Annotated in this window: 52 protein-coding genes, 2 tRNA genes and 1 other RNA gene (2 of these 55 cut by a window edge); 26 read left to right on the forward strand and 29 right to left on the reverse strand. The window is 69.0% G+C overall.

What is annotated here, in order from left to right:
* On the forward strand, nucleotides 1-125 hold the end of the coding sequence (locus tag HNP73_RS18445; protein WP_184153360.1) for an 8-oxoguanine deaminase. It extends 1234 nt beyond the left edge of the window; 125 of the gene's 1359 nt are visible here — the last part of the coding sequence; its start codon lies off the left edge, out of view; the stop codon is at nucleotides 123-125.
* Between the two features lie 22 nt (nucleotides 126-147).
* Here the strand turns inward: HNP73_RS18445 and HNP73_RS18450 are convergent, their stop codons facing one another.
* On the reverse strand, nucleotides 148-4758 hold the full coding sequence (locus HNP73_RS18450) for a translocation/assembly module TamB domain-containing protein (protein ID WP_184153374.1): 4611 nt from the start codon (nucleotides 4756-4758) through the stop codon (nucleotides 148-150).
* On the reverse strand, nucleotides 4755-6590 hold the full coding sequence (locus HNP73_RS18455) for an autotransporter assembly complex protein TamA (RefSeq protein WP_221288825.1): 1836 nt from the start codon (nucleotides 6588-6590) through the stop codon (nucleotides 4755-4757). Before HNP73_RS18455 ends, HNP73_RS18450 begins: the two co-directional genes overlap by 4 nt.
* A gap of 302 nt (nucleotides 6591-6892) precedes the next feature.
* On the opposite strand from HNP73_RS18455, the gene rfbC reads away from it, so the two are divergent.
* From rfbC to pqqE, 9 genes are all read left to right on the forward strand, one after another.
* The gene (gene rfbC / locus HNP73_RS18460) at nucleotides 6893-7459 is read left to right on the forward strand and encodes a dTDP-4-dehydrorhamnose 3,5-epimerase (RefSeq protein WP_184153380.1); all 567 of its coding nucleotides are present in this window, start codon (nucleotides 6893-6895) and stop codon (nucleotides 7457-7459) included.
* 33 nt (nucleotides 7460-7492) lie between these two features.
* The gene (gene rfbB, locus HNP73_RS18465; protein ID WP_184153383.1) at nucleotides 7493-8548 is read left to right on the forward strand and encodes a dTDP-glucose 4,6-dehydratase; all 1056 of its coding nucleotides are present in this window, start codon (nucleotides 7493-7495) and stop codon (nucleotides 8546-8548) included.
* Nucleotides 8548-9423 carry a dTDP-4-dehydrorhamnose reductase gene (rfbD, locus tag HNP73_RS18470; RefSeq protein WP_184153385.1) on the forward strand — a complete coding sequence of 292 codons (876 nt, stop codon included), beginning with the start codon at nucleotides 8548-8550 and terminating at the stop codon, nucleotides 9421-9423. The genes rfbB and rfbD overlap by 1 nt, the downstream gene beginning before the upstream one ends.
* Nucleotides 9420-10298, forward strand: a complete 879-nt coding sequence (rfbA, locus tag HNP73_RS18475; RefSeq protein WP_184153388.1) for a glucose-1-phosphate thymidylyltransferase RfbA — start codon at nucleotides 9420-9422, stop codon at nucleotides 10296-10298. The genes rfbD and rfbA overlap by 4 nt, the downstream gene beginning before the upstream one ends.
* 150 nt (nucleotides 10299-10448) lie before the next feature.
* Nucleotides 10449-10541: a pyrroloquinoline quinone precursor peptide PqqA gene (gene pqqA, locus HNP73_RS18480; protein ID WP_184153391.1), complete on the forward strand. Its 93-nt coding sequence runs from the start codon at nucleotides 10449-10451 to the stop codon at nucleotides 10539-10541.
* A 29-nt stretch (nucleotides 10542-10570) separates the two neighbouring features.
* Nucleotides 10571-11467: a pyrroloquinoline quinone biosynthesis protein PqqB gene (pqqB, locus tag HNP73_RS18485; RefSeq protein WP_184153394.1), complete on the forward strand. Its 897-nt coding sequence runs from the start codon at nucleotides 10571-10573 to the stop codon at nucleotides 11465-11467.
* Entirely contained in the window at nucleotides 11464-12225 is a 762-nt protein-coding gene (gene pqqC, locus HNP73_RS18490; protein ID WP_184153397.1) for a pyrroloquinoline-quinone synthase PqqC, read from the forward strand. The genes pqqB and pqqC overlap by 4 nt, the downstream gene beginning before the upstream one ends.
* The gene (pqqD, locus tag HNP73_RS18495; RefSeq protein ID WP_184153400.1) at nucleotides 12222-12569 is read left to right on the forward strand and encodes a pyrroloquinoline quinone biosynthesis peptide chaperone PqqD; all 348 of its coding nucleotides are present in this window, start codon (nucleotides 12222-12224) and stop codon (nucleotides 12567-12569) included. The genes pqqC and pqqD overlap by 4 nt, the downstream gene beginning before the upstream one ends.
* A complete protein-coding gene (gene pqqE, locus HNP73_RS18500) occupies nucleotides 12566-13684 on the forward strand; it encodes a pyrroloquinoline quinone biosynthesis protein PqqE (protein WP_184153403.1) in 1119 nt (372 codons plus the stop codon). Before pqqD ends, pqqE begins: the two co-directional genes overlap by 4 nt.
* A 120-nt stretch (nucleotides 13685-13804) precedes the next feature.
* Here pqqE and HNP73_RS18505 read toward each other — a convergent pair whose 3' ends face one another.
* Both HNP73_RS18505 and HNP73_RS18510 read right to left on the reverse strand, forming a co-directional pair.
* Nucleotides 13805-15511 carry a bifunctional sulfate adenylyltransferase/adenylylsulfate kinase gene (locus HNP73_RS18505; protein ID WP_184153406.1) on the reverse strand — a complete coding sequence of 569 codons (1707 nt, stop codon included), beginning with the start codon at nucleotides 15509-15511 and terminating at the stop codon, nucleotides 13805-13807.
* Between the two features lie 160 nt (nucleotides 15512-15671).
* Complete coding sequence (locus HNP73_RS18510) at nucleotides 15672-15905, reverse strand: SH3 domain-containing protein (protein WP_184153409.1); 234 nt, start codon at nucleotides 15903-15905, stop codon at nucleotides 15672-15674.
* Nucleotides 15906-16143: 238 nt separating this feature from the next.
* On the opposite strand from HNP73_RS18510, the gene HNP73_RS18515 reads away from it, so the two are divergent.
* Nucleotides 16144-17397, forward strand: coding sequence for a DNA polymerase IV (locus HNP73_RS18515; RefSeq protein WP_184153412.1), 1254 nt, complete (start codon nucleotides 16144-16146; stop codon nucleotides 17395-17397).
* A gap of 271 nt (nucleotides 17398-17668) precedes the next feature.
* Here HNP73_RS18515 and HNP73_RS18520 read toward each other — a convergent pair whose 3' ends face one another.
* On the reverse strand, nucleotides 17669-18529 hold the full coding sequence (locus HNP73_RS18520; RefSeq protein ID WP_425486647.1) for an N-formylglutamate amidohydrolase: 861 nt from the start codon (nucleotides 18527-18529) through the stop codon (nucleotides 17669-17671).
* Between the two features lie 116 nt (nucleotides 18530-18645).
* Here HNP73_RS18520 and HNP73_RS18525 point away from each other — a divergent pair.
* The 5 genes from HNP73_RS18525 (at nucleotide 18646) to proS (ending at nucleotide 23096) form a co-directional block, all read left to right on the forward strand.
* Nucleotides 18646-18720, forward strand: a tRNA-Val gene (locus tag HNP73_RS18525).
* A 93-nt stretch (nucleotides 18721-18813) separates the two neighbouring features.
* A complete protein-coding gene (ykgO, locus tag HNP73_RS18530; RefSeq protein ID WP_184153418.1) occupies nucleotides 18814-18939 on the forward strand; it encodes a type B 50S ribosomal protein L36 in 126 nt (41 codons plus the stop codon).
* A gap of 788 nt (nucleotides 18940-19727) precedes the next feature.
* The gene (locus HNP73_RS18535; RefSeq protein ID WP_184153421.1) at nucleotides 19728-20618 is read left to right on the forward strand and encodes a hypothetical protein; all 891 of its coding nucleotides are present in this window, start codon (nucleotides 19728-19730) and stop codon (nucleotides 20616-20618) included.
* A gap of 85 nt (nucleotides 20619-20703) precedes the next feature.
* Nucleotides 20704-21663, forward strand: coding sequence for an aldo/keto reductase (locus HNP73_RS18540; protein ID WP_184153424.1), 960 nt, complete (start codon nucleotides 20704-20706; stop codon nucleotides 21661-21663).
* A 95-nt stretch (nucleotides 21664-21758) separates the two neighbouring features.
* Entirely contained in the window at nucleotides 21759-23096 is a 1338-nt protein-coding gene (gene proS / locus HNP73_RS18545; protein WP_184153427.1) for a proline--tRNA ligase, read from the forward strand.
* Between the two features lies 1 nt (nucleotide 23097).
* Here the strand turns inward: proS and HNP73_RS18550 are convergent, their stop codons facing one another.
* Nucleotides 23098-23991, reverse strand: coding sequence for a M23 family metallopeptidase (locus HNP73_RS18550; protein WP_184153429.1), 894 nt, complete (start codon nucleotides 23989-23991; stop codon nucleotides 23098-23100).
* A 260-nt stretch (nucleotides 23992-24251) separates the two neighbouring features.
* Here HNP73_RS18550 and HNP73_RS18555 point away from each other — a divergent pair, with 260 nt between their 5' ends.
* From HNP73_RS18555 to HNP73_RS18565, 3 genes are all read left to right on the forward strand, one after another.
* Nucleotides 24252-25547, forward strand: a complete 1296-nt coding sequence (locus HNP73_RS18555; protein ID WP_184153432.1) for a lipoprotein-releasing ABC transporter permease subunit — start codon at nucleotides 24252-24254, stop codon at nucleotides 25545-25547.
* Between the two features lie 101 nt (nucleotides 25548-25648).
* Entirely contained in the window at nucleotides 25649-26332 is a 684-nt protein-coding gene (locus tag HNP73_RS18560) for an ABC transporter ATP-binding protein (protein ID WP_184153435.1), read from the forward strand.
* A complete protein-coding gene (locus tag HNP73_RS18565; protein WP_184153438.1) occupies nucleotides 26329-27120 on the forward strand; it encodes an inositol monophosphatase family protein in 792 nt (263 codons plus the stop codon). The genes HNP73_RS18560 and HNP73_RS18565 overlap by 4 nt, the downstream gene beginning before the upstream one ends.
* Nucleotides 27121-27125: 5 nt before the next feature.
* On the opposite strand, the gene murD is transcribed toward HNP73_RS18565, so the two are convergent.
* The 13 genes from murD to HNP73_RS18630 all read right to left on the reverse strand — a co-directional run bounded on the left by murD (nucleotide 27126) and on the right by HNP73_RS18630 (nucleotide 41382).
* Nucleotides 27126-28532, reverse strand: coding sequence for a UDP-N-acetylmuramoyl-L-alanine--D-glutamate ligase (gene murD / locus HNP73_RS18570; protein ID WP_184153441.1), 1407 nt, complete (start codon nucleotides 28530-28532; stop codon nucleotides 27126-27128).
* Between the two features lie 29 nt (nucleotides 28533-28561).
* Nucleotides 28562-29584, reverse strand: a complete 1023-nt coding sequence (locus tag HNP73_RS18575) for an ABC transporter substrate-binding protein (protein ID WP_184153444.1) — start codon at nucleotides 29582-29584, stop codon at nucleotides 28562-28564.
* Between the two features lie 26 nt (nucleotides 29585-29610).
* The gene (locus HNP73_RS18580; protein ID WP_184153447.1) at nucleotides 29611-30408 is read right to left on the reverse strand and encodes an ABC transporter permease subunit; all 798 of its coding nucleotides are present in this window, start codon (nucleotides 30406-30408) and stop codon (nucleotides 29611-29613) included.
* A complete protein-coding gene (locus tag HNP73_RS18585; RefSeq protein ID WP_184153450.1) occupies nucleotides 30405-31250 on the reverse strand; it encodes an ATP-binding cassette domain-containing protein in 846 nt (281 codons plus the stop codon). Before HNP73_RS18585 ends, HNP73_RS18580 begins: the two co-directional genes overlap by 4 nt.
* Before the next feature lie 73 nt (nucleotides 31251-31323).
* Entirely contained in the window at nucleotides 31324-32409 is a 1086-nt protein-coding gene (mraY, locus tag HNP73_RS18590) for a phospho-N-acetylmuramoyl-pentapeptide-transferase (RefSeq protein WP_184153453.1), read from the reverse strand.
* Between the two features lie 60 nt (nucleotides 32410-32469).
* Nucleotides 32470-33912 carry a UDP-N-acetylmuramoyl-tripeptide--D-alanyl-D-alanine ligase gene (locus HNP73_RS18595; RefSeq protein WP_184153456.1) on the reverse strand — a complete coding sequence of 481 codons (1443 nt, stop codon included), beginning with the start codon at nucleotides 33910-33912 and terminating at the stop codon, nucleotides 32470-32472.
* Between the two features lie 142 nt (nucleotides 33913-34054).
* Nucleotides 34055-35575 (reverse strand): UDP-N-acetylmuramoyl-L-alanyl-D-glutamate--2,6-diaminopimelate ligase, encoded by a 1521-nt coding sequence (locus HNP73_RS18600; RefSeq protein ID WP_184153459.1) that lies wholly within the window; start codon nucleotides 35573-35575, stop codon nucleotides 34055-34057.
* Nucleotides 35576-35616: 41 nt separating this feature from the next.
* Nucleotides 35617-37410 carry a peptidoglycan D,D-transpeptidase FtsI family protein gene (locus HNP73_RS18605; protein ID WP_184153462.1) on the reverse strand — a complete coding sequence of 598 codons (1794 nt, stop codon included), beginning with the start codon at nucleotides 37408-37410 and terminating at the stop codon, nucleotides 35617-35619.
* Nucleotides 37407-37826: a cell division protein FtsL gene (ftsL, locus tag HNP73_RS18610; RefSeq protein WP_184153465.1), complete on the reverse strand. Its 420-nt coding sequence runs from the start codon at nucleotides 37824-37826 to the stop codon at nucleotides 37407-37409. Before ftsL ends, HNP73_RS18605 begins: the two co-directional genes overlap by 4 nt.
* Nucleotides 37823-38818: a 16S rRNA (cytosine(1402)-N(4))-methyltransferase RsmH gene (gene rsmH / locus HNP73_RS18615; protein ID WP_425486648.1), complete on the reverse strand. Its 996-nt coding sequence runs from the start codon at nucleotides 38816-38818 to the stop codon at nucleotides 37823-37825. The genes ftsL and rsmH overlap by 4 nt, the downstream gene beginning before the upstream one ends.
* Nucleotides 38818-39321 (reverse strand): division/cell wall cluster transcriptional repressor MraZ, encoded by a 504-nt coding sequence (gene mraZ / locus HNP73_RS18620; protein WP_184153471.1) that lies wholly within the window; start codon nucleotides 39319-39321, stop codon nucleotides 38818-38820. The genes rsmH and mraZ overlap by 1 nt, the downstream gene beginning before the upstream one ends.
* 512 nt (nucleotides 39322-39833) lie before the next feature.
* Nucleotides 39834-40238, reverse strand: an RNA gene (gene rnpB / locus HNP73_RS18625) — RNase P RNA component class A.
* Between the two features lie 7 nt (nucleotides 40239-40245).
* Nucleotides 40246-41382 (reverse strand): pseudouridine synthase, encoded by a 1137-nt coding sequence (locus tag HNP73_RS18630; RefSeq protein ID WP_184153474.1) that lies wholly within the window; start codon nucleotides 41380-41382, stop codon nucleotides 40246-40248.
* A gap of 254 nt (nucleotides 41383-41636) precedes the next feature.
* On the opposite strand from HNP73_RS18630, the gene HNP73_RS18635 reads away from it, so the two are divergent.
* Nucleotides 41637-42071 (forward strand): nucleoside deaminase, encoded by a 435-nt coding sequence (locus HNP73_RS18635; RefSeq protein ID WP_184153476.1) that lies wholly within the window; start codon nucleotides 41637-41639, stop codon nucleotides 42069-42071.
* On the opposite strand, the gene HNP73_RS18640 is transcribed toward HNP73_RS18635, so the two are convergent.
* Complete coding sequence (locus tag HNP73_RS18640) at nucleotides 41990-42625, reverse strand: AAA family ATPase (RefSeq protein WP_221288828.1); 636 nt, start codon at nucleotides 42623-42625, stop codon at nucleotides 41990-41992. The two genes, HNP73_RS18635 and HNP73_RS18640, sit on opposite strands and share 82 nt — an antisense overlap.
* Nucleotides 42626-42761: 136 nt before the next feature.
* Between HNP73_RS18640 and cysK the strand changes: the two genes are divergently transcribed.
* Together cysK and HNP73_RS18650 are read left to right on the forward strand one after the other, a co-directional pair.
* Nucleotides 42762-43847, forward strand: a complete 1086-nt coding sequence (gene cysK, locus HNP73_RS18645) for a cysteine synthase A (protein WP_184153479.1) — start codon at nucleotides 42762-42764, stop codon at nucleotides 43845-43847.
* 19 nt (nucleotides 43848-43866) lie between these two features.
* Nucleotides 43867-44505, forward strand: a complete 639-nt coding sequence (locus HNP73_RS18650; RefSeq protein ID WP_184153482.1) for an SOS response-associated peptidase — start codon at nucleotides 43867-43869, stop codon at nucleotides 44503-44505.
* 4 nt (nucleotides 44506-44509) lie between these two features.
* On the opposite strand, the gene HNP73_RS18655 is transcribed toward HNP73_RS18650, so the two are convergent.
* The 6 genes from HNP73_RS18655 to HNP73_RS18680 are packed head-to-tail and all read right to left on the reverse strand — an operon-like array spanning nucleotide 44510 to nucleotide 50819.
* Nucleotides 44510-45517 (reverse strand): hypothetical protein, encoded by a 1008-nt coding sequence (locus tag HNP73_RS18655; protein WP_184153485.1) that lies wholly within the window; start codon nucleotides 45515-45517, stop codon nucleotides 44510-44512.
* Nucleotides 45517-46635, reverse strand: a complete 1119-nt coding sequence (locus tag HNP73_RS18660; RefSeq protein ID WP_184153488.1) for a primosomal protein N' — start codon at nucleotides 46633-46635, stop codon at nucleotides 45517-45519. The genes HNP73_RS18655 and HNP73_RS18660 overlap by 1 nt, the downstream gene beginning before the upstream one ends.
* Nucleotides 46636-46643: 8 nt before the next feature.
* Nucleotides 46644-47807 carry an SPFH domain-containing protein gene (locus HNP73_RS18665; RefSeq protein ID WP_184153491.1) on the reverse strand — a complete coding sequence of 388 codons (1164 nt, stop codon included), beginning with the start codon at nucleotides 47805-47807 and terminating at the stop codon, nucleotides 46644-46646.
* Between the two features lie 11 nt (nucleotides 47808-47818).
* The gene (locus tag HNP73_RS18670) at nucleotides 47819-48829 is read right to left on the reverse strand and encodes a DUF2927 domain-containing protein (protein WP_184153494.1); all 1011 of its coding nucleotides are present in this window, start codon (nucleotides 48827-48829) and stop codon (nucleotides 47819-47821) included.
* An 8-nt stretch (nucleotides 48830-48837) separates the two neighbouring features.
* Complete coding sequence (locus HNP73_RS18675) at nucleotides 48838-50016, reverse strand: toxic anion resistance protein (RefSeq protein ID WP_184153497.1); 1179 nt, start codon at nucleotides 50014-50016, stop codon at nucleotides 48838-48840.
* A 20-nt stretch (nucleotides 50017-50036) separates the two neighbouring features.
* Nucleotides 50037-50819 (reverse strand): 5-bromo-4-chloroindolyl phosphate hydrolysis family protein, encoded by a 783-nt coding sequence (locus HNP73_RS18680; RefSeq protein WP_246399945.1) that lies wholly within the window; start codon nucleotides 50817-50819, stop codon nucleotides 50037-50039.
* A gap of 509 nt (nucleotides 50820-51328) precedes the next feature.
* Here HNP73_RS18680 and HNP73_RS18685 point away from each other — a divergent pair.
* From HNP73_RS18685 to HNP73_RS18700, 4 genes are all read left to right on the forward strand, one after another.
* The gene (locus tag HNP73_RS18685) at nucleotides 51329-51532 is read left to right on the forward strand and encodes a cold-shock protein (RefSeq protein ID WP_184153503.1); all 204 of its coding nucleotides are present in this window, start codon (nucleotides 51329-51331) and stop codon (nucleotides 51530-51532) included.
* A gap of 177 nt (nucleotides 51533-51709) precedes the next feature.
* A complete protein-coding gene (locus HNP73_RS18690) occupies nucleotides 51710-53161 on the forward strand; it encodes a M10 family metallopeptidase (RefSeq protein WP_184153506.1) in 1452 nt (483 codons plus the stop codon).
* Between the two features lie 105 nt (nucleotides 53162-53266).
* A tRNA-Gly gene (locus HNP73_RS18695) sits at nucleotides 53267-53341 on the forward strand.
* 132 nt (nucleotides 53342-53473) lie between these two features.
* Entirely contained in the window at nucleotides 53474-53905 is a 432-nt protein-coding gene (locus HNP73_RS18700) for an EamA family transporter (RefSeq protein ID WP_343063368.1), read from the forward strand.
* A 76-nt stretch (nucleotides 53906-53981) separates the two neighbouring features.
* Here the strand turns inward: HNP73_RS18700 and HNP73_RS18705 are convergent, their stop codons facing one another.
* The 3 genes from HNP73_RS18705 to HNP73_RS18715 form a co-directional block, all read right to left on the reverse strand.
* The gene (locus HNP73_RS18705; RefSeq protein ID WP_425486649.1) at nucleotides 53982-55394 is read right to left on the reverse strand and encodes a PepSY-associated TM helix domain-containing protein; all 1413 of its coding nucleotides are present in this window, start codon (nucleotides 55392-55394) and stop codon (nucleotides 53982-53984) included.
* A 103-nt stretch (nucleotides 55395-55497) separates the two neighbouring features.
* Nucleotides 55498-55851: a DUF2946 family protein gene (locus HNP73_RS18710; RefSeq protein ID WP_184153515.1), complete on the reverse strand. Its 354-nt coding sequence runs from the start codon at nucleotides 55849-55851 to the stop codon at nucleotides 55498-55500.
* Nucleotides 55852-55932: 81 nt separating this feature from the next.
* Nucleotides 55933-56355 carry the end of a quinone oxidoreductase family protein gene (locus tag HNP73_RS18715; protein WP_184153518.1) on the reverse strand. 555 nt of this gene lie beyond the right edge of the window, so the window shows 423 of its 978 coding nt (coding positions 556-978); the start codon falls outside the window, past its right edge; it ends in the stop codon at nucleotides 55933-55935.

Genomic DNA, 56355 nt, shown 5'->3' on the forward strand with positions numbered 1-56355 from the left:
CGTTTTCGGTGCGCGATCTCATCGTCGAGGGGCGCCGGGTCGTGGCCGGGGGCCGGCTCACCGGCATGGATCTCCACCGCGTCCTGGACCATGGCCGACGTCGCGTGGCGCGGCTGCTCACCTGAGGCCGGAGCCTCAGGCGCCGGTTCAGTAGTCGCGTTCGAAGAACAGGCCGAGCGTGGTGTTGCCGTCGGTGCCGACCGCTGCACGCGCGCTGAGCGACTGGTTGATCTCGTAGTTGACCTGGGCCTGACTGACGCCGCGGGTATCGCTCTGCACATCCACATAGACCCGGTCCGAGACGTAGCGGCCGGCGCGCACGGCGGTGGAGCCGTCCTCGGCCGTCACCACGTCGAGGTCATCGAGCCCGGTGGCGTTGCGGAGCTGGTCCATGATCCCCGGACCGCCACCGCCACCCGCAAGCTCGGCCGCCGCGGCGGCGAGCTGGGCGAGCTGGAACGGCGAGAGGGTTTCGGACGTGCGGTTGAAGAGCACGCGCGCCAGCACCTCGTCCTGCGGCAACTCCGGCTGCGAGGAGAAGGTGATCGTCGGCGCCGAGGCGCGGCCGTCGACGGTGACGATCGCTGTCACGTCCGCCGACTGGGTCTCGGCGACGAAGTGCAGTTGCGGGTCGAGATTGCCGATGAGCTGGACCGACCCCTGATCGAAGTCGATGCGCTGGCCGAGGATGCTGAGCCGGCCGCGACGCAGGTCGAACTGGCCGACCGGCTGAATGTCGGCGGTGGTGCCCTGGACCCGCAGCTCGCCTCCGACCTCGACGTCGAGGCCGCGGCCACGGATGAAGATCTGGTTCGGCGCGCGGACGAGCACGTCGAGGCCGATCTGCGGCGGCGTGCTCTCGGCGCGCGGCGCTTCGTTCATCCGGGCGCGGTCGAGCGTGATCACGACCGGACGCGACGGGGCGCGGTGCTCGACCTGCTCGAGCGCCTGCCCGCCGGCGCCGAGGCCCTCGGCGACCGAGATCTCGGTGCGGCCGAGGTCGATCTGTCCCGAAAGCATGCCGCCCTGTCCCATCAGCGGGCCTTCCATGGTCAGCACGCCGTTCGCCCGGGTGCTGACGAAGGCGCCGTCGGTGTAGACCACGTTGTTGATCCGCGCGTTCAGGTCGGCGGGATAACCCGGCGCCAGCGTCACGCGGCCGTCCGCCTCGATCGAGCCACCGGAGACCACGTTGGCCCGGAAGCTGCGCAGGATCGCGGCGTTGCCCTGCAGGCCGGCATCGACGGTGACGCCTTCGAGGCGGATGTTCGCCTCCGAATCGACGAACGTTGCGCCCGCCACGTTGACGTTGCCGCCGAGCTGCGGCGAGGCGAGCGAGCCACGGGCGGACGCGTCGAGGCGGGCGGTGCCCGCGAGCTGGGCGGCGCGGTCGGCGAGGAAGGGGTTCGCCATGGCGAGCGGCACGGTGCCGTTCACCCGCACGTCGAGGCCCGGACCGGAGAGCGGGATGGTGCCCGCGCCGGTGATGTCGAGCCCGCCCGGCGCCGTGACGGCGGCGGAGTCGAGCCGGACCGCGTTGCCGCGGAAATTGCCCGCCATGTTGAAGCCGAGCGCCGGCAGTCCGTTCGACGCGAGGACATCGGCGCTGATCCCGGTGCCGTTCACGTTGAAGGTTGCCTGCGGGCTCGCAAGGGTGCCGGCCACGTGGCCGGTACCCGCGACGGTGCCGCGCAGGCCACGGTTGCCGGCGGCCCGGTCGACGAGCGCCAGCGGGAAGGAGCCGAGGTTGACGGCGAGGTCGAGATTGCCCTGCCCGAGCGGCACGCCGCCGCGCGCCGAGGCGGCGATGTCATTGCCGCTCAGGTCAGCGGTCAGGTTCAGCCGGCCGTTCTCGGTCTGGCCGGCGGACTCGAGCCGCACCGGCGGCAGGCCGGCGTTGCGGGTGATGTTCGACGCGATGTCGGCTGCGGTGAGGCGATACTGCACGTCGGGCGCGTTGCGCGGCCCGGTGATGCGCAGCGCGCCGTCAACGGTGCCCGCGAGCGCGAGGTCGGGCCGGATGCTGTTCGCCACCGAGAGCGGCAGCGCGTCCAGCATGACGCCAACGTCGAAGCTGTCGGTGATCTTGCCCTGCGCCGTCAGGCTGCCGTTGCCCACGTCGAGCTGAAGCGGCGTCAGGGAGACGTTGCCGTCCTTCAGCGTCACGGTGGAGGGTGCGGCGAGGCGCGCCTGCATGTCCTGCTGGCGGAGGTTGAGCGACGCGAGCGTCGTCTCGATGCCGCCGCCGTCGAGGTGCGCGACTTCGCCCGAGGTGTCGATCTCCGTGCCGATGGCGAGGCGCGCGTTGGCCGAGACCTGCATCTGCTTCGTGTCGGCCCGGCTGGCGGTGGCGCTGAGCGAGCTGACCTCGATGCCGCCGACGAAGAGGCTGGAGGCGTCGAGGCCGCCATCAACGAGCGGGACGCCGAGGGCATCGACGACGTCCGCCTGGAGGTTGAGCTGGCCGATGCGGGTGGCGCCCACCGAGACGCCGTTCGCGCCCGCGACGACCTTCACCCCCTGCCCGGTCTCCGCGGGTGCGAGCGTCAGGTCCGCGTCGAGCGCGCCGGCGGCGTCCACGAGCGCAAGCGCCGCGATCGAGGAGATGTCCGGGGCATGGAGGTTCAGCCGGCCTTCCAGCGGATCGGCGCCGGATTTCGCGAGATCGCCGCTGAGACGGTTCGGGCCGATGACGACTTCGAGATCCTTGACCGAGCGCTTCTCTCCGACCGAGGACACGTCGCCCGCGAGCGACAGGACGAGCCCGTCGAGGCCGCCGCCGCCGGTCAGCGTGCCAATGAGATCGGTCCCGTTCACCTCACCGTCGAAGCCGAGCGTGGCATTGGTGAGCTTGCGCTCGGCGAGATTGCCATTCGGGATGGCGGCGTTCACCGTGACGGTGATCGGCTGGCCCTGGCCCGTGGCGTGGCCCGAGGCGGTGAGCGCGCCGCCGAGCCGCGGATCCACGAGATTGAGGTCGGTGATCGCCGCGTTGAAGCCGATGTCGGTCTTCGCGCTCGACACCTGCCCGTTCGAGGCGAACGAGAGCTGCGGGTTGGCGAGCTTCAGGTTCTCGGTGCGGAAGCCCTGCTGGTCCCGGACGGCGCGGCCGGAGAGCGTCGTCTCGTTGGCGAGAAGCCCGTCCACCTGGGCGATGCCGGCGCGCAGGTTGTTCGCGGTGCCGTCGATGGCGAGGTCGAAGCCGCCGGTGAGCGGGCTGACGCTGCCGTTCGCGGTGAGATCGAGGGCGCCGCCGAGGTCGCGGTTGGCGAGGCCCGCAAACATCGCGAGGTCGGAGATGCGCACAGCGTTGCGGCCGGTATAGACGTAGTCCCTGAACTCGCCGGCGGTGAAGATCGACAGGCCGTTGCCGCTCACCTGGAGCTGGTTGACCGTGATCGGCCCACCCGGCGGCAGCACCGCATCGGCGAAGAGGTCGATGCGCGAGCCGAGCGCGTTCTCGACCTCCGGCCGCGTCGACGAGACGCCGGTCGCGAGCCCTTCGAGGTTCACCGTGACATTGCGCGTCGCCGGGTCGTCGAGGTTCCGGGCGAGCCCGCCCATGCGGAACGTCACGTCCTCCATCGCGAGATCGGCGGCCTCCAGCCGGTCGAGCACGAGCAGGCCGTCCCAGTTCGCCGCGTCACCGTAAGCGACGTGCAGCGCCGCGGAGTTGATCCGGGTGCGGGCGCCCGGCACCGGCAGGGTGATCGGCGGCCCCGAGGGGTCGCCGAGGTTGCCGGTGAGCGACAGGCGGCGAAGGTAGCTGGCGCCGGTTTCGAGGTTGCCGTCGAGCTTCAGCACATCGTTGGCGAGGGCGAGGGTATCGACGCGCACGCCACCGCCGGTCTTCGAGACGCCCTGCGCCTTGACGGTGCTGCGGCCGGCGAAGAAGTCGCGGAACTGCGCAGGAATGAGCGGCGCGAGCTCGCCGCCGAAATCAACGTCGAACCCGAGGCCGTCGTCCCGGGCGCGCAGCGCGACGAGGCCGGCGGCGACGCGTGTCTGGTCGGCGTCGAGGGCGAAGTTCACGTCCACCTGGTCGAGCGGCCCGGAGCCCGCGAGGGTCAGGTCGATGGCGGGCGTCCCCTCGATCTTGAGGAGCGTCGCGGCGATGCCGCCCTTCGGCTCGTGGAGTGCCACGTCGAGGTCGAGCTGGCGCGAGGCGTTCGAGAAGGCCGCCTTGAGCCCGAGCGTTCCGCCCGGCTGGTCGAGGCGTTGCACGTCGAGGGCGGTGTCGAGCGCACCGTCGGCGAGGCTCAGCCGCCCCGCGAGGCTGATCTCGGCCGCCTGGCCGAAGATCGGCTCGGCAAAGCGCACCATCGGCACCGCGAGATCGTCGAGGTTCACCGAGACGGGCAGCTCCGGCAGCGAGAACGGCTTCGTCTCGGCCTGCGGCAACTGCTTCGGCGCGGGCGGCATGTCCGGGCGTCGCAGCCAGACGATCTGGTCGGCGGCGAGCCGGTTGATGGTGAGCCGGCCGCGCAGCAACGCGAGACGGCTCCAGTCGAGCTGGGCGTTCTCGATCTGAAGCCACGGCCCGTTGGCGTCCGAAACGGTGATGCGCTGGATCCGCGCCTGGGACGAAAGCGCGCCAGAGACGCCGCTCAGTTGGATCTGGCGGCCCGGACCGGAAATGCGCTCCTGGATGAAGCGGGTGATGAACGAATTGTCACCGGGGTCATTCGCCTCGTCCTGCGCCACCGCAGCGATCGCCACGAGCAGGAAAGCCGCCAGTGCCAGAAGAACCCGTTTCAAAACGCCTGTCCGATGCCGATGTAGAGTGCGACGCGTGAATCGCCGGGCTCGGGCTGCAACGGTGTCGCGAGATCGCCCCTGAGCACGCCGATCGGTGTGTGGTACCGCACCCCGAGGCCGGTGCCGGTCTTGAAGTCGCTGTCGCCCGCGAACGTCGGATCGGCGGTAACGAAGCCCGTGTCGACGAAGGCGGCCGCGCCCCAGTTGTCGGTGAAGCGATATCGCACCTCGCCCGACGCCTCGACGATGCCCCGGCCACCGGACGTGAAGTTCTCGCCCTCGGCGTTGGTGAACGGCACGCCGATCGAGCGGAACGCGTAGCCGCGGATCGAGCCGCCGCCACCGGCGAAGAACAGCATGTCGGGCGGGCTCTCGGCGATGCCGGCGCCGAGGTACGTGCCGACCATCGCCCGCGCCGCCAGCACGAGCCTGCGGTCTTCGAGGAAGCCCAGATACCCCCGCCCTTCGAGCGTGGTCTGGATCGCGGCATTGCCGTACTCCGCCTCGTAGAACGGATCCGCCGTCACCGCGATGTAGTAGCCGCGCGTCGCGTCGAACTTGTCGTCGCGCCGGTCGTATTGCAGCGATCCGTCGAGGCCGAAGGTGGTGAAGTGGCGGATGCCAAAGTCGTCGTCGAAGCGGGAACGCGAGGCGACGACGAAGATGTCTCCGGTGACGTACCGCCCGAACGACTGCTGGAGGCCGGCCCGCGCCGTGACCGACTTCTCCTTGTAGGTGTCATAGTTCACCTGCCTGCCGACGAGCGAGGTGATGAAGTCGGTGTCGGGGGTCCACACGCCCGGCTTCGTGAACGAGACGCCGAGGTTGTAGCCGAAGTCCTGCGGATTGAGCGTGTCGCCGATGCCATCGACGCTCGCGTCGAAGCGCAGTTGCTCGCCCCGGCCCATCAGGTTGCGGTGCAGCCAGTAGGCCGAGACGCCGAGCCCGTCAATGGTGGAATAGGTGCCGCCGAAGCCGATGGTCCGTGGACGGCGGTCCTGCACCCGGACCGTCATCGGCAGGCTGCCGTCATCGAGAATCGCCGGCGCCTCCTCGAAGCGCAGCGAACGGAAGATGCCGAGGCGGTTCAGACGCGCCTGTCCGTCGGTGATGTCGTCGGGATCGAAGGAATCGCCCTCCGGCAGGCCGGCCATGAAAGCGATGAAGGCGGGGTCGGTTCGTGTGGAACCCACGGCCGTCGTCGAGCCGTAGCGCGCCGGGCGACCCGGATCGAGCGCGATGCTCGCGTCGAGCTGCGAGTTGGGGTGGTCGGCGAGCATCTGGCGCTCCGCCTCGCGGGCCTTGGCGTAGGAGGCCTGACGCCAGCGCTCGACCATCAGCGCGGACGCCTCGTTCACCACCCCCGAGCGCGCCCGGCGCCCGGTCTTGTAGCCGATCGAATCGAGCGTCTCGTCCTCGTCCTCGTCCGCCACCCTCTCGGGCGGCGGGTTCACCACCGCGGCATCGCCAAAGCGGAAGAGTGGTCCGGTATCGACGTCGACCGTCACCGGCACGTCCTGGGGAAATTCCTGTCCGAGCGTGAGGTCGGCAGCTTCCTTCCCCCCGACCCGGATGCTCACATAGGGTCCGTAGTAACCTTCGGCGTAGAGCGCCGCGATCAGGCGGCGATAATCGCCGCGCGCCTTGGCGAGCAGACCGCCGGTGCCGGAAGCGGGCTCGTCCTTGTCAGCCCAGAGCGAGGAGGCCTCTTCGAGGGCCGACTGCAGATCTTCGCCCTGACCACTCACTGTCAGCGTAACGGTGTAGGTGAGCGGGTCGATCACCTCGACCCGATTCTCATCCTCGCGCGCACCCCAGAGGTGAAACCCCATGATCGAGAATGCTGCCGCAGGTTGTGCGCCAGCCAACACAGCAACGCAAAGCGCGGCGCCCGTGAGGAATCGATGCTCGGTTCCAGCCCTCATACCTGCCTGCCCACCTCGTTCCGATTACCGGTTTCTTGGTTAACGAGACCTTACGCAATTGAACGCCCACGGCAAAGTCCGGGTCCCACTACACGGAAATTTCTCGCCGATACGTGCACGGAGGCCACGGTCCGGCACCATTGGCGCACCCTGTTGCACTGCAAAAGGCTCTGGACGGGCCGCGCGGGGATCGACTAAGCCTGCGCATCATGGATATCCGGGCCACCGACCTTCCCGATGTGAAGGTATTGACCCCGCGCCGTTTCGGCGACGCGCGCGGTTACTTCAGCGAGACCTGGAACGCGGCCCGCATGGCCGCGACCGGTCTTTCCACGGAATTCGTCCAGGACAACGAGAGCCTCTCGGCAAAGCCGGGAACGCTCCGGGGCCTGCACTACCAGTCACCACCCTTCGCTCAGTCGAAGCTGGTGCGGGTCGCGCGCGGATCAGTGCGTGACGTGGCCGTCGATGTGCGCCGCGGCTCGCCCACCTACGGCAGGTGGGTGGCGGAGGTGCTCTCGGCCGAGAACGCCGCGCAGCTTCTGGTGCCGCGCGGGTTTCTGCATGGCTTCGTGACGCTGGAACCGGACACGCTCGTTCTCTACAAGGTCGATAACGGCTACGACGCCGCGAGCGATGGCAGCGTGTTCTGGAACGGGGCGGGTCTCGACATCGACTGGGGGGTCGCGGCCGCCGACGTGACGCTGTCCGACAAGGACCGCGCCGCACCGGCTTTTCAGGACTGGGTTTCGCCGTTCGAGTACGTGGCCGCCTGAGAGCGCGGCCGCTGAGACAGGAGTTTGGTTGACATGAGACTTCTGGTGACAGGGGGGGCGGGGTTCATCGGCTCCGCCGTGGCGCGGCAGGCGATCAGCGACGGTCACGAGGTGATCGTGCTCGACGCGCTCACCTACGCGGCCAATCCGGCGAACCTCGACAGCATCGCCGCGTCGAACCGCTATTCCTTCGAGCAGGCAGATATCCGTGATCGCGCGGCGCTCGACGGCATCTTCGCCCGCCACACGCCCGACGCGGTCATGCACCTTGCGGCCGAGAGCCATGTGGACCGCTCGATCGACGGGCCGGCGGCGTTCATCGACACCAACATCACCGGCACCTACACGCTTCTCGAAGCCGCCCGCGCGTATTGGGGCGGCAGCCGGGACAAGCCGGGCCGTGATTTCCGCTTTCACCACATCTCCACGGATGAGGTCTTCGGCACGCTCGGCGAGACCGGTCTCTTCACCGAGACGACGGCCTATGCGCCGAACTCGCCCTACTCCGCCTCCAAGGCCGCGAGCGACCATCTGGTGCGCGCGTGGCACGAGACCTATGGCCTGCCGGTCGTGCTCTCGAACTGCTCGAACAACTACGGGCCGTTCCACTTCCCCGAGAAGCTCATCCCGGTCGTCATCCTGAACGCCCTCGCGGGCAAGGCCATTCCGGTCTATGGCCGGGGCGACAACGTGCGTGACTGGCTCTACGTCGAGGATCACGCGACCGCGCTCCTCGCGGTCGCGAGCCGTGGCAAGGTGGGCGAGAGCTACAACATCGGCGGCAACGCCGAGGCAACCAACCTCTCCATCGTCGAGCGCATCTGCGGCCTGATGGACGAGATGCACCCCGAGGGCGCGCCGCACGTGCGGCTGATCGAGTTCGTGACGGACCGGCCGGGCCACGACTTCCGCTATGCGATCGACGCCAGCAAGATCCGCGAGGAGCTCGGCTGGGAGCCCTCCGTCACCCTCGACGAGGGGCTGCGACAGACGGTGCGCTGGTATCTCGAGAACCGCGACTGGTGGCAGGCGATCCAGGCGCGGGGCCACAAGCTCGAACGCCTCGGCCTGAAGCAGGCCACCGCCTGATGCGGGCGCTGATCTTCGGCTCGACCGGACAGGTCGCCCGCGAGCTTCGCCGCGCCGCGACCGGGCTCGGGATCGAGGCCACCTTTCTCGACCGCGCCGCTGCCGATCTCGCGGACCCGGCCGCCTGTGCCGCCGCCGTGCGCGCGGCCAGCGCCGACGTGGTGGTGAACGCCGCCGCCTACACGGCCGTCGACCGCGCCGAGGACGAGCCGGACCTCGCAACGAGGATCAACGGCGAGACCCCCGGCGCCATTGCCGCGGCCTGCGACGCGAAGGGCGTGCCCTTCCTGCATGTCTCGACCGACTATGTCTTTGACGGCACCTCCGGCCGGGCGTGGCGCGAGGACGACCCGACCGGCCCGCTCGGCGCCTACGGCCACTCGAAGCTCGCCGGGGAGCAGGCCATCATCGCCGCGTGCCCGGACCACGTGATCCTGCGCACGGCGTGGGTCTTTTCCGCCCACGGCGCGAACTTCGTGAAGACCATGCTGAAGGTCGGCAAGGATCGGCCGGAAATGCGCGTGGTCGGCGATCAGGAGGGCTGCCCCACCGCGGCCGCCGACATCGCGGGCGCGCTCTGGACAATCGCCGGGGACTGGGGCCGCGGACGCGGTCGCGCCGGCATCTTCCACTACGCCGGCGCACCCGCCACAAGCTGGGCAGGCTTCGCGAGCGCGATCTTCGAGCGCACCAGCTGGCCCGCGCGGCCGGCGGTGACCGAGATCGCGACGGCGGACTGGCCGACCAAGGCCGTCCGGCCGGCAAACTCCGTCCTCGATTGCAGCGCGATCGAAGCGGCCTACGGCATCGCTCAGCCCGATTGGCGCCTCGCCCTCGACGAGGTCCTCGAAGAACTCGGAGAAGCCTCCGCATGACCGACCGCAAGGGCATCATTCTCGCCGGTGGCTCTGGCACCCGGCTCTATCCGATCACCCATTCGCTGTCGAAGCAGCTGCTGCCGCTCTACGACAAGCCGATGATCTACTACCCGCTGTCGGTGCTGATGCTGGCCGGCCTGCGGGAGATCGCGATCATCACGACGCCCGAGGATCAGGACCAGTTCCGCCGTCTGCTCCGCGACGGCAGCCAGTGGGGGATGCGCTTCGAGTACATCACCCAGGCCCGGCCCGAGGGTCTGGCGCAGGCCTACATCCTCGCCGAGGACTTTCTCGGCGGCGCGGCCTCGACCATGGTACTGGGTGACAACATCTTCTACGGCCACGACCTGCCGCAGCTTCTGAAGCGCGCGGGCAGCCGGCCCGAGGGCGGCACGGTCTTCGGGTATCAGGTGCGTGACCCGGAGCGCTACGGCGTCGTCTCCTTCGACCGTGAGGGCACCGTCCTCTCGATCGAGGAGAAGCCGGCGAAGCCCCGCTCGAACTTCGCCGTCACCGGCATCTATGTTCTCGACGGCAGCGCGCCCGCACGCGCCCGGGCCGTGCGGCCGAGCGAGCGAGGCGAGCTCGAGATCACCGAGGTCCTCACCTCCTATCTTTCGGACGGGTTGCTCAATGTTGAGCGAATGGGCCGCGGGTTCGCCTGGCTCGACACCGGCACTCACGCCAGCCTGCTCGACGCCGGCAACTTCGTGCGGATGATCGAGGAGCGGCAGAACGTGAAAATCGGCTGCCCGGAAGAGATCGCGTTCTCCGAGGGCTGGATCGACGAGGCCGCGCTGCGCACGCTCTCCCAGTTGTACCTCAAGACCGAGTACGGCCAGTATCTGGTGCGAATCGCCGACGGCGGCTGACGGAAATCCAGCCTCCTCTCGCTGGCGTCCCGCGCGCGCCTGACAGGGTACGAGCGCCAGCCTACGACTTTCCTACGGTTCCCACTCCGGAACAGACGGCGTAGGCTCTGCGAATCCCCGGACCAACGGGGGAAACAAACGGAGGATACAATGGCTTGGACTGCTCCCAGGATCGAAGAGATCAGCTGCGGCATGGAGATCAACATGTACGCTCCGGCTGACGACGAAGGCGTGCTGTTCTGAGGCGCTGAGACACGAGGGAGCGGCGCGCCATGTCGCTCCGCATTCTCGTTCTGGGGGCGGCGGCGGGGGGCGGTCTCCCGCAGTGGAACTGCGGTTGCCGGAACTGCGTCGCCGCCCGCGAGGGTGACCTGCCCTCGCTCAGCCAGTCGTCGATCGCCGTCAGCGGCGACGGCGAACACTGGGCGATCATCAACGCCTCGCCGGACCTGCGCCAGCAGCTCGCGGCCACGCCCGCGCTGCATGCCACCGGGCTCCGGCAGACGCCGATCGTCTCGGTTCTCGTCACCAACGGTGACATCGACCACGTCGCCGGCCTGCTCACGCTCCGCGAGAAACAGCCGTTCCGGCTGCTCGCGACTTCGGAGGTTCACGCGGTGCTCGCCGCGAATCCGCTGTTCCAGGCACTCGACCCCACGCTCGTCGCGCGGGAGGCGGTGGCGATCGGCGAAACGGTCGAGCTGGCCCCGGGCCTCCGCGCGACGCTTTTCCCGGTGCCGGGCAAGGTGCCGCTCTATCTTGAGGCGGGCGAGGTCGTCACCGATCAGGAGGGCGAGTTCACCGTCGGCGTCGAGTTCGCCAGCACCGACGCCCGTGGCTTCTACATCCCCGGTTGCGCCCGCATGACCCCCGCCCTCGCGGCCCGGCTGCAGGGCGCGGCGCTGGTCCTCTTCGACGGGACACTCTACCGCGACGACGAGATGATCACCGCCGGCCTCGGTGCCAAGACCGGGCGGCGCATGGGCCATATGCCGATCGGGGGCCCGGACGGCTCGCTCGCGGCCTTCGCCGAGCTTGACGTCGGCCGCAAGGTCTACGTCCACCTCAACAACTCGAACCCCGTCCTTGACCCGCGCACGCCCGAGCGCGCGGTGGTCACGGCGGCCGGCTGGACCGTCGCCGGGGATGGCATGGAGATCCGCGCGTGACACCTTCCCGCGAAACCTTTGAGGCCCGCCTGCGCGCCATCGGCGCCGAGCGTTACCACGACAAACATCCGTTCCACCTGCGACTGCACTCCGGTGGTTGCAGCCCGGACGAGGTGCGCGCCTGGGTGATCAACCGCTACTACTACCAGTCGCGGATCCCCATGAAGGACGCGGCCTTCATGAGCCGCGTCGAAGACCCGGATCTCCGGCGCGCGTGGGTGAGCCGGCTTCTCGACCACGACGGTCACCCCTCCGACGGCGAGCGCCGCGAGGGCGGCATCGTCCGCTGGCTGCGGCTCGCCGAGGCGGTCGGGCTCGATCCCGCCTACGTCGCTTCCTGTGACGGGGTGCTTGCCGGCACGCGATTCGCCGTGGACGCCTACGTGCGCTTCGTCCGCGAAACGCCGCTGCTGGAAGCGGTCGCCGCCTCGCTCACCGAGCTTTTCGCGCCGAAGATCCATGCCGACCGCATCGAGGGGCTGCTGAAGCACTACGCCTTCGCCAACGACCAGAGCCTTTCCTACTTCCGCAAGCGGCTCGACGAGGCACCGAAGGATGTGGCCTTCGGCCTCGGCTACGTGCTCGATCACGCGGACACGCTGGAGAAGCAGGATGCGGCGGCGGCGGCGCTCACCTTCAAGACCGACGTGCTCTGGTCCCAGCTCGACGCGCTCGAACACGCCTACGTGACGCCGGCGCGCATTCCGCCGGGCGCCTGGCGGCCGGGAACCGGGCTCCTGCCGGTCGCCGCGGAATGAGCGCCGCCCCCGCCAGATCGGCCGAGGGGACCAGGCTTCCCGCACATGCCGCGAGCACGCCCCCGCCCCTGCCAGACGCGTCGGTGCCGGCGCTGCCGCGCGGCGTGCGCCTGCACCACGACCGGGTGCGGCAGACATGGGTGCTGCTGGCGCCGGAACGCGTGCTGAAGCTCGATGCGGTCGGCCTCGCGGTGCTCGAACGGGTGGACGGTGCGCGGACCTTCGGGGCCATCGTCGATGATCTCGCCGCCGCCTACAATGCGCCGCGCGAACAGATCGCCGCGGACGCCAGCCGGTTTCTTGACGGGCTCATTGCCCGCCGCATGGTGGACCTCGCCCGATGAACGCACACGCCGCCTCACCGTCCAGCGCCGCATCTCCGCGCGCGCCGCTGGCACTCCTCGCAGAGCTCACCCACCGTTGTCCACTCTCCTGCCCGTACTGCTCGAACCCGGTGGAGCTGACGGCGCGCGAGGCGGAACTCGACACCGATGGCTGGGCCGACGTGTTCCGGCAGGCGGCCGATCTCGGCGTTCTCCAGCTTCACCTCTCGGGCGGCGAGCCGGCCTCGCGGCGCGATCTGGAGGACCTGGTGGCCGCCGCCCGCGACGCCGGGCTCTACGTCAACCTCATCACCTCGGGGATCGGTCTCACCCGCAAGCGGCTCGAGGCGCTCGATGCGGCCGGTGTCGACCATGTGCAGCTGTCGTTGCAGGGCGTCGGGCCGGCGATGGCTGACCGCATAGGCCACTATCGCGGCAGCTTTACCCGCAAGATGGAAGTTGCGGGCTGGGTCGCGGACCTCGGCCTGCCACTGACCCTGAACGCGGTCATGCACCGCCACAACTTCAAGGACCTGCCCGAGACCCTCGACCTCGCGCTCGACCTCGGCGCCCGCCGGATCGAGGTGGCGACGGTGCAGTTCCACGGCTGGGCCGCCACGAATCGCGCGGCCCTGATGCCGACCCGCGAACAGGCCCGCGAGGCGTCGCGCCTCGTCCTGGAGGCGCGCGAGAAGCTCAAGGGTCGGATGGTGATCGACTACGTGCCCGCCGATCACCACGCGCGCTTTCCGAAGGCATGCATGGGCGGCTGGGGCTCTACCGGCCTCAACGTCACGCCCGAGGGGCTGGTCCTGCCCTGCCACGCGGCACAGACCATCCCCGGCCTCGAGTTCTGGTCGGTCGCCGACCATCCGCTCGCGGAAATCTGGACTGACAGCCCGGCGTTCCGCGCCTACCGGGGCACCGACTGGATGCAGGAGCCGTGCAGTTCGTGCGAGCGGAAGCTCGTGGATTTCGGCGGCTGCCGCTGTCAGGCGCTGGCGCTGGCCGGAGATGCCGCGGCTACCGATCCGGTCTGCTCCCGCTCGGACCGCCACGCCGACCTCGTGGCCGCGATCGACGCCGAGGCGGACGCCCCGGCGCCGGAATTCGTCTGGCGCGTCGCACCACGCTGATCACCGGAAACGCGGAGGGCGGCATCGCCCCCCGGGCTTTCGCCGGGATCAATGCCGCCCTCGACTCGATCTCGTTCGGTATCGGCAGGTCGGGGCCGCGAGACGCGACCCCCGCTCAGCTCAGGCCTTGATCAGGCCCATGTTCTCGAGCTTCAGGATGACCTGCTGGGCCGAGTAATCGATCTCGTTGCCCTCGGTCTCAAGCCGGATCTCGGGGTTCGTCGGCTCCTCGTAGGGGTCGGAGATGCCGGTGAATTCCTTGATCTTGCCTTCGCGGGCCAGCTTGTAGAGACCCTTGCGGTCGCGGCGCTCGCACTCCTCGATCGAGGTCGCGACGTGGACCTCGAGGAACGCACCGTAAGCCTCGACCATCTCGCGCACGGCGGCACGGGTCGCGGTATAGGGCGCGATCGGGGCGCAGATCGCGATGCCACCGTTCTTGGTGATCTCGGACGCCACGTAGCCGATGCGACGGATGTTGATGTCGCGGTGCTCCTTGGAGAAGCCGAGCTCGGAGGACAGGTGCTTGCGCACCACGTCGCCGTCGAGCAGCGTCACCGGGCGACCGCCCATCTCCATGAGCTTGACCATCAGCGCGTTGGCGACGGTCGACTTGCCCGAGCCGGAGAGGCCGGTGAAGAACACGGTGAAGCCCTGCTTCGCGCGGGCCGGCTTCGACTTGCGGAGCTCCTCGACCACCTGCGGGAACGAGAACCAGTCGGGGATCTCGAGGCCTTCCTGCAGACGGCGGCGCAGCTCGGTGCCGGAGATGTCGAGGATGGTCTGCCCCTCTTCGACCTCGTCGCGCGGCTCGTACTGGGCCTTCTCCTGGACGTAGACCATCTGCTTGAAATCGACCATCTCGACGCCGATCTCGGCCTCGTTGTCGCCGAACAGCTTCTGGGCGCCGTAGGGGTCGTAGAAGTCCTTGCCCTGGCTGTTCTTGCCCGGGCCGGCGTGGTCGCGGCCAACGATCATGTGCGTGCAGCCGTGGTTGCGGCGGATGATGCCGTGCCACACCGCCTCGCGCGGGCCACCCATGCGCATGGCGAGACCAAGCAGCGACAGCGCCGTGGTGGACGCCGGATACTGGTCGAGCACCGCCTCATAGCAGCGCACGCGGGTGAAGTGGTCGATGTCGCCGGGCTTCGTCATGCCGACCGACGGATGGATGAGCAGGTTGGCCTGGGCCTCACGCGCGGCGCGGAAGGTCAGCTCCTGGTGCGCGCGGTGCAGCGGGTTCCGGGTCTGGAACGCCACGATCCGCCGCCAGCCGAGCTTGCGGAACAGGGTCCGAAGTTCGTTCGGCGTGTTGCGAAGCGCGCGGAAGTCATAGTGCGTCGGCTGCTGGATGCCGGTGATCGGCCCACCGAGATAGACCGGCCCCGCCTTGTGGCGCAGGTAGTTGACCGCCGGATGTGCGATGTCGTCGGCGCCGAAGACGCCTTCGGCCTCGAACGCCTTGTCGGCGACCCACTTGTCGGTGACCGACATGATCGCGAGGATCACGCCTTCCTGATCGCGGAGCGCGATATCCTGCCCGACTTCCACCTTGGCGGCAAACGCCTCGGAAACGTCGAGATTGATCGGCATCGGCCAGAGGGCACCGTCGGCGAGGCGCATCTCCTTGACGACGCCGTCGTAGTCAGCCTTGCCAAGGAACCCCTTGAGCGGGTTGAATCCGCCGTTCATCAGAAGTTCGATGTCGCAGATCTGGCGCTGTGTCAGGTCCCAGGACACGAGGTCCGCCGCCTCGAGCTTGAGCTTCACGGCGCTGTCCGCCGATACGTAGAGCTCCGGAATAGGCACGAGGTTCGTTGCGGTCATTTCTGGGTACCCCACTTACTGATTCGACTCGAGTGGGTGGTATCAGTGACCCGCAGAGAGTGTCAAAGCGCTGCGAGGGCTCGTGCGGCATTGCGCCACACGGGTGTGTCGAGGCCACACCAGAGCGGGCCTTGCCCCCGTCAGAAGCCGCGGAAGTGGATCAGTTCGTCGGAGTCGGAGCCGGAACGACCCGGAGGTTGGTCATCCCGACCCACCCCTTGACGCTGCCGTCCTCCGGCAATTCGACCTCGCACCACTTGCGGCCGGCAGCCATCTGGCAACCGATCGTGTGGAGCAGAGTTCGGTCGTCCAGGCGGGCGACGATGCTCGCACCCTTGGTCGGTCCGTCGCGCAGCACGAGAGCCCCGGCGGCGCCGGTAATCTCGACGAACACCTCATCTCCGGAGGAGTCAGTACCCGCATTGGCAGCGACTCCCGCGGAGGCGAGAGCAGAAACGGCGGCGATTGCAAGCAAGATGTGACGCATCACAGCCCTCGTCCGGCACAAACAACACATCGGCTGAAAATCGCCTATGGTTTCCCACAGGTCAAGCGGAGCCTTGGGCCACAATTGAGATTTGGCGTGACCTGATGCAAGGATGCCAGCCTCCGAAAGTCACCGCCCAATTCCGATGGCATTCTCCTTCTGCCGCGATTGCCTCACCCCGCTCGGCACGGAGGCGCCAAGGTGTCCGGCCTGCCGATCGCCACGCCTTGCGACTCACCCGGAGCTTGCCACGCTTTCCATTGCCCATCTCGATTGCGACGCCTTCTATGCCGCCGTCGAGAAGCGCGAGGACCCGAGCCTTCGCGACCGGCCGCTCATCGTGGGTGGCGGCCGCCGGGGCGTTGTCTCCACCGCCTGTTACATCGCGCGAATCCGCGGCGTCCGTTCGGCGATGCCGATGTTCCGGGCGCTGAAGCTCTGCCCCGATGCCGTCGTGGTGCCGCCGCGGATGGCCCTTTATGCCGAGGTGTCGCGCGCGATGCGCGCGATGATGCTCGAGCTCACGCCGCTTATCGAGCCGCTGTCGCTCGACGAGGCATTCCTCGACCTGACGGGCACCGAACGTCTGCACCGCGCCCCGCCCTCGCTGCTGCTGGCCCGGTTGCAGAAACGAATCGAGGCGGAACTCGGAGTGACCGCGTCGGTTGGCCTCAGCCACAACAAGTTCCTCGCCAAGATCGCCTCGGAGCGCGACAAGCCCCGCGGCTTTGCCGTCATCGGCCGCGCCGAGACCGATGCATTCCTCGCGACTCAGCCGGTGTCGATCATCTGGGGGGTCGGACAGGCGGGGCTCGCGAGCCTGGAGCGCGCCGGGATCCGCAGCATCGCCGACCTCCGCGCGCGCGACCGCGCCACGTTGGTGCGCGGTTTCGGCAGCCTCGGGGATCGCCTGTGGCATCTGGCGCGCGGCGAGGACACCCGCAGCGTCACCCCGGACCGCCCGTTGAAGTCGATCTCGCACGAGATGACGTTCGACCTCGACATCGCAGACGGCGCCGCTCTCGCACGGTATCTCTGGCAGCTCGCCGAGAAGGTCTCGGCGCGGGCGAAGCGCCTCGATCTCGCCGGCCGGGTCGTGACGCTGAAGCTGAAGCGGGCCGACCATTCGACCCTGACCCGCCGGCAGACACTGGATGAGCCGACGGTGATGGCCGATCGCCTCTACCGCACGGCCCTGCCGATGCTGCAGCGCGACATGAGCGCCGGCCCGTTTCGGCTCATTGGCGTCGGCCTCGCCTCGCTTTCGGTTGCCGGGCTCGAGTCCGGCGATCTGCTCAGCGCGGATTCCGAGCGACGACTGAAAGCTGAACGTGCCACGGACAGCATTCGAGCCCGTTTTGGTGAAAAGTCGATCATCCTCGGCCGCTCGCTTGAGTGAGCGTGAGGACCGACCGCACCTTTGGCACGCGCGATCGCTATATTTTTAGGCAGTGAAGCGAAAATTAGCGCAGGATTCCGAAAATTTGCGCGGAGGGAGTTGACTATGCTGCGCCGCGGCATAAACTGATGCCCGTGATGCGTTGCATCATACACGCCCTACGGGCGTTTCCTCCCTAAACTTGGGCCGTGCCTCGCGCACGGCCTCTTTTTTTGTCCGAGCCGCAATGGCTTGCGGCAGCTTTCAGAGCGAGCAAGGCGTCGTGGCGAGACTATTCCGCGGCCATCGGCAGCGCGCGGGGCGCAATCGCGGCCAGCCTGCGCGTCACCTCGGTGAGTCGAGCGGCGACCGCAGCGAATGCGCTACCGCGCTCAACTCGCGCTTCGTCCATGTAGAGCGAGCGGTCGATCTCGATCTGCAATGCCTGCACGCCGCGGCGCGGTCGACCATAGGTCTGGGTGATGTAGCCGCCGGCGAACGGCGTGTTCCTCGCCACGAGGAATCCGGCCTCACCGAACACATCCGCCGCCAGATCGATCAGCCAGCGGTCGCAGGCCGCGCCGAATCGGTCGCCGAGAATCACGTTGGGCCGCCGGCCCCACGCCGACGGCGTGGCGTTCAGCGCATCGCGCGGCATGGAATGGCAATCGAAGAGCACCGCCATTCCGAAGGCCGCCCGGCTCTCCTCGATCAGTTCCGTGAGTCGGGCGTGATAGGGTCGCCACACCGTCAGGATGCGCGACTCCGCCTCGGCAAGGCTGAGCTTGCCGTCAATGATCGCCCGTCCCTCGCCGACCACTCGGGGAATCACCCCGAGCCCGGCGGCGATCCTCGGATTCTGCCCCACACGCCCCGCCCCGGCGATGAGGGCCGGGTCGAGGTCCTCCGGGCCGCGGTTGAGATCGACCCATGCGCGCGGCGCCCGCGCCGCGAGCAGCGGCGCCCCCGCGTCCGGCGCGGCCGCAAAGAGTTCGTCGACGAAAGCATCCTCCGACGAGCGCAGCTGCGGGAGCGACAACCTCGAACGGCGGATCAGTTGGACAGGATACTCACGCCCGCTGTGAGGCGAACTGAACACTGCGCATGATCGCCGGTCAGCCGGCATCGCGAGCTTGAAGGCGTCGTCCATCAGGCATCCCTTTCGCGGAACCATAGCCGGTCAAATCTGCCGGCGAAATGCCTTGAACAGGCGCGCGGCCCCGTCTATAGGACTGCCGACGAAACGGCTGCCCTCAGCGGCCGGTTCTCGGGCGTATAGCTCAGCGGGAGAGCACTTCGTTGACATCGAAGGGGTCACTGGTTCAATCCCAGTTACGCCCACCATTTTCCGCCCTCCGCAAGGGGGCGAACTGACCGGTCCCCCCCGCGGACCAGAACGAAACGAGAGGCGCTCGCGCGCCGCAGAGGAGAGAGGCCATGAAGGTTGTCAATTCGCTTCGCTCCCTGAAGCTGCGTCATCGCGATTGCCGCGTCGTGCGCCGCAAGGGGCGGGTCTACGTAATCAACAAGACCCAGCGTCGGTTCAAGGCCCGCCAGGGCTGATCCAGCGTAAAGCAAGTACTTCTGACGCAGGCCGCGCTGTTTGCGCGGCCTCTGTCTTTTTTCGGTGACGCTCGGCGGAGGAATCTGTCGTCATGGCGTCATCATCGGCGGAATATTGCCGAATTCTCACCATATGGCGCCTGTTTCCCTGCCGGCCGATGGCCTGAAAAATCCGCGTGGGATAAGGTCGTACGTGGTCCCCGTGGTCTCCGACCCATTCGGAGGCTCTGAGGGCCGCTGAAAACGGTCGCCGCGCCAGCGGACGGCGGGGGAAGAAAATGGCTGAGGATGGGCAGGTCGGAGGTTTCGCTCCAGCGGCGGGACCGACAATGGCGGATCTGATGGATCCGGTCGCTCTTGAAGCGCGACTGAAGGATGCGCGTCTCCGACGGGCCAAGGTGCTCGCGCAGCGCGAGGCAGAGCTACCTGCCAAGCCACCAGCGTGCCAGAATGATTCGCAAAGTGAGCGGACGATACCACGGCCGCCCCCCGCGCCGGCGGCCAGGGCCGTCTCCCTCGGGCCGAAGCGTCCCGGCTGGCTGGACGACATCAGTCGTAACAAGGCGGCCGAGCCGGCGGGAGCCGCGGGCTTTCAGGCTCCCGATTCCATTCCCGAGCCGGCCGGTCCGACGACGCGTCTGCGTCCGGTGCTCCTCGCTCCCGCCGGGGGCCCGGCGAGGAAGGCCCACCACCCCGCGAGCGAGCATCCTCCGTTCGGCGCCGAGGGCGAGGCTGAGTCCCCGCTTCTGGCGGCTCTGCGAACCGCAACGCCAAGGTCGCGGCGCCGGATGACGCCCGCCGCGCTCCTCTTTGTCGCCGGTCTCGGCATCGGCGCCACCATCGTCGCCATGGTGGTGAGCCCGGCGGACAGCGATCCGGAGCAGATCGCGACGGCGAGCGTCGGCACCGATACCCCGGAACCGGCGATCGCTCCCGAGCCGGTCGCCCCCGGCGTTGCCAGCGCGCCCGCGGCCGTCGCGGAGCCGCCCGTGGCGCACGGACCGGCTGCCGCCACGCCGCGGACCGCCGCGCCGGCAACCGAGCCTTCGGCCCCGGCCAGTCTGGCGGTGCCAGTGTCCGAGCCGGCGCCACCACCAATGGCGCCGCCTGGTCCGGCGATCGACGAGATCATCGACGCCGCGAGCCCGACCCTGGCCGAGCCGGAAACCATGGTACCGCCAGAGTTCGCGTCCAGCGACGAACTGACCCCGGGCATCGTCGCGGGGCCGTTGCCGGAGCGGATCTCGATCCACTACCCCCGCTCGGCGCAGGGCGCCGCGACGTCGATCCAGGCCCAGCTTCGCGCCGCCGGCGTCGCGGATGTCGAGATCATGCCGGTCGGCCTCGCCATCGGCCACTCGAACGTGCGCTTCTATCATGACGCCGACCGGGAGGGCGCGGAGGGCGCCAGCGCGCTGATCGCCGACGCGCTCGGTGGTGCTCCCGAGACGCGCGATTTCACCGACTACCCGACCCCGACGGTGACCGGACGCATCGAGATCTGGCTTGCGGGCGAACCCGGGCGCGGCGGCTCGACGTCGGGCAATGCTGCCTCGACGACGGCTCCCGCTCCGACCGCCAACGTCAGCGAGCCCGATCCCTACGCGCTGCTGGCGCCAAACGAACAGGTCCGCGAGGTCCAGCGCATCCTCCTCGACCGGATGAGCGGAAATCCCTGAACCACGGGCGCGGCCGGTTGTCCGGCCGCGCCGCCTCGCCTGTGCCGCTGAGGCGGACGCCCGGAAAAGAGAGAGTCACGACCCAATGACCGAGCTTCGTACCCGGGCGCGCGGCGTCACGCTGCCGAAGATCTCGTATGGCACCTCCGGCCTCGGCGGAATGCCCGACACCTACGGCTACGACGTCGACGAGGCACGGGCGATTGCCACGATTCAGGCGGTCCTCGCCCTGCCCGACGGAATGCTCGACACCTCCCGCCTCTATGGCATGGGCCGCAGCGAGGAGCGCATCGGCAAGGCGGTGGCCGAGCTCGGCGGCTGGCCCGAGGGCCGGCTGATCTCCACCAAGCTCGACCGCGACCCCGAGACCGGCCGCTTCGATGGCGACATGGCCCGCCGCTCGCTCGAGGAGAGCCTCACCGCCCTTGGCCTCGACCGGGTGGACATGCTGCACCTGCATGACCCCGAATACGCCACCGACCTCGACGAGGTGACGCGGAAAGGCGGCGCGCTCGACACGCTGATCGCAATGCGGGACGAGGGCCTCGCCCGCGTTGTCGGTCTCGCCGCGGGGCGCGTCGACGTAATGATGCCGCTGCTGACCGAGTGGGATTTCGACTGTCTCGTCACCCACAACCGCATGACGCTGGTGAACCGCAACGCCGAGCCGATGCTCGAACTCGCCGCCGAGCGCGGCATCGCGGTCCTGAATGCCGCCCCCTATGCCGGCGGAATGCTGGCGAAGGGCGCGTCAAAGGCCCGCTACGTCTATCAGGAGCCGACCGACGAGATGCGTGCCCCGGTCGTCCGCGTCGAGGAGGCCTGCGCCCGCTACGATGTGCCGCCCGGCGCCGCCGCGTTGCAGTTCTCCATGCGGGATCCTCGTATCGCGTCGACGGTCTGCGGCGTCACCCGTCCCGAGCGCGTTCAGGAGACGCTCGCCTGGGCGGCATGGCCGATCCCGGATGCGCTCTGGACCGAGCTCGCGGCACTGCCCTTCGACACGCACGATCCCGAGGCGACCCGCGACTACAAGCTCGGCTGACCCGCGCCGGACGGGCGGCCACCGCAGCTCATCGGTTGCAGGTCGGCGCCGCTTGGCCTAAATCGCCTCGACCTCTGCCCTCGGAGCCCGGACACATGCGCCTCACCCGCTATTTCCTGCCCATCCTGCGCGAAAACCCGGCGGAGGCGCAGATCACGAGCCACCGCCTGATGCTGCGCGCCGGCATGATCCGCCAGGCGCAGGCCGGCATCTATTCGTGGCTGCCGCTCGGCTTCAAGGTGCTCTCCCGCCTCGAGCAGATCGTCCACGAGGAGCAGCAGCGCGCGGGCCATATCCCGCTGCTCATGCCGACGCTGCAATCCGCCGATCTCTGGCGCGAGAGCGGCCGTTACGACGACTACGGCGCCGAGATGCTCCGCATCAAGGACCGCCACCAGCGTGACATGCTTTACGGTCCGACCAACGAGGAGCTCATCACCGACATCTTCCGCTCGTCGGTCGGCTCCTACAAGGATCTGCCCCTCACGCTCTACCACATCCAGTGGAAGTTCCGTGACGAGGTCCGCCCCCGGTTCGGCGTCATGCGCGGCCGCGAATTCCTGATGAAGGACGGCTACAACTTCGACCTGACCGTCGAGGACGCCATCCACGCCTACAACCGGCACATGGTCACCTACATCCGCACCTATGAGCGGATGGGCCTGAAGGCGATCCCGATGAAGGCCGACACCGGCCCGATCGGCGGCGACCACTCCCACGAGTTCCTCGTCCTTGCGCCCACCGGCGAGAGCGGCGTCTTCTACGACCGCGCCATCACCGACCTGACGCTCGGCGATCGCGACATCGACTTCACTGACCGGGGCGCCGTTTCCGAGATCGTCGAGACGTGGACCACGCCTTACGCCCGCACCGACGAGCGCCACGACGCCGACGAATTCGCGAAGATCCCCGAGGATCGCCGCATCGAAGGCCGTGGCATCGAGGTCGGCCAGATCTTCTTCTTCGGCACCAAGTACTCCGAGCCGATGAAGGCGGTGGTGGTGAACGAGGCCGGAGAGCGCGTGCCCGTCCAGATGGGCAGCCACGGCATCGGCGTCTCGCGCCTCGTCGGCGCAATCATCGAGGCGAGCCATGACGACAAGGGCATCATCTGGCCCGAGGGCGTCACGCCGTTCGGCGCCGGCATCGTGAACCTCCGGCAGGGGGACGCCGCCACCGACGCCGCCTGCGAGAGCCTTTATGCCGATCTGACCAAGGCCGGCGTCGATCCGCTCTATGATGACCGCGACGAGCGGGCGGGGGCGAAGTTCGCGACGATGGACCTGATCGGCCTGCCGTGGCGTGTCACCGTCGGCCCGCGCGGCCTCGCCGCCGGCAAGGTCGAGCTCACCTCGCGGCGCACTGGCGAGAGCGAGGAGCTTTCGCCCGAGGCGGCGGTCGCCCGTCTCCGCGAGATCTACGCCAACCGCTGAGTCAGCAGTCGAGGCGCCGGCCGCGCACGGGATCGACCCCTCCGAACCTCACCGCCACCGCGCGCCCCGTGGCGGCGTCGGCCGCGTGGAGGTGCAGGTGCGGCTCGGTCGTGTTGCCGGAGTTGCCCACCCGGCCGAGCCGATCGCCCGGCGCGACGGAGCCGCCCGCCGCCACTGCCACCGAGCCGCGCTCCAGATGGGCGAGTTCTACCGTGACTGCACCGCAGGCGAGGACCACGTGATTGCCGGCCGCGGCGGCCGGATCGCGCTTCGGCGGCTCGAGGTCCGGGAGACCGTCCACCGCCTCGACGACATCCCCGGCGCATGGGCTCAAGACCGGTGCGCCCCAGATCCGATAGCGGGAAACATCCCGCGGCAGCAGCCCGGCGGCCCGGAACCCAAGCGGCCCGACCGCAACGATGTCCACGGCCCGCGCCTGCTCCGGGTGGCCCGCGTGATGGTTGACCAGTTGATTGCCACCGCCCTGCACCACCATGAAGCCGCCGTCCCCGGCGAGCGGGCAAGCGAGCGGGATTGCGCTCCGAGGCGGAAGCATCCCGGTCGCGGCGAACCCTGCGAGCCCCACCATGAGCGCGACCGAAGTGAGCGTCGCGACGAGGTCACTGCGCCGCCATGGCACTGCTGATCTCGCGGACCGTCGGCGATGGCGCCAGAAGGACCAGCCGGCCGTCACGACGGTGGCGGCGAGGATCAGGGTTCGGGTGTGGAGACCCACGATATCCCAGCGGGTGACAAGGACGAGCAGGGCAAGGAGGGCGCAGATGTCCGCCGCCCGGAGCAACCAGCGCCCGCGCGAGGGCTCGTCGAGCCGCGCAAGCCGCCAGATCCAGGCGAGCGCGAGGACAACTGGCAGCAATGCGAAGAGAGCGATCATCGGCAGCCTCTTTTCCAGCGGGACGCAAGCGGGCGCGCGCACCGGTGTCATCGAGTGTCGCATCCGGGGCCGGGAGATGACGTGGGCAGACCGCCGGCGGCGAAACGCTGTCCCTCCGGGCGTAGTGCGCATTGCCCGATCGTCCAGCCGATTGTGGAAGGGCGCGGGGCGTCCGGCCGCCGATAAGGCGATGGCGCGAACGCGAGCTCACGCGGTCGCGGGTTGACCTTCGACGGCCGGGGCCACAGGGTCCGCCCGCCATGACCGCTGCCGCATCATCCCCCCCGCCCTTCTCCGCCTTCGAATGGCTGATCGCCTGGCGGTACTTGCGCGCGCGGCGCAAGGACGGCGGGATCTCGGTCATCGCCTGGTATGCGCTCATCGGCGTGATGCTCGGCGTCGCCACCCTCATCGTCGTGCAGGCGGTGATGTACGGCTTCCGCGAGGAATTCACCGAGCGCATCCTCGGCGCCAATGCGCACGTCACGGTCTACTACTCGCCCGAGATCGACGCGAACGGCGTGCAGGACCGGCTGATCCCCGACTACGACGATCTCGCCAAGCGCCTCGCCGCCGTCCCGGGCGTGACCCACGCGGCACCGCAGATCCGCGGGCAGGTCATGGTTTCGGCCAACGGCCGCGCCTCGGGCGTCGAGGTGATCGGCATCCGGCCGGACGATCTGGCGAGCATCCCGCTCGTCGCCCGCCCGGAGACCTCGGGCGGCAGTCTCGCCGACTTCGAGCAGGGAATCGCCATCGGCGCCGGCGTCTCGCGCGATCTCGGCATCGGCATCGGCGGCACCCTGACGCTGATCTCGCCCGAGGGCATGGACACGCCCTTCGGCACCCAGCCGCGGGTCAGCGACTATCCGGTCGTCTACATCTTCGGCGTCGGGCGCTACGACATCGACAAGACCCGCGTCTACATGCCCTTCACCGAGGCCCAGTCGTTCTTCGACCGCGAGGCGGGCGCCGACGAGGTCGAGGTGATGGTGACGGATCCGAACCGGGTCGAGGACATGCTCCCCGCACTCGCGGCCGCCGCCGGCCCCCGCGCCGTGCTCTGGACATGGAAGGACGCATCGGGCGCGTTTCTCTCGGCCCTCGATACCGAGCGGCGGGTGATGTTCATCATCCTGTCGCTCGTGGTGCTCATCGCCGCGATGAACATCATCTCGGGCCTCGTCATGCTGGTGAAGAACAAGGGCCGCGACATCGGCATCCTTCGGACCATGGGCCTGACGCAGGGGTCGATCATGCGGGTCTTCTTCATCTGCGGCTCACTCATCGGCGTGGTCGGGACCGTGCTCGGCGTCGTGCTCGGGTGCCTGTTTGCCTATTACATCAAGGACATCCAGATGCTGATCGAGAGCGTCCTCGGCGCCTCGCTCTGGAACCCCGAGATCCGGTATCTCACCGAGATCCCCTCGCGCCTGCGCTGGCAGGACGTGAGCGCGGTCGCCGGCATGGCGCTGCTTCTCTCCTTCGTCATCACCATCCTGCCGGCCCGCAACGCCGCGCGGATGAACCCGGTCGAGGCGCTGCGCTATGAGTGAAGGCGCGCATCGCCCCGCGCAGGGCTCCGCCAAATGCGCATCTCTCCGCGAAGCGGACGCGCTGTTTCCGCCGGGCCAGGAGTTGCTGCGCGGAGGCCCGCATGTCTGAAGTCCTCCATCTCGAAAACGTCGCCAAGACCTACAATCCCGGCACACCGGCGGCGGTGACCGTCCTCGACGGCGCGAGCCTGACGCTCGCCGCGGGCGAGGTCGTCGCCCTCGTCGCCCCTTCCGGTGCTGGCAAGTCGACGCTGCTGCATGTGGCGGGCCTGCTCGACAGCCCGTCCTCGGGCATGGTGCGCCTGCTTGGGCAACCGGTGGAGCAGGCATCCGACGCCGCCCGCACGCGCCTCCGCCGCGACGCCGTGGGCTTCGTGTACCAGTTCCACCACCTGCTGCCTGAGTTCTCCGCCGTGGAGAACGTGGCCCTGCCACAGCGCGCCGCTGGCTTCAGCCGCGCCGATGCCGCCGCGAGGGCCCGCGAGCTCCTCGAAGCGGTCGGCCTCGGCCACCGTCTCAGCCATCGGCCGGCGGAGCTTTCCGGCGGCGAACAGCAGCGCGTCGCCTTCGCGCGCGCCCTCGCCAACCGCCCGAAGCTGCTGCTCGCCGACGAGCCGACCGGCAACCTCGACCCCGAGACCTCGTCGCGGGTCTTCGAGATGCTGCTCGACCTCGTGCGCCAGACCGGGCTCGCCGCGCTGATCGCCACCCACAACCCCGAGCTTGCCGCCCGCATGGACCGGACGCTCCGCCTCGACCAGGGCCGCATTTCGGAGGCTGCATGAACAGCGAGATCACAACCCGCCTGACCGCCGCTCTCCCGGTGATCGAGGCGGCCGGCGCACATGCGCTCGGCTACTTCCGCCAGCCGCTCGACGTGGAAAACAAGCTCGGCACCGGTTTCGACCCGGTGACGATCGCCGACCGCGAGGTCGAGGCGCTGATCCGCGAGCGGCTGCTGGCGCTCTGGCCCGACAGCCCGGTGGAGGGCGAGGAGGCAGGCCTTACCCCCGGCGACAGCCCGTGGTCGTGGATCGTCGATCCGATCGACGGCACCCGCGCCTTCATCTCCGGGATGCCGGCATGGGGCGTGCTGCTCGGGCTGCGCCATGACGGCCAGCCGGTCGGCGGCATCGTCGCCCAGCCGTTCACCGGCGAGACCTTCATCGGCGGCGCCGGGCGCGCGGTCTGCCGCCGGGGCGGCGCCGAGACGGTGCTCGCCACCTCCGGCCGCACCGACCTCGCGTCCGCCATCCTCTACTGCACCCACCCGGAGATCTTCACCACCGACGCCACGCGCGCGGGCTTTGCCCGGGTGTCGCAGTCGGTGCGTCTGACGCGCTACGGCGGCGACTGTTACGCCTATTGCCTGCTCGCCATGGGCTTCGTCGATCTCGTCATCGAAAGCTCGCTCCAGCCCTACGACATCCTGCCGGTCGCACCGATCATCACCGCGGCGGGCGGCGTCGTGACCGACATCGACGGCGAGACGCCGCTCCGGGGCGGCACGGTGATCGCCGCCGCCACGCCGGAACTCCACGCGGCGGCGCTGCGGCTCATGCAGCAGGGCTGACGGGCTCAGCCAGCCAGCCGCTCCCGGACGAGCGCCTCGAAGCGCTCGCCGCGCTCCTCGAAGCTTGCGAACTGATCGAAGCTGGAACACGCGGGGGCCAGGAGCACGGTATCGCCGGGCTCCGCTTCGGTGAGCGCCGCCGTGACCGCGGCATCCAGCGTCCCGGCCACGCTGTACGGCACCTCGCCGAGCGTCGCGGCAAACCCCCCGGCCGCCTCGCCGATCAGGTAGGCCTTCGCCACACGTGGGAAAAGCTCGCGCAGCGCTTCGATGCCGCCCTCCTTCGGCCGGCCGCCGGCGATCCAGCGGACCCGCTCGAAGCTGCCGAGCGAGCGTGACGCGGCATCGGCGTTCGTCGCCTTCGAGTCGTTCACCACCCGCACACCGCCCCACTCGCCGACGATCTGGCTGCGATGCGGCAGGCCGGGATAGGTGGCGAGCGACGCCTCGATCTGCCGGGGGCCGATCCCGAGGACGCGCGCCACCGCGTAAGCGGCACAGGCATTCTGGTGGTTGTGGGCGCCGGGCAGGGTCGCCATCGCCCGCAGGTCGATCGACGCCTGCTGCCGGCCGTGGCGCCACTCGGCAAGGAAGCCCTTCCGTGCGAACACCGACCAGCCAAGCCGGTCGAGCTTGCGCCCGGACGAGATCTCGATGACCGGATCCCCGGTCCCTGCCTCCTCGCGCATGGCGTTCGCAAGGAATCGACCCTCGTCCTCGTCGACGCCAATGATCGAGCGCGACGGTCCGCCCTCGGCAAAGAGCCGGCGCTTGGCGGCGAAGTAGCCGCCAATCCCGCCGTGGCGGTCGAGATGGTCGGGCGAGAGGTTGAGAAAGACCGCGATGTCGGGCTGGAGCGCCCGCGCAAGTTCGATCTGATAGGACGAAAGCTCGAGGATCACGACCATGCCGTCCTCGGCCGGATCGAGGTCCAGCGCGCCGCGTCCGATGTTGCCGCCGACCTGCACCGGGCGGCCGGTTGCCGCGAGCAGGTGCGCAGCCAGCGCCGTCGTCGTCGACTTGCCGTTCGACCCGGTGACGCAGACCACGCTCGGCATCCGGTCGAATTCCTGCCACGCCGGCGTGGCGAACGACCGGAAGAACAGTCCGATGTCATTGTCCACGGCAACGCCCGCATCCCACGCCGCGCGGATCGCCGGATGCGGCGCCGGATAGAGATGCGGGATCCCGGGGCTGACGATGAGCGCCTTGGCCCCGTCCCAGGCCTTCGCCTTCGTCAGGTCGTCGAGCGGGATGCCGTCGGCCTCCGCCGCCGCCCGCGCTGCGGCTCCGTCATCCCACGCAACGACCTCGGCACCGCCCGCGAGCAGTGCCGCGACGGTCGGCCGGCCCGAGCGCCCGAGCCCGAGCACGGCGACCTTGTGGCCGGAATATCCTCGAACCGGGATCATGCCGCCCTCCTTCCGGCCAGTCTGCCTGTTCAGTTCTTTCCCGCCGCCTCGATGAACGTCGGGTCGAAAGTCGCCGCGAGGTCGACCTTGGCGCTGGCGATCTCGGGGTCGAAGGAAAGAAGCTCCATTGCCGCCTTCTCGCCATCCTCGGTGACAAGACCCGTGCGCGAATAGGTCGGCAGCGAGTTCTTCACCGCCTCGGCATAGATCGCGGGATCACCCTGATAGTACTCTTCCGGCACCGTGGCCACCACGTCCTCGGGCGTCGCCGTCTCGAGCCAGCGGAGCGCCTTGTAGAGGGCGTTCACCAGCGCCTGCGTCGTCTTCGGGTTCTCCTTGATGAAGTCGTCCCGGGTGTAGAGTACCGCCGCCGGCAGGGTCTCCGCGCCGAAGATCTCCTTCATCCCCGCCTCGGTCCGGCTGTCGGCGAGCACGAACGCGTTGCCGCCGCCGACCAGCGTCGAGATCGTCGGATCGAGGTTCGAGGTGGCATCGACCTCGCCGCGCAGCATCGCCGCGACCGCGGTCGCGCCACCGCCGACGCCGATGTAGGCGACATCCTCATCCGTCAGACCGGCCTTGTGCAGCAGGTAGGTCGCGAAATTGTTGGTGGAGGAGCCCGGCGCCGTCACGCCGATCTTCATGCCCTTGAGGTCGGCGACGGTCTTGACCTTGTCCTTCAGCTCCTCGCGCACCGCGAGAACGATGCCGGGATAGCGGCCGAGTTCGAGCACGGCCTTGATCGGCTGGCCCTTCACCTGCATCCGGATCGTGTGCTCGTAGGCGCCTGTCACCACGTCGACCGACCCGCCGACCAGCGCCTGCAGGCTCTTCGACCCGCCGGCGAAGTCGTTGATGTTCACGTCGAGCCCCTCTTCCTTGAAGAAGCCCTTCTGCTCGGCGATGGTCAGCGGCAGGTAGTAGAGAAGCGGCTTGCCCCCCACCCCGAGCTCCACGTGGGTCTTCTCGAGGTCCTGCGCCGAGGCGGCGCCCGAGACCATCAGGACCGCCGCGGCTCCGAGCGCCGCCAAGAGCTTGCGTGCGTTGAGCATTGTTCTTCCTCCCTTTCGTGTTCGTCTCAGCCTTGTGCCGTGCTCGTCGGCGCCGACGGGCGCCAGACCAGCAGGCGCCGCTCGACCGCCGACACCATGAGATCGACGAGAATGACGAAAGCGGTCAGGACCAGCATCCCCGAGAAGACGCCGGTGACGTCGAACACCCCTTCCGCCTGCGCGATGCGGTAGCCGAGGCCGGCGGATGAGCCGAGATACTCACCCACCACCGCGCCCACCAGCGCAAAGCCGACGGACGTGTGCAGGCTCGAGAACACCCACGACATCGCCGACGGCATATAGACATGGCGCAGGAGCTGGCGGTTGTTCATGCCGAGCATCCGGGCGTTCGCCAGCACGGTCGGCGAGACTTCCTTGACGCCCTGATAGACGTTGAAGAACACCACGAAGAACACCAGCGTCACGCCGAGCGCCACCTTCGACCAGATACCGAGGCCGAACCACAGCGCGAAGATCGGCGCGAGCACGACGCGCGGCAGCGCGTTCGCGGCCTTGACGTAGGGATCGAACACCGCCGCCGTCAGCGCCCGGCGCGCGAACCAGAAGCCGACGACGATGCCGAGGACCGAGCCGATGATGAACGCCAGCACCATCTCGAGCGCGGTGACATAGAGGTGGCGCCAGATCACCCCGGACGCGAAGTCCTTCCAGGTGCGGGCGAGCACGTCGAGTGGCGTCGAGAAGAAGAACGGGTTGATGAGCGGCTTGCCGTTCGGCATCGGCACCGTGGTGCCGAAATGCCAGATCACGAAGAACCCGAGACCAACGAGGATCTGCAGGAGGAGGATGGTGCGCCGGTTCACCGGGAGTCCTCCTGAGCGTAGGCTTTCACCACCTCGGACTTCAGATGGTCCCAGATCTCGCGGTGCAGCCGGGCGAAGGCGGCGGTGTGGCGGACCTCGGCCGGATCACGCGGACGCTCAAGCTCGACCGGATAGTCGCCGATGATCGTTGCCCCGGGGCCGGCCGACATGATGACCACCCGATCCGAGAGCGAGATCGCCTCTTCGAGATCATGGGTGATGAAGATCACCGCCTTGCGGTCTTCCGACCAGAGCCCGAGCAGCAGTTCACCCATGAGCTGCCGGGTCTGCGCGTCGAGCGGGCCGAAAGGCTCGTCCATCAGCAGAAGCTTCGGCTCAAGGATCAGCGTCTGCGCCAGCGCCACGCGCTTGCGCTGCCCGCCGGAGAGCTGGTGCGGATAGCGGTCCGTGAAGGCGCGCAGCCCGACGCGGGCCAGCCAGCCCGTCGCCCGCTCCCGCGCCTCGGAACGTGACACGCCGCGGATCTCGAGGCCGATCGCCACATTGTCGATGGCGCGCTTCCAAGGCATGAGCGCGTCGGCCTGAAACAGGTAGCCGGCCGCGCCGTTCAGCCCGTCGAGCGGCACGCCGTCGATGCGACAGACCCCGGCGGAGGGCCGGATGAGCCCGGCGGCGATGTTGAGAAGGGTGGACTTGCCACATCCCGTGGGGCCGACAACGGCGACGAATTCTCCTCGCCGAACGGTGAGATCGGCACGGGCCACCGCGACGTAGCTCGTGTCGCGGTCACCGTAGGCGACTTTCACGGCGTCGAGCTCGACTGCGGAACGCTCCGCTGCGGGATACTCACCCGCGACTGTCGATGGCTTGTCCTGAGGCACCTTTCCTCCCCGGTCGGGTCTCGACCTAAGAGAAGTGCGCCGCCTGATGCAAGTCCTGAGCGGTAAAAGGGGGTTAGCGCAGCTTCAGCGTGGCGAGGCCGATCATCGCGAGGATCAGGCTGATGATCCAGAAGCGGATGACGATCTGCGGCTCGGCCCAGCCCTTCTTCTCGAAGTGGTGATGGATCGGCGCCATCAGGAAGACGCGCTTCTTCGTCCGCTTGTAGTAGACGACCTGGATGATGACCGAGAGCGCCTCGACCACGAAGAGGCCGCCGATGATCGCGAGCACGATCTCATGCTTCGTCGCCACCGCGATCGCCCCGAGCGCGCCGCCGAGGGCGAGCGACCCGGTGTCGCCCATGAAGACTGCCGCCGGCGGGGCATTGTACCAGAGAAACCCGAGCCCGCCGCCGATGAGCGCGGCCACGAAGATCAGGAGCTCGCCGGTGCCCGGGACATAGTGGACGCCGAGATAGGCCGAGAAGTCCTCGCGGCCCACCGCATAGGCGATGATCCCGAGCGAGGTGGCGGCGATCATCACCGGCATGATCGCGAGCCCGTCGAGCCCGTCGGTCAGGTTGACCGCGTTCGCCGAGCCGACGATCACCAGCAATGCAAACGGCAGGAACATCCAGCCGAGGTTGAGGAGCGCGGTCTTGAAGACCGGGAAGGCAACCTGACCCGTCAGGTCGGTCGGATGCAGGTACATCGCCCAGGCGCCGGCAACGAGCGCGATCAGGAAGCCTACGAGCAGCCGCACCCGGCCCGAAACACCCGCGACCGTCTGCTTTCGCACCTTGGCATAGTCGTCGGCAAAGCCGATCAGCCCGAAGCCGAGGGTGACGAACAGCACCATCCAGACGAAGCCGTTCGACCAGCGCGCCCAGAGCAGCGTCGAGACGACGATTGCCGAGAGGATCAGCAGGCCGCCCATGGTCGGCGTGCCGGCCTTGGTCACCAGATGGCTGGCCGGCCCGTCGGCCCGGATCGGCTGGCCGCGCCCCTGTCGCACCCGCAACATCTCGATGAGCGGCCGCCCGAACAGGAAGCCGAAGATCAGCGCGGTGAAAAAGGCACCGCCCGCGCGAAATGTGATGTAGCGAAAGAGGTTGAGCGCGCTCAGGTTCTGCGACAACTCGGCAAGGTAATAGAGCATGCGTCCGGTTTCGTCCCCACGGGTTTCTCGGGGCATGCGCGAACCGCGCGCCCCAGCTCGTTACTCCACGGCATCCGCCGGCCGGGCGTCGCCCAGCCGCTTCAGCGCCTCGACCACCTGCCCGACCCGCGAGCCGTTCGATCCCTTCACCATGACAATGTCGCCCGCGTCAACGAGACGCGGGACCTTGGCGGCCATCGCCTCGGCGTCGGCAAACCACTCGCCGCGCTGCCCGCCGGGCAAGGCATCGTAGAGCGCCCGCATCCGGCTCCCGGCGCAATGCACCGTGCTGATCCGGGCAAGCGCCGGCACCTGCGCGAGACCCGCGTGCAGCCGCTGTTCCTCCGGCCCGAGTTCGAGCATGTCACCGAGAAAGGCAATCCTGCGGCCCCGCGACACGCGCCCGATGCCGTCCTCCGGCCGCACGGCCGCAAAGACCTCGAAGGCCGCCGCCATCGCCGCGGGGTTGGCGTTGTAGCTCTCGTCAATCACCGTGATCGATCCGTCGATGCCGCCCGGCCCGAGCGACACCCGCCAGCGCGCCCCGCGCCCCTCGGGCACCTGCCAGCCGCCGAGGGCGATCACCGCCCGTCCGAGATCGCCGCCGAGCGCCTCGACCGCCGCGAGCACGCCGAGCGCGTTCATGGCGAGATGCCGGCCGGGTGCGGCGAGCCGATAGTAGAACTTCCGCCGGCCCGCGACCGCCGCCCCACAGGTCACCGGTCCCTCGACCAGTACCTCGGTGAGACGGTACTCTGGGCGCCCGGTCGCTCCAAAGCGGATCGGGCGCACGCCCGCGCGCCGGGCTGCGGCGAGGAGCACGGGATAGGTCGGCGTGTCGCGGTTCAGCACCACCGCGCCGCCGGGCTCGAGCCCCCGGACGATCGATGCCTTCTCGCGTGCGATGCCCGCAAGGTTGCGGAACGCCGCGAGATGCACCGCTTCCACGGTCGTGATGATCGCCACATGCGGCCGCACCATCTCCGCAAGCGGCGCGATCTCGCCCGGCGCGTTCATGCCGACCTCGAAGACCGCGAAGTCACAGTCAGGCGCCATCCGCGCCAGCGTCAGCGGCACACCCCAGTGATTGTTGAAGCTCTTCTCCGCCGCATGGACGCTGCCCTGCGCGCCGAGGGCCGTCCGCAGCATCTCCTTCGTCCCGGTCTTGCCGACCGAGCCGGTCACCGCAACGACGCGGCCGGCAAACCGTGCTCGCGCCGCCCGCCCGAGCGCGCGCAGACCGTCGAGCACATCGCCGACCACGAGGAGCGGCGCGTCCGCCGGCACACCCTCGGGCACTCGCGAGACCAGCGCCGCCGCAGCGCCGCGCGCAAGCGCATCGGCGACGAAATCATGCCCGTCCCGCGCGGCGGAAAGGGCCACGAAAAGATCGCCGGGTGCGATGGAACGCGTGTCGATCGAGACCCCGGACGCCACCCAGTCGCGCGGGCTGGTGCCACCCGTCGCCGCGACCGCGTCGTCACGTGTCCAGAGCGCGCTCATGGCGCGCCATCCCTTGCGGCGGCCGGCGACAACCCCGCCTCACCGGAGAGGCCCCGCTGCAAGCCGCGACTCCGGCGAAGCGCGGCGCGGTCCGAACGCCGCCCCACGCGGACCACCGACGCGCCGCTCGCGGCAGCCCGGATCACGCCCCGAGCCCGTCGAGCGCCGCCACGGCAACGCTCGCCTGCTCGATGTCGTCGAACGGCAGGATGTCCTGGCCGATGATCTGGCCCGTCTCGTGCCCCTTGCCGGCGATGAGCAGCGCGTCGCCCGGCTCGAGCGCATCGACCGCCGTCAGGATCGCCTCGGCCCGGTCGCCGACCTCGATCGCCTCGGGCGCGCCCTCGCGCACCGCCGCGCGGATCGCCGCCGGATCCTCGGTGCGGGGATTGTCGTCAGTGATGTAGACCATGTCCGCCGCCTCGGCGGCGGCGCGGCCCATGAGCGGCCTCTTGCCCCGGTCGCGGTCGCCACCGGCGCCAAAGACCACGTGCAGCCGCCCCATGACGTGCGGCCGGAGCGCATTGATCGCCGTCGTCAGCGCGTCGGGCGTGTGGGCGTAGTCGACAAACACCGCCGCGCCATTTGTCCGGGTCGCCGCGCGCTCCATGCGCCCGCGTACGGTGCGCAGGCTTCCGAGCGCCGGCAGAACTGCCTCGGGCGCGGCCCCGGCCGCGATGGCGAGCCCGGCGGCGACCAGAGCGTTCTGCGCCTGAAAACCGCCGATCAGGTCGAGCCGCGCCTTCTGGCTCCGGCCGCCCCAGGCGAAGAGCAACTCCTGCCCCGTGGCGTCGAACCTCTGCCCGAGGATGCGCAGGTCGCAGCCTTGCGCCCGTCCGACTGTCAGCACGGCCTGCCCGCGGCCCTTGGCAATCGTGCGCACCCGCGGTCCGTGCGGGTCGTCGAGGTTCACGACCGCGGTCCCCTGGCGCGGCAGAACCCGTTCGAAGAGCCCGAGCTTGGCCGCGAAATACGCCTCGAAATCAGGATGATAGTCGAGATGATCCCGGGTGATGTTGGTGAAGCCCGCCGCCACCAGCCGCACACCGTCGAGCCGGGACTGGTCGAGCCCGTGCGAGGACGCCTCCATCGCCGCGTGGGTCACGCCCTTGTCGGCAAGCTCGGTCAGCAGCCGGTGCAGGGTGATCGGCTCCGGCGTCGTGGCCGAGAGCGGTGCCGAGATCGCCCCCTCGACGCCCACGGTGCCGATGTTGACCGCCGTCTCGCCCAGGGCCTCCCAGAGCTGCCGGGTGAAGCTCGAGACCGAGGTCTTGCCGTTCGTTCCGGTGACCGCGACCATCACGTCGGGCTGGCTCTGGTACCAGCGTGCCGCGGCGATCGCGAGCACGTGCCGGGGCCGATCGCTGACGATGACCGGCACCTCGATCCGCCCGAGCGCCGCCTCGATGCGCGCGAGCCCGGCGGGATCGGTGAGCAGCGCCGCCGCGCCCATGCGGAGCGCCGCCGGAGCGAAGTCCGCGCCATGCACCTTCGTGCCGGGCAGCGCCGCGAAGAGATGCCCGGTGCGCGTGTCGCGGCTGTCGACCGACAGGCCGGTCAGCTCAGGCAGACGCCCGGACCAGTCGCCCGCCCGGCGCGTCCCGGTGAGGAGCCCGAGGGTCTCGAACTCCGTCAGCTTGTCCGTCCGATCCGTTCCGCTCATTTGCACCCGGCCCATGGCTTCCTGCCTCGCGCCTCCCTCGGCTAGTGATTTCCGGCCAGCGTGTAAAGCAGCGGCACCTCGGCGCGCGCCGGCTCGGCCGGTCGCATGCCCAATGCGGGAGCAATTCGACGGATCGCGTGGGCGAGCACCGGGGCCGCGGTCAGACCGGCGGTCCGGAACGAGGTGTTGTTGATGACGGTCGTCGGCTCGTCCAGACAGATCACCAGCACGTACCTGGGATCGCTCGCCGGGAAGAACGACGCGAAGGTGGCGATCGTCTTGTCGCGGGCATAGCCGCCCCGGGCATTCGGCTTGTCAGCCGTGCCTGTCTTGCCCGCGACATCGTAGCCCGCGACATCGGCCCGCTCGGCGGTGCCGCGCACCACCACCTGCCGCAGCATCGATCGGATCTGGCGCGAGGTGCGCTCGGAGACCACCCGGTCGGCCTCGGTGGGCGGCGCCTCGCCCGCAATGATGCTCGGCTTCACGCGGAGGCCGCCGTTGACGAGGCTCGCGTATGCCGCGGCCAGGTGCAGCGGGGTCACCGCCATGCCGTGGCCGTAGGAGATCGTGATGGTCGAGAGATCCGACCATTGCTTCGGCAGGAGCGGCGCGGTCCGCGCGGCCTCGGTCAGCTCGACCGGCGACGGCTGCATCATGCCGATCTTCTCGAAGAACGCCTTCTGCCGGGCGGCGCCGACCATGAGCCCGATGTGCGCCGAGCCGATGTTCGACGAGTTGACGAGCACGTCCTCCACGGTCAGGCGCGGCCCGTAGTTGTGGAAGTCGCGAATGGTGAAGCGGCCCCATTTCATCGGGCCCTTGGTGTCGATCATGGTCTGGGGCGAGATCAGCCCCGCCTCGAGGCCCATGGCGACGGTCAGCGGCTTGAAGGTCGACCCAAGCTCGTAGCGGCCCTGCGCCGCGCGGTTGAAGAGCGGGCTGTCCGCGGGATCACCCGACGTCGGCAGCGCCGGCCGGTTGTTCGGATCGAAGTCCGGGAGGCTCGCGAGCGCCGCGATCTGACCGGTGCGGGCCTCCATCAGGATGCCGACGGCGCCCTTCGCGCGCAGTTCGGACATGCCCTGCGCCAGGACGTCCTCGAGCGCGGTCTGCACCCGGATGTCGATCGAGAGCCGGAGCGGGTCGCTCAACACCGCCGGATCGCGCAGCCGCGCGTCAAACACCCGCTCGACGCCGGCGGTTCCCACGACCTCGGCCGCGTCCACGCCCTCGCGCCCGAAGCTCGCGCCGCCGAGAACGTGCGCCGCCACGGCGCCGTTGGGATAGAGCCGCGTCTCGCGCGGCCCGAAAAGCAGCCCCGGCTCACCGATATCGTGCACCCGCTGGCGCTGCTCCGGCGAGATCGTCCGCTTGATCCAGAGGAACTTCCGCCCGTCCGTGAATTGCGACGCCAGCGTGTCGGCGTCGAGGTCCGGGAAGATCGCCGCGAGCTTTATCGCCGCACCGCTCGGATCGATCAGGTCCTTTGGCTGGGCATAGAGCGAGGCGGTCGCGATGTTGGTCGCCAGCACCACGCCGTTGCGATCGACGATGTCCGCTCGCTGGGTGTGGATCGGCTCGCCCACACCGCCGGCCCGTGGCTCGACCGGCAGCGAACCGGAAACCAGCGCCATGCGCCCGGCGACTGTGGAGAACCCGAGAATGAAGACCACCCCGAGCAGGAGCAGCCGGGTCTCCGCCTTCGCCCGCTCGGCCCGGTGACGCTCCGCAAGACGCGCAGCGCGCTCCTCAGCCTCCACGAGATCGGGATCCTGTCCCTCGGCACGGGCACGCAGAATCCGCGCGAGCGGACGGAGCGGGCGGCGGATCATTGGGTTTCCCCGAGCGGCCGGGCCAGCGGCATGCGGGCAGCGGCCCGCGCCGTGGCATTTGTCGTTCCGGTCCGGGTGGCCTTCGTGGCGACGACCCCCGCGACCATCCCGGCGAGTTCGTTCTCGGGGTCTGGCGGGAACGGCGCGCTGGCCACGTCGCCGAACTGCTCGGGTCCGAGCTCCGCGAGGCCGAGAGCGGCATGGTTTGCCTTCACGAGCCGGGCCAGCCGGTCCGGGCGGTTCAGGTACTCCCATTCGGCGGTCAGGACGGCGATCGCCTCACGCTCCGCCGCGATCTCCCCGCGCAGGTCGGCGACACGGTTCATCGCCTCCTGGGTCGCGTAGTTCACCCGATAGGCCCAGGTCGCGCAGACGACCACCATGACCGACGCCGAAAGATAGAGCACGAGTTTCACAAGGCACCTCCGAACGCTACCTGCGGCAGGCCGAGCGCCGCCGGGTCCACCGGTCCCGCTGGCGCGTCGAGCCGTCGCGCGACCCTGAGCTTTGCCGAGCGCGCCCGCGGGTTTGCCGCAACCTCCGCCTCGTCAGGCAGGATCGCCTTTCGCGGCGCGAGGACGAAACGGGGCGCTTCGGCACTGGTTTCCGGCGCATGCCGGCTGCCCCGCGGACCGGCGCCCGAGCGAAGCTGCAGGAAGCGCTTCACCATCCGGTCCTCGAGGGAATGAAAGGTCACGACCGCCAGCCAGCCGCCGGGCGCCAGCGCGCGTTCCGCTGCCTGAAGCCCTGCCGCGAGTTCCCCGAGTTCGTCGTTGACCGCGATTCTGAGCGCCTGGAACACACGCGTCGCCGGGTGCGGTTCTCCCCGCTTCGGCCGGGGCAGCAACCGCTCCAGCAAGCCTGCCAGCGCGAGTGTCGACTCATACGGCGCCTTCGCGCGGTCGGTGACGATGGCCCGGGCGATCCGCCGCGACTGCCGCTCCTCGCCGTAGACATAGAAGATGTCGGCGAGCGTTGCTTCCGGCAGGCGGTTCACCAGATCGGCCGCCGTCGGCCCCGTCCCGCCCATCCGCATGTCGAGCGGGCCGTCCTTCTGGAAGGAGAAGCCACGCCCGGCCTCGTCGATCTGCATGGACGAGACCCCGATGTCGAGCACCACGCCATCGAGCGCCGGGGCGCCAGCCTCGGCGGCCAGCGTGTCGAGACCGCTGAACCGCCCCTCGACAAGATCCAGCCCCGGGAACTCGGCGCACCAGGCGGCGGCGCGGGCGAGCGCGCTCGGGTCGCGGTCGACCCCGATCACCCGCGCGGCGCCCGCGTCGATGAGCGCCCGGGAATAGCCGCCTGCGCCGAACGTTCCGTCGAGCCAGACTCCGGCGACCGGCGCCACCGCGTCGAGCAGCGGATGGAGGAGGACGGGAACGTGGGTGGCGAACGGGGCGACCATCATGATTCGCCCCCTGGGAGAGCGTCGAGCGCCGCGAAGGGATCCTCGCCATCGGCGAGGCCATCCCGCCAGGCGTCGAGATCGACCATGTCCTGAGCGTAGTCGGCCGGCGCCCAGATCTGGAAGTGCTCACCCATGCCAGCGAACAGCGCCTCGTCGGTCAGATTGAACCGGTCGCGCAACCTCTGCGGGAGTACCATCCGGCCGTTCTCGTCGACCTGTGCATAGATCGACTGGGTGTTGAGCAGGCGTTCGAGCGCCTTTCTCTGGGGGGAGAAGCTCGGCAGCTTCGAGACCTTCTCGTCCAGCCGGGTGGCTCCCTCGACGGTGAAGCCTTCGAGGCACCCGCTCGGCATGCCGTAGATCAGAACGAGCGTCGGGTTCTGCCCGGGGCCCCAGTCGGGGTCACCTTCCTCGAGGACACGGCGAAACGGGGCAGGAACCGACACGCGGCCCTTCTGGTCCACCTTGTGGACCGACTCGCCCCTGAAGCGCCGTATCACCGGCCTCTTCTCCTGTCCTCATCCCGGTCTTGCGCCGGGTGATCACTCGACGAACGAAAATGGCGGGTCGTGCTGCCTGGGGCACGACCCGCCATTTGGTCCCGTTGGGCCTGACCCGACTGCCGCGGTATTACTGCTCGTTTCCGTCTGGTCTGTGTCGGGTCTTCTTCCGATGAGAAAGTAGCGGGCCTGTATGAAACCTGCCTGGTCTCTGATCCGGGTCTTTTCGCCCTTAATCTGTATTCCGCTGCCTTCCGTGATTCAGTGGATAACATGGGAGATCATGGGTTTCAATGGAATTATGTGGGACTTAGGGCCACCTCTTCGCAACAGAGTTGCCGAAAACGGTAATCACGCGAAATTGTCCCAAGGATAGCGTTAGCGCCTGCAGCATAACACAATATCTGCCTCTACCTGAGGTTGTTTTTTGCGACATAAGTATCTGTAAAGTTGTATAGACTGAGGCAGCGGGAGCACTTCCCACGCTTCCTGCCTCGAATCATTGGAGAATTGGGTGCGGACGGCCTGTAAGCCGGGTCCTGTGGCGGCAAAAAACCGCCGACGACCATTCCTCTCGATCCGCCGTTGCCGACGGATTCCAGCAGCCAACCCGGATCGCTCGGGCGGGAGAAGCCCTGGGGACAAGCCCCGCGCGATCCCTATTTGGCCTTGCTCCTGGCGGGGCTTGCCATGCCGCCGACGTTGCCGCCAGCGCGGTGGGCTCTTACCCCACCCTTTCACCCTTGCCGTCCCATGCCATCCCATGGACCTCGCGGTCCGTGAGCCGCCGGGACGGCGGTCTCCTCTCTGTGGCGCTTTCCCTCGGGTTACCCCGGGCGGGCGTTACCCGCCGCCATTTCTCCCTGGAGCCCGGACTTTCCTCGACACTCGCATGCCGCGGTCGTCCGGCCGTCCGCACCCGCCCTACTTGGGCTGCCGTGGCTTCGGGGTCAACGGCTTCCCGGGCCGCTGAGGCTTCGGGGACGGCTTCGGGCGGGAGGTCGAGTCCGCCGGTTTGCCGGCCGCCCCTTGCGACCTATACGACTGTCCGGCGCGGGCGCCGTGCTGGCCGGTCGCGCCTGGCGCAGCACCGGACGCCGCCCCGGCCCGCTTGATTCCGGCTTTCACGGCTCCGGCCCTCGGGGCTCCCGCCTTCGCCGCACCCGCCTTCGCGGGACCGGTCCCGGTCCCGCCGGCATGGGCCGCGCCCGTCCCTGTCGCGCCGGACTTCGCCACACGCGCACCGGCTCCGCCCTTGCCACTGCCGGCCCGGCCCGTGGCGCTCCCGCCCGGCCGGGCATCCTTCGCCCGCCCGGACTCGGAGGCGATCCCGAGTTGCTCACGCAGCACCTTCGAGCGCACCTCGTCGACCTCGCCCGGCTCAAGCTCGCCAAGCTGGAACGGGCCATAGGACACCCGGATCAGCCGGTTGACCTCAAGACCAACCATATCGAGCGCACGACGCACCTCTCGGTTGCGGCCCTCCCGAAGCGACATCGTCAGCCAGACGTTCGAACCCTGCGTCCGGTCGAGCGTGACGGTCATCGGCTGGAACCGCTCGCCATCGACGACAATGCCCCGGCGCAGCGGTTCGAGCATCGCGTCATCGGCCTCGCCGCGCGCGCGGACCCGGTATTTCCTGAGCCAACCAGTCGTTGGAAGTTCGAGTCGCCGCTTCAGCGCGCCGTCATTGGTGAGGAGAAGCAGACCTTCGGAGTTCAGATCCAGCCGGCCCACGCTCACCACCCGGGGCATGTCGTCGGGCAGCCGCGAGAACACGGTATCCCTCCCCTTCTCGTCGCGCTCCGATGTCACGAGTCCGATCGGCTTGTAGTAGCGCCACAGGCGTGGCGGCTCCGGCGCCGCCAGCGGCTGGCCATCGACCGTGATCTTGTCCCGGGCGGTCACGTTCAGCGCCGGGCTGTCGATCACCAGGCCGTTCACCGTGACCCGGCCCTCGGCAATCATCGCCTCGGCCACCCGGCGCGATGCCACCCCCGCCCGCGCGATCCGCCGCGCAATGCGTTCTCCCTCGGCCGGCTTGCCATCCGCTGTGCTCATGTCTTGCTCTTAGGCCATGACGCCACGCGTCCACAATGGCGGTCCTGAGCACGCCCCAGCCCACGAGAAACAACGCGCCCGCCGCGATCAGAAAGATGTCCTCTTCCACCCCCGCCCCCTCGACCGGGCCCCTCATCGAACATTAGGGGAACTGCAGGCGGCGGCAAAACCCGAAGTCACCGGACGGTTAATGCCCCTTGCCCCGCGTTGGACCCGGCGCCATAGCACCGGCCATGGTCCGTTTCGCGCCGCACATGCAAACCGCGCTCACCGAGGCCCGCGCCGCCTACGCGCGGGCGGAAACGCCGGTCGGGGCGGTGATCATCGATCCGGAGACCAATCGCATCGTGGCGCAGGCCGGCAACCGGACGCGCGAACTGCACGACCCCACGGCCCACGCCGAGATCCTCGCGATCCGCGCAGCCTGCGCGGCCCTCGGCTCGGAACGGCTGGCGGGGCTTGACCTCTACGTCACCCTCGAACCCTGTGCCATGTGCGCCGCCGCGATCTCGGCGGCACGCATCGCCCGGCTCTGCTACGGCGCGGCCGATCCGAAGTCCGGCGGCGTCGAACACGGGGCCCGGGTCTTCGTCCACAGCCAGGCGCATCACAAGCCCGAGGTCTGGGGCGGCGTCTCCGAGCGCGAATCGCAGGCGCTGCTCCGCGCTTTCTTCGCCGAGCGCCGCTGAGGCAACCCGATTGCGTCCCGGACGAAACGCACCCGCTCCGCCACCGGGCCAAGCGGCAGCGGCACGAGTTCATAGCCGAGCGCGGTATAGACCCGCGTCATCACCTCGCAGGTCGCCTCGGCTTCCGCCATGTCCTGCCGCCGTTCGGCGTCACGCGTGAAGATCTCCGGCCAGAACGGCGCGAGGAACACACGCGGCGCATAGCGCACGATCCGCGCCGCCTGCTCCACGTGTGCCGGCACCGGCAGGCCGCAGAGTCGCAGGTATCCGGCCACGTCCGGCACGCCACGATCGAAGACCACTGTCGCGCCGCGGCGCAGGGCCTCGGCGTGCGATCGCATCTCCCAGACCAGCATCGCCTCGGCGAAGGCTTCACGATCGCCCCATGGCAATGCCGCTCCGCCGACCGCCTGCTGGTCGCGGATGATCCCGCGCCCCGCCTCCGGCATGGTCCCGACGCCCTGCGATGCCAGCGCCTCGATCAAAGCCGTCTTGCCGGACCCCGGCCCTCCGGTCACAACGAACAGCCGCTCCGTCCCGATTTTCGCGTTCAAAGCACTTTTCCCTCATATTTTCTATATGTTAACCAGTATTTCACTCTTCGAAACCGCTGCCTTGCCCCTCGCACCTCTGTGTGAGACGGTTTGCCGCTGCCGGCAGGGGCCGGCGAAGAGGGGGAATGCCATGGGCATGGACGGAAGCGGGAACGGGCTGCGCCACACCACGGGCCGCGGCCGGCTCTTTGAGAGCATCGTGGACACCGTGGGCGACACGCCCGCTGTGCGCATCAATCGCCTCGCCCCTGACGGGGTCACGATGTATGTCAAGTGTGAGTTCTTCAACCCCGCCGGCTCGGTGAAGGATCGCCTCGCTCTCAACATCATCGAGGCGGCCGAGCGCGACGGACGCCTGAAGCCTGGCCAGACCGTGATCGAGGCGACAAGCGGCAACACGGGCATCGGCCTCGCCATGGTCTGCGCCGCCAAGGGTTACCCGCTCGTCATCACCATGGTCGAGACCTTCTCCGTCGAGCGGCGCCAGCTCATGCGGATGCTCGGGGCGAAGGTCGTCCTCACCCCCAAGGCCGAGAAGGGCATGGGGATGGTCAAGAAGGCGCGGGAGCTTGCCGACGAACACGGCTGGTTCCTCGCCCATCAGTTCGAGACCGACGCGAACGCCGCGATCCACGAATCGACCACCGCGGCGGAGATCCTCGGCGATTTCGGCATGGGCCAGCTCGACTACTTCGTCACCGGCTATGGCACCGGCGGCACGCTGACCGGTGTCGGCCGGGTGCTGAAGAAGCAGTGGCCGGACGCGAAGATCATCCTTGCCGAGCCCGCCAATGCCCAGCTCGTCGGTTCGGGCACCGAGCAGGAGCGCAACGCCGAAGGCGAGCCGGCGGCCAGCCACCCGGCGTTCGAGCCGCATCCGATCCAGGGCTGGACCCCGGACTTCATCCCGCTCGTGCTGCAGGAAGCGATCGACGGCCACTACTTTGACGAGATTGTCCCCGTCCCCGGCCCGGAGGGCATGAAGTGGGCACGTGAGCTTGCCGCGAAGGAAGGCATCCTCACCGGCGTCTCGGGCGGCTCGACCTTCGCGGCGGCGCGGCAGGTGGCGGAGAAGGCGGCTCCCGGTTCTATCATGCTCGTCATGCTGCCCGACACCGGCGAACGCTACCTCTCGACGCCGCTCTTCGAGCCCTATGGCGCCGAGATGAACGACGCTGAACTCGAGGTCATGCGCTCGTCCCCGGGCTACCAGCTCGGCTGACCGGAGGCAGGTCCGACCCATGTGCGGCCGCTACATGATCACCTCGAGTTTCGAGGCGATGGCGCGTCTTTTCGAGGCCGAGCCCGGCGAGCTCGGCCCCGAAGGGATTCGTCCCAACGTTTCGCCGACCGAGCAGGTGCCGGTCGTCCTGAGCCACGACGGGGCGCGCGGGATCGAGCTGATGCGCTGGGGGTTCATCCCCCAGTGGTACAAATCCCCCACCGCCGGCCCGCTGCTCATCAACGCCCGGTCCGAGAAGATCGCGGAGCGGCCGGCGTTCAAGGAGGCGATCCGCACCTCGCGCTGCCTGCTGCCGGCGAACGGCTTCTACGAATGGCAGGGTGAGAAGGGCGCCCGCGTCCCGTGGGTCATTCACCCCGCGCAGGGCGGACTCATCGCCATGGCGGGGCTGTGGCGGGAATGGCGCGGACCGAACGGCATCATCGCGAGCGTGGCCATCATCACCTGCCCGGCGAATGCCACGCTCCGGCCGATCCACGAGCGGATGCCCGTTCTGATCGAGCCAGAGGACCATGCCCTCTGGCTCGGCGAGCGCGGCCCCGGCGCGGCGCCCCTGCTCCGACCCGCCGCCGAGGAGCGTCTCGTTGCCGTCGAGGCCAATCCCGAGACGAAGGCGATCCTCGGGCGCCGCGGCTGATCGCCTACCGGACGAGACAGGAGTCCAGCGCGCCGCGCAGGCTCCGGCTCGAGCCCGAGAGCGACAGCTCGCCCTGTGCCGCGCCATCGACAGTGAGCGCCACCTCGGCATCGCGTCCGCCAAGGCGCTCCCGCAGAGGTCCCTCGGCAAGCGGGATGACGAACGCGCCGCCCGCCCCTTCCTCATAAAGGGCCCTCGCCGTCACCGACCCCTCGCTGAAGGCAAAACCGAGATCGACCGCGTCCGCCTTCGGACGCTCGTGGAACGTCACGGCAAGGAACGGCTGGGCGCCGAGGCAGAACGCCGCGAGAAACGCCATGTCGCCGGTCCCGCCACCGAGCGCCACCGGGCTCGATCCCGGGACGTTGCGCAGCGTCCAGCCGGGCGCGATCGCCTGTACCCGTGGCCTCGGCGCATCGGCTCGCGACTGCGGCCTCGCTTCCTCGGGCTGAGGCCGCGGCATCGGCCCGCGTGCATCGGTCGAGACCGACTCGGGCGAAGCGGCGGGCGCGGGCGAAGCGGCTGGTTCGGGAGCGTCGATCGCCGGCTCGGGAGGGTTGTTGACGGCGAAGGTCCAGGTCCGAGTGCAGGTATCGGCGCCGATCCGGTCGGGGTCGCCGCAAAGCGATCCGTGATAGCCCGCGACGACCTTCGGCAGCGGCGAGCCGTCCAGAACCTTGACGCCCTCGAGATAGCCGAAGTCGAACCGGCGATAGCCGCCGTCAGGCTCCGAAAGCCAGGCGTTGACCGGACAGCCGCCCGAACCGCAGAACGCGCTCCACGCCCCCTGACACTCGAGGTTGGCGAGGTTGACGAGGAAATCGTCGCGCCCGTCGGCGTTCAGGTCGCGCACCGTCTGATAGCTCGCGAGAATGTTCGGAATGCCACCGAGGTCGCGGCAGAACGCGGTCTGCTCCTCGGTGAACTCCACGAGGTCCGGGGGCGGCTCCGCGGCGGCGGAGATCTGCCCGACCAGCATCAGGAGCGCGAGGCCCGCCGTCAGCACCCGCATCAGAACTTCCCCCCGACCTGCACGAAGGCGAGTGTGGCCGCGAGAAGCAGCATGATGATGACGACAAGCGCGATCTTCATCGTCGAATACGGCCGCTCGCCCTGCACCGTGCCGGTTCGCCCGTTCACCACGAAACGGAAGCTCTTGCCACGGTAGCGGTAGGCTGCCAGCCAGACCGGCAGGAGCACATGCTTGAAGGTAAGCGCGCCCACCTCCGTCGAGAGCCGGCCGATCTTCTGCTGGTCGCCGCCGATGTCGCGGCGCACGTCGGCCTGAATGACGCCGTTCATGATCTCCCTGGCCTCGCGATAGCCCTCTTCCACCGGCACGGTGTATCCTTCCGCGCGGAAGCCGGCGAGGAACTTCGGCTCGTAGGCCGAGAGCGCGGAGAGATCCCACGGCGCGAGGGCGTCGGTGAATTTCTTCGGCAGGCTCGACGAGCCGAGCACCAGCACGTCGTCGAAGTGCCGCGCCACCCGGCCCTCGGCCGGGCGCCACGTGACGCGGGCGACCTGCTGCATCTGGGTCTGCCGCCGGCCTTTGACCGTGACCGACACCGGCCGGCTCTCGTAATGGACGGTGCCGCGCTGGCCGCTGTAGGTGGTCTCGGTCTCGGCATCGTAGGTCCAGTACGGGACATAGACTCCCTGCATCGCCCGCCCGGCGCGGGCGTATTCCACCAGATCGGAGGGCGCGAACCACATCCGCCCGAGCCAGCGGTTCATCGCCGTCCGCGCCTCCGCCTCCGAGATCAGGAACGGAAGCTGCGCCTGCGGCTTGATCTGCCGGGAGATCCCGGTGTCGGTGACGATCGGCGTGGCACAGAACGGGCACTCCCGGGCGTGCTCGTCGGTGCCGAGCTCGACGCGGGCGCCACAGTTCGGACACTGCACGAAGCGCGCGTCCTGCATCTCCGAGGGCGGCGGGCCGCCACGCTCGACGGCGCGCAGGTCGAGCTCGGGGACGCGCCCGCGATGCTCGCGGACCGCCTCCTCGAAGCCGCAGTGGTCACAGACGAGCTTGCCCGCGCCCGGCGAGAAGCGCAGCTTAGAGCCACAGGTCGGGCAGTCGAAGCTGTGGTCCGACGGAGCCGCCCCGGCGGCCGGGTCAAGCGACATTCCGTATCTCAGGCCGGCGGCGGCGGCGGCGGCACGGCGCCGAAGACGTCGGCGAGCTCGGTCACGTCGCGGCCACGCACCCAGTCGGGACCGGCAGGCGTCCAGAGCCAGCTGTCGCGCGTCAGCGACCCCTCTGCAGCCATCCTCGCCAGATCGGCCTTCGCGTAAGGCCCGGTTGCCTTGCCATCCACGGCCACGTGCCACTTCGTCTCGGAAGGCGGTGGCGGCGGGGTGGCGGCACCGGCTACGGCACCGGCCGGTGCGGCACCGGCAGGGGCGCCACCCTGAGCGGCGGCGGCCGGAGCGCTGCCCCACGGGCCGCTGCGCGACAGCCGGTCGGCCATGCCCATGCCCATCCCCATGCCGATCCCGGCGCCGATGCCGCCGCCGCCGCCGGGGTTCTCGGCGGCCTTGCCGAGCGCCTCGGCGGCGGCGAAATCGGTGTACTTCTGCAGGTCACCCGCAACCGCAGTCGATGTACGCTTGTCCATCACCGCCTCGACCTCGGCCGGCAGCGAGATGTTCTCGATGAAGAAGGCCGGCAGCTCGAGGCCGTAGTCCGCGACCATCGGCGCGATGCGCTCGTGGACGAGCCTGGCCAGCTCCAGCGTGTTGCCAGCCATGTCGAGCACCGGGATCCCGCTCGACGCGATGATCTGGCTGAAGTGCGTGACGATGATGTTGCGGATCTGGAACTCGATCTCTTCGGTGGTGAACTCACCGTCGGTCCCGACGATCTCGATGAGGAACTTCGCCGGATCCTTCACCCGCATGGTGTAGGTGCCGAAGGCCCTGAGCCGCACCACGCCGAACTCCGGGTCGCGGCACATGATGGGGTTGCGCGTGCCCCACTTCAGGTCGGTGAAGCTGCGGGTGTTGACGAAATAGATCTCCGACTTGAACGGCGACTGGAACCCGTGGTCCCAGTGCTGCAGCGTCGTCAGGATCGGCATGTTGTTGGTTTCGAGCTGGTAGAGCCCCGGCCCGAAGGTGTCGGCGAGCTGGCCCTCGTGCACAAACACCGCCGCCTGCCCCTCGCGGACGGTGAGCTTGGCGCCGTACTTGATCGCGTGCCCCTGCCGCTCGAAGCGCCAGACGATGGTGTCGCGGGTCTCGTCCGTCCAGTGGATGACGTCGATGAACTCGCCGCGCAGGAAATCGAAGATCGCCATGACGTGTCCTTTCAGTTCACCGCCAGCGTCACGCCGCTGTCGCGCTCCTCGGCGGCGCGGGCGTCGGCGGCAATGGCGGGCAGAAGTGGCAGCACCTCGTTGACCGACATGCCGGGTTTCAGTCGGGGATCGTAGAGCATCCTGAGCAGGATGGCATCGTGCTCCGTCAGCACCGCAAACTCGAGATCGTCGTTGTAGAGCGAGGGCCGGGCATCGGGGCTGTCGTTCGGCAGGCCCATCGCCTGGGACATCTCCTCCTGCACGCAGGACATCTTGGTGAAGGCCGGGTGCTCGGCCCGGATCAGCACGATCACCGCGGAATAGACCGAGGGGTTCGTCTTGTCCCAGAAGGCGTAGGTGATGCAGAAGTTGTCGATCGAGGCGTTCCGCAGCGCCGTGATGACCGCGGGCGCGAAGTCGGGATAGGTCTCATGCACCTGATTGGCGAAGGCCTCGCGCTCCGCCGTGGTCATGAAGAGCACGAGAAAGTTCGCGCCGTTTCCGTCCGTCAGCGCGACGTCATGGCCGGTCAGGTGGGCAAGCCGCTGGGTGAAGGCCGCGACGTTGCTCCGGTCGCGCGCGGCTTCTTCCGCGGGCTCCGAGCCGCCGGCCATCACCGCCACCCGCACCGGCGTCTCCCAGCGGCGCAGGAGCGCCGGACGCTCGGCGTGCATGAAGCGGCCGTTGACGTCGGTGTACTCGTCGTAGAGCGCGACCCGCACGAAGTCACGGATCAGATCGTCGTCGGTGAACGGCAGATCCGCCGGCGCCGGATCCCGCCGAAGCCGCCCGCTGTCGACAAGCTGCTTCTCGACCCCCGCGTAGAAGCTGCGGAGGTCCGCGTCGGCGGAGGCCGGCGACCGGGGCTCCGGCGGCGCCTCGCGCACCGGCAGGTTCCCCGTCGCCCGGGCCGGTGGCGAGGGATCAGGCGCGACGGCACAGCCGGCCACGAGGGCCGCCGCCGCGAGGGCGGTCGCCCTCGCCCCGAGCCGGTTCGCCCGGTACCGTCGCGCCGTTGCCATCACACGCCTCAGGGGTTCGCGGGCGAACTTGGTGCAGCGGATCGCGCGCGGGCCGAGGCCAGCGTCGCCTTGAGTTCGCCCTCCATGCGCACGAGGCTCTTCTCGGCCTCGGCGCGCCGGGCCTTGCCCTCGTCGGCAATGCGCAGGCTGTCCTCGATCGTCGCGATCAGATCCTCGTTCGCCTTCTCCACCGCCTCGATGTCGAAGACCCCGCGCTCGAGCTCGGTGCGGATCTCGGCGTTCGCCTGCCGGAGGTTCTCGGCATTCTTCCGCAGCAGGTCGTTCGTGAGGTCGTTCGCCTCCTTCACGACACTGGAAGCTTCACGCGAGCGATGGATCGTCACCGCCTGGGCAAGCTGGGTCTCCCAGAGCGGCACGGTGTTGACGAGCGTGGAATTGATCTTGGTGATCAGGCTCTTGTCGTTTTCCTGAACCAGACGGATCGACGGCAGGCTCTGCATCGTCACCTGCCGCGTCAGCTTCAGGTCATGCACCCGGCGTTCCAGATCGTCGCGGGCCGAGCGGATGTCGCGCAGTTCCTGCGCCTTCATCACCGCTTGGCCCTCGGGGGCCGCCTCCACCGCCGCCTGCCGCGCGGGGATGTCGTTCGCGTCGAGCTCGGCGAGCTTGCCGTCACCCGCGGCGATGTAGAGCGCGAGCTCGTCATAGAAGCCGAGGGTCTTCTCATAGAGCTTGTCGAGCGACTTCACGTCCTTCAGGAGCGTATGCTCATGCTGCAGAAGCTCGCCGGTGATCTTGTCGATCTGGCCCTGCACTTCCTCGAAGCGCGCCATGAAGCCGGCCATCGGCTCCGCGCTGCCCATCAGGCGCTCCCACCAGCTGCGCTTGCGGTTCGGGTCGAGCTCGTCGACCGTGAAGCCGCGCAGGCTCGTCACCATCTCGCGCAGGCTGTCGCCCGCCGGGCCGACGTCCTTGCTGCGGACGCCCGACAGCATTTCCTGGCTGATCGTCTGCAACTCCGCCTGCGCCGTCGAGCCGAAGCGGATGATCGACTGGGTGCTCGTCACGTCGATCTCGGCCTTGCGCCGCGCGATCTCGGCCTGCACCGCAGGGTCGGAGATATCCGCGGACGTGATCTCCGCCGTTGGCTCGGGCAGCAGCGTCGCGGTCACGACCTCAACCTCCTTCAGGGTGGCTTCGGCTTCCGCGCGCACGTTCTCTGACATCAGGTCTCCCTCCGTCGGTCCTAGCGGGCGATGAGCCCATCCTGTTTCAGTCGGTCCCGAAGCACTTCGATCTCCACGTCGAGATCGGAACGATCTTCTTCGAGAAGATGCGTCCGTTGTGCCCCGAAGCTGGTTTCGAGATCCCCGAGCAGATCCTCGTAAGCCACTCGCGCGCCCGGGTCGCGACTGCGATTCCAGACTTCGGCGAATTTCGTCGTCGCGTCCCGCAGGCCGAGCAGGTAGACGCTGAGAAACGTCCTGGCCCTCGGCAGGTCGCGCGGGTCGCGCTCGATCGTGCGGAACACATCGCGCGCCTGATCGCAGAGCCGGTCGATCCGGCCCTCCAGTCGGCGATCGCCGATGCGTTTCGCCGCGTCCACGGTCTGGCGCACCAGTTCTTCCGCCTGATCGACCGCCCGCGCGACGCGCTCGTTGGAGAAGTCGTCGACGCCTTCCATCCCCTTGCGCCGCATCGGATCGAGCCCGAAGGCCAGCACCTGCGCCCCGGCGGCAACCGCCCCGAAGACGACCGCCACCGGCAGCGCCTGCCCGAGGCTGAGCACACCGGCGGCGGCAATGCTGACCCCGGTCAGCGCCGCGGCGAAAAGCTTGCGCGGGATCGCGGGCGGGCGCGCAACCGCGCGGGCGTCATAGGACGCCTCCGCGCGCAATCCCTCATTGAGGAGCGCCGCCCCAGCCATCAGCCCGGCGAACGCGCCAAGCTCCCCCAGCATCTCCGAGGCGCTGCCGCGCGAGATCGAGCCGAGACCGGCAAGCAGCAGCGGCACGGGCAGGAGGAACATGAGTCGCGCCCGGAGGCTCACCTTGTGAGGGCGACGGCTCGGCCTCGGCGGTGGCGGGCCACTTGCACCCGGGCCACTCGCACCGGGGCCATTCGCCCCCCCGGGCGAGTACTTCCCACCAAAGCGTTCAGCCATCAGCCAAGCGCTCCAAAGCCGGTGGCGAGCACGATCGCCGCAAGCACGACAAACCCAAAGAGCCGCACGGTCGGTTGATTCATCTGGACGGGCACCTCGGCCGGTTGCAACGGGAACATAATGGCACGCTGCCCCGGTTGCCAGAGGGTCGAGGCGTGACAGTCCCTCACCGGCAACAATCGCGATGGGGGTGCCCATTGAGCGGGCAACTCGTGAAAACACGCGCCAAATCCGTTACCTGCCTGACGATTCGCTTTTTTTGGACCTCGAATCGAGGTAAACATTTCACCACGAGATCTTCGCCCCCCGATGCTGGTGCCCAAGTCATCTGCGGGTCACGAAGGGGCGACGACGCAAGATAAGGGTTGCTCGGAATGGCACAAGGCACCGTCAAATGGTTCAACACCGAGAAGGGCTACGGTTTCATCCAACCCGGTGATGGCGGCAAGGACATCTTCGTCCACATCACCGCGGTCCAGGCCGCAGGCCTGCAGACTCTCAAGGACAACCAGCCGATCGAGTATGAACTCATCGACGGACGTGACGGCCGCAAGAGCGCCGGCAACCTCAAGGTCTGACTGTCCCCACAACATGACACGAGGGGACGCCCTCGCCACGCACCGGCCTTCCGGCCCCCCCGGGCGAAGAGCGTCGGCTTAACCCCTCCTGAACCACACCGTCGCGCCATCGTTGCGCGCGACGGCCCCTCTCCGTTACCCCGGAGTCCGCTCGGGGGAGCGTGAGGGGACATCATCATGGCTGGACTGGCAACGGTCGGGCGCAGCGGCGACGCGCGCATCGACGGTCTTCTGTCGGGATACGTCTGGAACGACCGAAACCTGACCTTCAGCGACCCTGATCAGGCGCTCGACTATGGCTCGGGCTATCCGTCGAGCCTCGCCGGCTTCTCGCGGGTCGCCGCCACGACTCTCGGGGCCGCGCGCGCGATCCTTGATGCCGACTCGGGCCCCCGCGCCCATGCGGGGTTCACCGTCGAGGGGATGACCGGTCTCTCCATCAGCTACATCGCCGGCGGCAGCGGCGCGGGTGACATCCGCCTTGGCAACACGACCTCGACGCCGACCGCCCTCGGCTACCTGCCGGGCCCGGGCGCCGGCGGCGACGTCTGGTTCGGCGCCTCCGGTCATGCGCCGAAGGTCGGCAACTACGACTACGGCACCATCGTGCATGAACTCGGCCATGCGCTGGGCCTGAAGCATGCTCACGAGACCGGCGGCTTCGGGGCGGTCCCGCGCGCCCTCGACAGTCCCGAATACAGTGCGATGACCTACCGCGGGTGGGCGGGCGCGCCGGCAACCGGCTACCACTTCGGCAGCTGGAGTGCGCCCCAGACCTACATGATGCTCGACATCGCCGCGCTGCAGGAGATGTACGGCGCGAACTATGCCGTCAACGCCGGGAATACCGTCTACCGCTGGACCCCGGGCTCGGGCCGAACCCTCGTTGACGGCGGCATCGGCCTCGATCCGGGCGGCAACCGCATCTTCGCCACCGTCTGGGATGGCGGCGGTCGCGATACCTACGATCTCTCGGCCTACGGCCGCGGCGTGAAGGTGAACCTGGCGCCGGGGGAGGCGTCGGTCTTCTCGGACGCGCAGCTCGCGGATCTCGGTGGCGGGCCGAGCGGCGGCCACGCGCGGGGCAACATCTTCAACGCGCTCCTGCACGACCGCGACGGCCGGTCGCTGATCGAGAACGCGGTCGGCGGCGCCGGGGCCGACGTCCTGACCGGCAATGCCGCGGCCAATACGCTGACGGGCAATGCCGGCGCCGACAGGCTTTTCGGCGGCCTCGGTCAAGACCGTCTGGTGGGCGGCGCCGGTGCCGACACGCTCGTCGGTGGCAAGCACGCCGATGTCTTCGTCTTCAGAAAGGCCACCGACTCGCATCCGGGAGCGGTCGACCGGGTGATCGCCGGCGGGGGTGCCGCGGCTTTCCAGGGCCCCGGCGATGCGGCGGGCGATCTCATCGATCTGCGCGGCATCGACGCCGACGCGACGCTGGGCGGGAATCAGGCCTTCACCTTCGGCGGCACCGGGCGCGGGCATCTCTGGCTTCGCGACGTGGGCAACGTGACCCACGTCTACGGCAACACGGATGGCGACGCTGCGGCGGAATTCGAGCTTGCGATCTTCGACGGACGCACCCGCGCGGGCGACTATTCCGCCCCCGATTTCCTGCTCTGATCCCGCTGCCGGCGGGGCGCCACGGGCCCGTTTCACGCACATCTCGCGGGCCGATCTTTTGCTCTTGCGCCCCCCCGCGCCCTCCCCTATATCCGCCCCCGGAACGCGGGTGTAGCTCAGGGGTAGAGCACAACCTTGCCAAGGTTGGGGTCGAGGGTTCGAATCCCTTCGCCCGCTCCAGTTTCTCGTAAGAGAAAATCTAAACGCAGAGAAGCGCCCTTCGGGGCGCTTCTTGCGTTTTGGCCTGCCGTTCGAGGGCCTTGCAGCGGCGCGCGCCTTTCCCCAAGCATCCGGGACCGGAGCCGGATGGAGGTGGTCGTGGAATCGTGGCAGTTCTGGGCAGTCCTGTCGGCGGCCTTCGCGGCGCTGACCGCGGTGCTTGCCAAGGTCGGCGTGGCGGCGGTCAATCCCGACCTCGCGACGCTCATCCGCACCGTGGTGGTCCTGTGCCTGCTGGCAATCCTCGTGGTCGCCACGGGGCAGTGGCAGGCGCCCCGGACCATCCCGGCACGAACCTATGTCTTCCTGATCCTGTCAGGCCTTGCGACCGGCGCGTCCTGGCTCTGCTACTTTCGCGCGCTCAAGCTCGGTGACGCCTCGCGCGTCGCCCCGATCGACAAGCTGAGCGTTGTCATGGTGGCGATCATCGCGGCGGTGTTTCTCGGAGAGCGCCTGTCCGCCACGAACTGGCTCGGCGTTGCAATGATCGCCGGGGGCGCCGTGCTCGTCGCCCTCAGGATCTGAGGCGAGCCGGCAGCCCGGCGCTGGTGGCCCCCGCCGTCCCGGCGAGGACCAGAGGCACTTCGGAAGTGGCCGCCGATCAGGAGACGAGCCGCTTCGCCGCGGGCAGCCGCGACAACAGCAGCGCATCGAAGACGACGGCGACAAGGATCGCGATCCCCGCCAGCGGGAAGGCGATCGCGAGCACGAGCCCGACGAGGACCGCGCCCTTCCAGAGCCCCATGTCGCGCGGCGCGGGCGGCGCGGCGAGGCGCAGGACGCCGGCGGGCCGCCGCTTCCACCACATCACCACCCCGGAGACGGCGAGGAAGATCACCCCGAGGCAGAAGATCGTGTTGAAGGCGACATTCGCCGCACCCATGTCGCCCTCGTGGAGCGCAATGCCCACCGCCATCGCCTGACCATAGATCGAATAGTCGGCGAACCGCATGTCGGCGAGGAGGTTGCCGGTGTAGCGATCGAGATGCACCGTGCGGTCCGTCGTGGGGTTCGGGCTGTCGTTGCTCATCGAATCACGCGAGATCGTCCAGACGCCGTCCTCGCCGCGCGGTGCCGCGAGCTGGAAGCGCCCGTCAAACCCGATCTCCCGCGCGATCGCCACGGCCTTGCCGAAGGTCAGCGGCTCGCCGTCCGCCATGCCGGGCATCGCCATGCCGGCGTGGGAGCCCGAGGCGGGCATCGGTGTCTGCTCCAGCGCCCAAGGCACTTCCTTCGCATTGCCGTGGTTCATGCTGGCGTGCGTCTTGTCCGAAAGCGGCACGGCGTCGTACTTCGCCGCCGGGAACGTGCTCCAGGCCTGCACGTACCGCTCGCCCCAGATTCCCGACCAGGAGAGCCCCGAGAGGAGAAAGGCGAGCAGCGCCAGCGACCACCAGATGCCGGTCGTCGCGTGCAGCGACTTCCAGAGCCCCCGCCCGCGGGCGCCGAGATTAGGCACGAGCGCGGCGCGCAGACTGCCCCCGCGCGGCCACCAGAGGTAAAGTCCGGTCACGAGCATCACCACCGCGAGCGAGGCCGCCGCCTCGATCAGCCGGTCGCCGAGGGTGCCGAGCAGCAGCGTCCCGTGGATCGTATCCAGCGTGTCGTACCAGCCGGCGCGGTAGGGGTACTGGTCCAGCACATCCCCGGCGTAGGGATCGACGGCGACGAGCGTCACGGCGTCTTCGCCGGTGCGCACCTTGAAGAGTGCCGCCTGATCCACCGACGAGGGCGCGATGTAGCCCGCGAGACTGCCGCCCGGAACGGCGGCAAGCGCCGCGTCCGCCTGCGCCTCGACGGAGATCGGCGTCCCCGCCGGCACGACGGGGATCCTCTCGCCGTCGCGACCGGAGAGCACGCTGATCCAGAGCATCAGCAGGCCCGTGGTGGCAAGCATGAGGAGGAAGGGGATGACGTAGAGCCCGGCATAGAAATGCCAGCGCCAGGCGGCAAAGTAGAAACGGTTCACGCGCGGCGCACCAGCGGGCGCCCCGGTGACAGGGGAAGTGGTGATCATGATGTCTCTCGCTTGACAGGCCTGAGGGTCCCCGCAGCGGGTACGGGGTTGCGCGTCGGAGCGCCGCAGCCCGACAGGGCACGGACGATCCGGGGACGGCTCAGGTCGTCGGAGGCGCGCGCGGGGGCGGACGGGCGGCGCGATAGCCCTCCGCCCGGATCAGGTGGCCGGACGGCCGTTTCACCTGATCGATGACCGGCGCCACGATGGCCGGAATCTCGGCCCGGACGGCCGTGTCGGCGCTGTGGGACAGCACGCAGTGGTCGGACTGCACCGTGTCCGGAACCGGGTTGCCATTCTCGTCGATGCGCAGGGTCACCATCCCCTGCCCGGTGCAGATCACCACCGTCATCGTGCCCGGCACGACCGACGCAGCCACCGCCGACACGCGCGGCATCAGCAGCGCGAGGGCCGTCAGGACGACGAGGAGAGAGCGCACCAGGCGGCGAGGCATGGCGCCCTTATGCCGCGCGCGGATCGCAGTGGGAAGTGAGGTCCGACGCCGCACGAGTCAAAGGTGCGCGGTCGTCGCGCCTCAGGGAATGAGCACGGTCGCGCCCATGGTCTGGCGGGCTTCGAGATCGCGGTGCGCGTCGGCGACGTCGCCAAGCGGATAGCGCTGGCGGACATCGGAGCGGATGGCGCCGGAGGCGACCGCGGCGAAGAGATCGGCCGCCCGGGCACGGAGTTCCGCCGGGGTCACGATGTAGTCGAAAAGCGTCGGGCGGCAGGCGTAAAGCGAACCCCTGGCGAGCATCGCAAGCGAGAAGCCCTCGATCGGCCCGGACGACTGGCCGAAACAGACGAAGGTTCCGTGAGCCGCGAGGCAGGCGAGCGAGCCCTTCCAGGTGTCGCGGCCGACACTGTCGTAGACCACCGGCACGCCGGCGTCACCGGTGAGCGTGCGAACCTTCGGCACGAAGTCCCCGGCGCGATAGTCGATGACATGGGCGTAGCC

The organism is Amaricoccus macauensis (assembly GCF_014201905.1).
In the GTDB taxonomy this organism is placed as follows: domain Bacteria; phylum Pseudomonadota; class Alphaproteobacteria; order Rhodobacterales; family Rhodobacteraceae; genus Amaricoccus; species Amaricoccus macauensis.

Bases quoted from the DNA above. Each gene is read 5' to 3' on its own strand.
- HNP73_RS18685 (WP_184153503.1), top strand. From the start codon at position 51,329: ATGGCACAAGGCACCGTCAAATGGTTCAACACCGAGAAGGGCTACGGT.
- HNP73_RS18540 (WP_184153424.1), top strand. From the start codon at position 20,704: ATGACCGAGCTTCGTACCCGGGCGCGCGGCGTCACGCTGCCGAAGATC.
- rfbB (WP_184153383.1), top strand. From the start codon at position 7,493: ATGAGACTTCTGGTGACAGGGGGGGCGGGGTTCATCGGCTCCGCCGTG.
- HNP73_RS18605 (WP_184153462.1), bottom strand. From the start codon at position 37,410: ATGATCCGCCGCCCGCTCCGTCCGCTCGCGCGGATTCTGCGTGCCCGT.
- pqqD (WP_184153400.1), top strand. From the start codon at position 12,222: ATGAGCGCCGCCCCCGCCAGATCGGCCGAGGGGACCAGGCTTCCCGCA.
- HNP73_RS18680 (WP_246399945.1), bottom strand. From the start codon at position 50,819: ATGTTCCTCCTGCCCGTGCCGCTGCTGCTTGCCGGTCTCGGCTCGATC.
- proS (WP_184153427.1), top strand. From the start codon at position 21,759: ATGCGCCTCACCCGCTATTTCCTGCCCATCCTGCGCGAAAACCCGGCG.
- HNP73_RS18595 (WP_184153456.1), bottom strand. From the start codon at position 33,912: ATGAGCGCGCTCTGGACACGTGACGACGCGGTCGCGGCGACGGGTGGC.
- HNP73_RS18535 (WP_184153421.1), top strand. From the start codon at position 19,728: ATGACGCCCGCCGCGCTCCTCTTTGTCGCCGGTCTCGGCATCGGCGCC.
- HNP73_RS18600 (WP_184153459.1), bottom strand. From the start codon at position 35,575: ATGAGCGGAACGGATCGGACGGACAAGCTGACGGAGTTCGAGACCCTC.
- HNP73_RS18455 (WP_221288825.1), bottom strand. From the start codon at position 6,590: ATGGGGTTTCACCTCTGGGGTGCGCGCGAGGATGAGAATCGGGTCGAG.
- cysK (WP_184153479.1), top strand. From the start codon at position 42,762: ATGGACGGAAGCGGGAACGGGCTGCGCCACACCACGGGCCGCGGCCGG.
- rfbD (WP_184153385.1), top strand. From the start codon at position 8,548: ATGCGGGCGCTGATCTTCGGCTCGACCGGACAGGTCGCCCGCGAGCTT.
- pqqA (WP_184153391.1), top strand. From the start codon at position 10,449: ATGGCTTGGACTGCTCCCAGGATCGAAGAGATCAGCTGCGGCATGGAG.
- rfbC (WP_184153380.1), top strand. From the start codon at position 6,893: ATGGATATCCGGGCCACCGACCTTCCCGATGTGAAGGTATTGACCCCG.
- HNP73_RS18710 (WP_184153515.1), bottom strand. From the start codon at position 55,851: ATGCCTCGCCGCCTGGTGCGCTCTCTCCTCGTCGTCCTGACGGCCCTC.
- HNP73_RS18665 (WP_184153491.1), bottom strand. From the start codon at position 47,807: ATGGCGATCTTCGATTTCCTGCGCGGCGAGTTCATCGACGTCATCCAC.
- pqqB (WP_184153394.1), top strand. From the start codon at position 10,571: ATGTCGCTCCGCATTCTCGTTCTGGGGGCGGCGGCGGGGGGCGGTCTC.
- HNP73_RS18650 (WP_184153482.1), top strand. From the start codon at position 43,867: ATGTGCGGCCGCTACATGATCACCTCGAGTTTCGAGGCGATGGCGCGT.
- HNP73_RS18675 (WP_184153497.1), bottom strand. From the start codon at position 50,016: ATGTCAGAGAACGTGCGCGCGGAAGCCGAAGCCACCCTGAAGGAGGTT.
- pqqE (WP_184153403.1), top strand. From the start codon at position 12,566: ATGAACGCACACGCCGCCTCACCGTCCAGCGCCGCATCTCCGCGCGCG.
- rsmH (WP_425486648.1), bottom strand. From the start codon at position 38,818: ATGGTCGCCCCGTTCGCCACCCACGTTCCCGTCCTCCTCCATCCGCTG.
- HNP73_RS18560 (WP_184153435.1), top strand. From the start codon at position 25,649: ATGTCTGAAGTCCTCCATCTCGAAAACGTCGCCAAGACCTACAATCCC.
- murD (WP_184153441.1), bottom strand. From the start codon at position 28,532: ATGATCCCGGTTCGAGGATATTCCGGCCACAAGGTCGCCGTGCTCGGG.
- HNP73_RS18505 (WP_184153406.1), bottom strand. From the start codon at position 15,511: ATGACCGCAACGAACCTCGTGCCTATTCCGGAGCTCTACGTATCGGCG.
- HNP73_RS18690 (WP_184153506.1), top strand. From the start codon at position 51,710: ATGGCTGGACTGGCAACGGTCGGGCGCAGCGGCGACGCGCGCATCGAC.
- HNP73_RS18660 (WP_184153488.1), bottom strand. From the start codon at position 46,635: ATGTCGCTTGACCCGGCCGCCGGGGCGGCTCCGTCGGACCACAGCTTC.
- HNP73_RS18630 (WP_184153474.1), bottom strand. From the start codon at position 41,382: ATGAGCACAGCGGATGGCAAGCCGGCCGAGGGAGAACGCATTGCGCGG.
- HNP73_RS18555 (WP_184153432.1), top strand. From the start codon at position 24,252: ATGACCGCTGCCGCATCATCCCCCCCGCCCTTCTCCGCCTTCGAATGG.
- HNP73_RS18550 (WP_184153429.1), bottom strand. From the start codon at position 23,991: ATGATCGCTCTCTTCGCATTGCTGCCAGTTGTCCTCGCGCTCGCCTGG.
- rfbA (WP_184153388.1), top strand. From the start codon at position 9,420: ATGACCGACCGCAAGGGCATCATTCTCGCCGGTGGCTCTGGCACCCGG.
- HNP73_RS18515 (WP_184153412.1), top strand. From the start codon at position 16,144: ATGGCATTCTCCTTCTGCCGCGATTGCCTCACCCCGCTCGGCACGGAG.
- mraY (WP_184153453.1), bottom strand. From the start codon at position 32,409: ATGCTCTATTACCTTGCCGAGTTGTCGCAGAACCTGAGCGCGCTCAAC.
- HNP73_RS18635 (WP_184153476.1), top strand. From the start codon at position 41,637: ATGCAAACCGCGCTCACCGAGGCCCGCGCCGCCTACGCGCGGGCGGAA.
- ykgO (WP_184153418.1), top strand. From the start codon at position 18,814: ATGAAGGTTGTCAATTCGCTTCGCTCCCTGAAGCTGCGTCATCGCGAT.
- HNP73_RS18565 (WP_184153438.1), top strand. From the start codon at position 26,329: ATGAACAGCGAGATCACAACCCGCCTGACCGCCGCTCTCCCGGTGATC.
- HNP73_RS18670 (WP_184153494.1), bottom strand. From the start codon at position 48,829: ATGGCAACGGCGCGACGGTACCGGGCGAACCGGCTCGGGGCGAGGGCG.
- HNP73_RS18575 (WP_184153444.1), bottom strand. From the start codon at position 29,584: ATGCTCAACGCACGCAAGCTCTTGGCGGCGCTCGGAGCCGCGGCGGTC.
- HNP73_RS18655 (WP_184153485.1), bottom strand. From the start codon at position 45,517: ATGCGGGTGCTGACGGCGGGCCTCGCGCTCCTGATGCTGGTCGGGCAG.